The organism is Paenibacillus sp. T2-29 (genome assembly GCF_052921365.1).
Genome location: NZ_JBREVE010000010.1, coordinates 115,344 through 172,402, shown reverse-complemented (window position 1 = coordinate 172,402; position 57,059 = coordinate 115,344). Strand labels below are relative to the sequence as shown.

Sequence of the window (57,059 nt, the reverse complement as noted above, 5' to 3'; positions counted from 1 at the left end):
GCCGCTGCACGATGCAATTGGTACTAGGTTAAGATTCGTGGGTCTGAGTAAATATATAATTATTACAATTAAAATCATAATCATTAATTTAAAATATATGTTTATTTGGTATTTATTTTCTGTTTTAAATAAACTCCTTTTTCACAAATTAGTTTTGTTAGTATTCTGAAAAAAGGGGCATTTAATATGAGTGGAGATCACAAACATGAAGAAGGATTTATTCCGAATTACCTGCTTAAAGAATTAGCGGAGAAAGGAAATGAAAATGCAGAGAAAACCCTTGCGGTGACGAAAGAAATTGAAGAAAAGAGAACTGAAGTAAAAAAAAATTTAACAGAAAGAAATATAATGGAAATTAGTGGGAGACCACCAAAGCGATTTGTATATGATAGTGAGAATACAGGAGAGTTTCAACGTAAGTTGGTTCGTCAAGAAGGGGGATCTTCTTCTACGGATGATGTGGTAAACATTTCCTATGATTACTGTGGAAAAACTTTAGAGTATTTCAAACAGAAATTAAATAGGAATTCTATTGACGGAGTTGGTATGGATGTTATTAGTAATGTCCATTTCAGAAGAAATTATAATAACGCGATTTGGGTCGGTGATCAATTAGCTCTGGGAGATGGTGATGGTAGAGCTTTCATTAATTTAGGAAGAAGTATTGATGTCGTTGCACACGAAATAGCTCACGGAGTAACCCAGTTTGTTAATGAACTTGAATATGAGAGACAATCAGGAGCATTGAACGAGCATTTCTCTGATGTAATTGGTTCTGCTGTTCAGCAGTTTGTAAAAGGCCAGACTGCAGATACAGCAGATTGGCTTATTGGCGATGAAATAGTTGGTCCAGAGTGGCCTGGGAAGGCCCTACGATCAATGAGGGCACCAGGAACAGCATACAATGGAGATAGACAAGTAGCACACTTCAATGATTTTGATCCCGATCTACCATTAGATGATGATAACGGAGGTGTACACTATTATAGTGGTATCCCTAATAAGGCTTTTTACCTCACAGCAATTAAGATTGGGACTGACAAGGCAGCCTTTTTATGGTATACAGCGTGGCATAACCGAACAATCATTCATCCACATGCAACTTTTAAAGAGGCCTTACAAGCTATTTTAGAATCTGCTGAGACATTAGTAAATCGTGGTGAATTGCCTCGAGAAACTGTATCTGTTGTAAAAAATGCTTTCGAAGAAGTTGGTGTTTCTACGCTCGTACCGGTATAAGAAAATGATTTTTTATTTTGTACGGCACGGTAAAGCAAAGGGGAATGAAGCTAAAGATCCTTTAACAGAAGAAGGTATTCAACAAGCCAAACAACTTGCCTCCTTTTTAAACACAAAAATTGTTGATCAAGAAATTCAGCTAATAACTAGCCCTTTTTGCAGGGCGTTTCAAACTGCAGAGGAAATAGGTAAAACAATGAATTTAGATATAAAAAAAGAAGTGCTATTAGTTGAGCGAAATCTCGGTAATACTAGTGATTTATCAGATGAGGAACGTTTGAGAAGAATCAAGGAGCAGTTTGAGCATCCGGAAATGTCATTCCCTGGGGGAGAGTCAAATCTTGATGTAACTTTGCGGGTCAAAAAATTCCTCGATCAACCATATTTAAATAATGGGTCTGTAAAAATCATTGTTTCGCACAGATTGACACTTTCTTTACTGCTACAAGAATTTGGTCATAAATCTGCTTACGAGACATTCCTAACAATGACAAACCCAGATGTGTACTACATTGAAACAATGCCGGATGGAAGTAGTCAAATTGAGCATATTTGGGGAGTGTAAATTTGATCACTTCTTTTACTTGAACAAAAAGAGATCGTTCCATTTTGGGACGGTCTTTTGTTTATTCAATATAAATTTTGAGAGGGGGTGAACAAACAACATGGTGCGAAAGCTGCAAAATGCAAACATTACCCACATTACATGTGGACAAAGGAGCAAATCAAAAGCGGTTCTTTTTCACAAAAAGTACGAAGAAACCGGACTTTGAAAAGCAGGTTCGTTTAATTACCAAAGCTGACGACCCAAAACAACTGGTTTACGGTGTGGTATATGAGCCAGACGTCGAAGACACACATGGAGACATGATGACCGCCGATGAAATAGAAAAGGCTGTGCATGGTTTCATGTCCAATCTGGCTATTGCTAAAGGTGCGGTTATGGACACACAACATGACTTTGATCCAGGCGTTGGGGATGTGGTCGAATGTTATGTTGCTCCTTAGATTTTGAAATGGGAGAAGAGACGATCAAGAAAGGTTCCTGGGTGCTTGTCACGAAAGCGAGTGATGAGATTTGGGATAAGATTCAGAGCGAGGAGGTGACTGGCTACTCTATGGCTGGCACTGCTGAAACCATTGAAAAACAACAGAAGTCTGCTGCCAAGTCTAATGATGAGGTAACAGGCTTTTTTTAATGTCATGAAATCATTTTTTGCTGGAGAGAAGATTGCCAAAGGTGCTGTTGCTGATAAGTACAACAGAGGCCGACCGAGTCGCGAATTTTGGGCTGCACAGGATGCGCTCAACACGATCCTTTTTAATTGGGACAGTTGGAACAGTGGAATGGAAACCGATCCGGACACGATCCGGGAAGCCTTACAGGATTTCGTTGACATTGCTCAAACCGTTTTGATTCAAGAGGACATTGTGAAGGCGATGAGAAAACCGCCTGAGCAGATTGCCAGGGCTGGCAAAAAGATTTCTGACGGCAATATGAAACACATTGATGATGCCATTGCTGCACTGACCGAATTAAAAACAAAAACCGCCCCTGAAAAAGATGAGGGGAACGAGGAGGAAGACGATTTGAACACTGAAGATATTGCTAAGGCTGTACAGGCTGCCGTGGCTCCAATCGCCAAGCAGGTAGAAGCACTGTCGACGCAGGTTACTGAATTAAAGAAACAAGAAGGGGAAGAGCCAGGGCAGCCAGCGGGAACAGAACCACCTGCTGAACCGCAAGCAAACGCGCTGACTGACGCGATTACTAAGGCACTAGCACCGCTAACTGAGCAGGTCCAAGCATTGGCTACTGACGTACAAGTTGTAAAGAACAGCCGTGGTGGTTCCGTTCAAGGTGGTACTGGAGAAGATGATATTCAGAAGTCGGCGGGCGTGAGCTTCGGCGGCCTTCTGTAATCGAAAGGGGAGATAAATATGAGAACAAACGGACAAATTATCAAATCCACCATTACGAGCACGCTGGATCAAACAGCCCTGAACTATGAGCAGGTGGACAAGTTTACCGAAATGGCTTATGAATCTACGGAGTTTTTAAAGGGGATTCGCACGGTTAACAAGATCAGCTCTAAAGGTACAATTGACAAAATCGGTGTGACTGGCCGTAACCTTCGCAGTAAAGTGGAAAATAAGGAGGCCACCAATACGGCTGCACCTACTTTTCCACAGGTCCCTTATGCTGTGGCTCCAGTAGTTCTTCCTTTTGAAATCACGGAGGAGTTCATCCGTCAGACTCAACGGGTACGCGGGCAGAATGCCGAGGAAATCATCATGGCGGCCATGACCAAAAACTATGGTGATAACATGCAGGACATTGGGTTCAACGGGGATACTGCTACGCCGAATACGGACCCTGATTATGCTTTCCTCAGCATCAATGACGGATGGCTCAAGTTGGCGAAGACCAAGGGCAACTTCATTGACTGGACGACGCTTCCTGATGTAAAGAAAAAAGGCGTCTTCTTCGAGATCGAGCGTGCAATTCCTACTCGCTTGCGCACAGGTGGTGTGTTCAAATATTTCATGCACCCAAACACATTTAGTGAGCGTATTCAGGCGCTGGCTGAGAAAGACACCAGCGCATCTATTCAGTTGCAAATTACTGGTGGTGTGAAGAAAATCAATAGTTACGATGTGGTTGAAGTCGCACATATGCCAGAGGGTGCTGTGTTGTTCACTTATCACGATAACTTTGCGTTGGTTAACACCTATGACATGCAGATTCGTAAAACTACTGAGGGCAGAGAAGCCATCTATGCAGACAAGCGATTCTACGCTATCCATTCGGATTTTGACTCTATCTTTGAAGAGCCGGGGGCAGTTGCATATGTCGAAGGGGTGACGTTCTGATGGCATATATCACGTACCGGGGAGAAAACACCTCTTTGATGCTTTATGGCATCCGCTTCCTGGCCAAGGTTCCAGTGCTGGTTGATAGTGAATCTGTCATTAAAAATTTTCGTGAACGCTCGGATTTTGATATCAAGGAAGAAAAGGTTATTCCGTTGGAAGACCTTACGTTAATCCAGCTTAAAGATAAGGCTAAGGCTGCCGGGATTAAGGGATTTAGCAACATGAATACACAGGATCTGATCACTGCGCTACGCGGTGGAGGCAAACCTACCGACAATACGCCACCTGCAGGTGATCCGGCGAAATCTGAAGGGGCTGACGGTAAAAATGCTGACGCCAACAATACTCCAACAGCGTAGTCGAGTAACCCCTGTCCAAGAGGCACCGGTTGAACTGCTACAGCAATGCATTGATGACGCGCAAGTACGTATTGAACTGTATCTGCCAATTCCCTTCCCGACCGAACTTGATAAGCAGATTATGCTGGCTTGGACCAAGCTGGCGGAGGGATTGGCATTGCAGGACAGTGAGGAATATCTTGCATCCGTGGCGCGTAATTATGCGTCCGAGAGCGATGGAGCTTGGACGTACACCCGTCAGGCTGTAGAGGGGAAAACAACCGGCAATCCAGATGTGGATGCAATACTGTTCTTGTGGGTCAAGAAGCAAACGGGACCGGATGATGGTAACATCACCGCATACGTACTATGAACCACCGTTTTAAAACGCCATTGGCCGTGTATCGTGTTGGTCAAAAGCGGGATGATGATGACCTGTTCGACGATCGGAAATCCGATAAGATAACTGACGTAAAATGCTTTGTCGTGACAACTACGACGGAAGCCAAAGCGGATGCTAAACCAGTAATGTACATCGTCAAAAAGACTGTAGGAGTCCCGAAGGCAGCCGACATTAAGCTCAGTGACGAAGTGGTTTTGCTAGGCCGTAGATACCTGGTGATTGACTCCATTCGGCGTCGTTACTGGCGCGAGCTGCTTGTAACATGTGAGGTGAAGGGAAATGACCGTGCATGATTTCGATGGACTGGCCCGGCGTTTCCGTCGGATAGCTGATGAAGGGATGGAACGTATTTTACGTAACATCGCGGAGGCAGCCGGGGAAACACTGCTCAATCTAATCATTGATGAAATTGACCGACAAGATCTGATCGACACCGGGGCCATGTGGCAGTCCTTTTCCCGTGGCGATGATAACAACGTATGGGAATGGGACGTAGACCGCAACGCGATCACGCTGGAGCTTGGTTCCAACCTGCCTTATGCACAATTGGTCAATGATGGTTACACCATTGAGAAGAAACATTTTGTGCCGGGTTACTGGAATGGTGGCGGCTCATTTGTCTATGATCCGTCTGCCAAAACTGGGTTCATGGCAAAGCCGCGCAGCTTCATAGGTCGCCACTATTTTGATATTGCTGTGGAGCACCTTGAAGGTGGCATGAACCAACTCATCATGCGCCGCCTGGAAATCGAACTCGAAAGGATGCTGCGCTGATGATGGATGTTGGTTTAAAAGCCTGGGCCGAAATCGTGCGACGGGTGTTTCCTGAGCTTTCTATCTTGCGAGATCGGTCTAAATGGCTGGCTGGTGATTTTAAACTGCCTGCCGTGTTTATCGAGACGGATCTTGTTTCGGACAAGGTTCACACGCCGCGAGCTGACCGAATAATAGAGGACGTTGGGCTGGTATTCCACTATGACAAGGAACGAGCGGACGAACAGGACGAGGAGCCTATACCGCTTGACCTTGACCCGTTTTTCACCTACCTTCGACAGCAGCGGTTTAACGTACCGTCCAAACGTTTTGGAGTTGTGCTGGTCATTGAGCCGCCACGAACCCGGAAAAAGGCCGATCAAGTAGAGGTTACCTTTAGGTACTCGTATTTGCTCAGTGTACCGAAGCCACTGGTCAATGACGACGGCAGCCCAATTCAGAAGATTAACAATTTCTATATCAGTCACAACGGGGAGGAATTTGACGCATGACTGAGGATTTAAACAAACGGAATAAGCAGGAATGGATTGAGAGCGCAGCGGTCTTGAAGGCAGAGCCTTACGAGATTGCGGGCGCTCTTTTTGATTGCGCTGCTTGCGCATTGCTTTCACGGGCAGAAGTGGAGCAAAGACTGGATGCGTATTTGCATCCGGTCAAGGAAGCCCCTGCTTCTGTGCCTGTTAAACCAGAAGTACCACAAGTGAAAAAACCAAAGGAGGAAACGCCAAATGACAATTCAGCGGGTTAGGCCCAGCGCGTACATTGAATTGCTAGTAAAGGCACGGTCTCGGGTTGTTCCAACAACTGGCCGCGTACTCATTCCCTATCAGGCCGAATGGGGCGCACCGAACCAAGCCGTAGATATGGCTAATGATTCAGAGCGCCTAAAGGAGTCCGGCAAGCTTGTTGATGTATTGGAGCTTGCTGCCGAAAGCGGGGCGACTGTTATCGGCTACCGGGTTACAAACGGGGAAGAAAAGGCTGCATCTGTCGCTGTTGCTGACAGCTACACTATTGAGGCACGTTATCCAGGAACACGAGGCAATGATTTGGAATACATGGTGCGTCCGGCTCTTATCGATGGCACCAAGAAGGAGATCGTAGTTCGCGACACCAAGGGCGTGTATGACACAGAAACGTATCTAGTTGCAGACAAGGCGGCTGCTGTGGAAGCTCTTAAAAAGTCCACTATGGTCCGTTTTAAGGATACTGGCGCAACTGCTCTTGCAGACGTGGCTTATACCAAACTGGATGGCGGTACAACTGGCACGGCCATATTGGCAGCGACCGACTGGAATCGTATCTTTAACCGGGTGTACGGCCTGACGTTCGATACTATTTACCTCTCCGCTGTTGATCCGGCTGTACAAGCTTCCGCCAAACAATGGCTGCTAGATCGTCGCGATAAGGGTCATAAGCTGGCGACGTTGGTTGTCGCGGACGGCGACATTGAGGCGCACAACGCACGCAGTCGCGCCATGAATGCCCGTTATGTAATTAACTGCTCTCTTGCTGGCGATCACACCAACGGTAAGACCTACACATCCGTCGAATGGGCTGCATGGGTGGCTGGGCTGGTTGCGGGTACACCTGCCAATAAGTCATTTACGGGTGTTGAAGTGCCTATGACATTGGCAAAAGTGGACTGGAGTCACACTGAGGCACTAAAAGGACTGGCAGAAGGAACGCTGATGGCTACACGAGATGGGTACAAATACATTATCGAATCTGCTATTAACACTCTGACCACGATCGGACCAAATGAGCGTGAGGACTTTGGGAAGATTCGCGTTTCCGCTACGATTGACCAAGTAATGAACGATATCTACGAAGCGGGCAAGCGTTGGAAAGCCAAGCTGGATAACGACAAAGAAGGCCGCGGCATGTTTATTGCTGCTGTGTTGGAATATCTTAAAATTCGTGCTCAGCAGAAGGCCATTGCAGACAAATTCAGTTTCTCAGAAAATCCAGATAAGACAAGCGAGAACGATTATGCCTATTTCAAGCTCGGCGCCAAACCGCTTGATGCTATCGAAATTTTCTATACTGACTGGGAGGTGGAATAATAGATGGAACGCGAACTTATTGGACGAAATCTCTCGTTACAGGATGACAACGGTGAGGACGTACAGACGGTGAAAGAAGTGGAAGTGCTACTGAAACCAGAAAACTTGGACATTGTTCGAGCACGGCGCATGGCTAAAACGAAGCAACTCACAGGATACGAAATTTCAGTTAAAATTGTCATGTCAAAACTTGAATCGCGATTGCGGTACCGACTGCTGGACGACTTTAAAGCAGGTCGTACAATGTTTCTTCCTCGTATTACAGGTTCCTTGGAAGACCGTATCACGGGCAACACGGAACGTGTCCTTATCACAGGGATTCACATTCATGAGGAAATAGATATTCTTGTCGCGAAAATTGATGATAACAATGGTATAGACATTACCTTGTCGGGTACAGCAACGGATTTCGATTTCGTTGACAAGTTTCCGGATTACATGGCTTAAGTGGAACAAAGGGTTCTTTTCCGCAATGTTGATAGGCTCTAGCAAAGATGGTCTAAAAAAATATGAATATTCATATTAGTTTTACAAGTTTTGATTTCATCCATGAAGTAGCCCATAAAACATTCGAAAATTTAGCGATAATTTTACCAAAAGCTATTTATATTTGGATATATATTCTATATAATAGGTGTGTATTCCAAATATGAAAGGATGATGTAAGGTGAAAAAGAAACTATTGATTGGACTTTTAACTGTTGCAGCATGCTTCTCTTTAGGATCGACATCATTTGCTTCTCCGGCTGCCGCCGCCGCTCCAGATTCTCAAGCCGCAATTACGCAAGGGGTTACTACGAACGCAGTTATCAGTCGATTAACTCTTAAAGTAGGCGAATCGAGGTATCTGACTGGTTCAAGTTTTTGGATTAGTGGGGATCAGGGGGACAATAACCCAATCTATCTCAATGTTGATGGTCTAGTAGTCGGTCTGAAGCCTGGAGTCGCTTTGGTTGTGGCTGATCTACCAGATGGATCGGGGCAAATTGAGTATTACATTACTGTAAAATAATAAATTCCTAGATCATTTAAGCCTGTAGACTGACTCCAATAGGAGTAGTTTGCAGGCTTTTTACATGCAGTGATTATTCAAAATACCTGTGTTTTGATGAAAGAAGACTAATAAATTGGAGGAATCACAATGAGCGACAAATTACAAAAATATCTTGCGGCTGGCACGGCGGCCGCAAAGCCGGAACAACTTGAGGTAGAGGTGGACGGCGAGAAATGGTCCGTTCGGCGCTTGACCACAATGGACATCCGCCGTTGCTATGATGTGGCATTTAATGATGATGGTTCACCAAAGGAAACATTCAACGATATCGACGTTATGATTGTGCGGGCGACGGAGCATGACTTCGATTGGAACAACAAAGAGCTTCTGAAAGTTTATAGTTGCATAAACAAGAATGAGTTACCACCACGAATGCTCAGCAATCCAGACCATTATGCAATCCTCAGCAAGGCGGTACGTAACTTTCAAGAAACTAAGGAAGAATTGATGAAAGAAGCAAAAAACTCATCCGGCGAGATGGCGAGGCAAGCTGGATAGCCCATTTTTGGGTTAACCAAAAAAAGCTGCCTTCTGAGGTCTTGCCGTATGAAGTGGATGAAGAGCGCCAATATTATTTTTGCCTGGCAGCATCAATGATCGCTGAGGAAGAAATGGCGCGTATGAATCGGAAATAACCATGTCGAAACAGGAAGGGGGTGGGAACTATAGCAACTACATCAGTTACGGTACCGTTTGAGGCAAGGGATATGATCACCGGCGCAGTCCGGAATATGCGACGTATGCTTCAGGGCGCACATGACGACCTGATGAATTTTCGTCGTGCATCGGGCAGCATGTTCGATGATTTTGTATCCGGTAGCCGTCGGGCGAGGGAATCAGCGGACGATCTAGGCAGACGGATCAATGGCGCGTCCGATGAAGTACGACGTATGAATCAGATCCACTTGAACGATATCTTTCGTCGTGCACGTGCTGGAGCTGATGATCTTAGGCGTTCTGCTGATCGAGCGGATTCGGAAATACGAAGTATCCGGGACGCCCATGTTAAGCTACGGGCCGAGGATTCGATTAGTCCAGTCGTTGACCAAGTATCCGACAAAATTTCAGCGTTGGCAGCGTTGGCAGCGTTGGCAGGTGGGATTGTGCTCGGTAGCGGTATAAGTGACTCTATGTTTGGGGGCGTGTCCGACTACAACCGTGAGGCGGCACGAAGTGCGGCTTACATGCCAGAAAGCATTCGTCAGCTGAGCCTTAGCACGGTAGATGATTTAGTTAAAAAGGCCATTATTCCAGATCGTATAGAAGGAACCCGACAACTTGCCGATGCAGCTCCTTTAGTTCAGGATAAGTCCAAGATGAGTGACTTCGTAAGTGCGTCTGCTAAAATCCAGTACATTCGCCCGGATGCCGGAGCTGAGGAAGTACAGCGGGCGCTGTCTCAAACGTCGAACAGTTTTAAAGAATCCTACAGTCAAGTCGCTGATAGCATGATGTATGCCTATAAGGAGGTAGGTGACAAGCAGCAGGATCTGTTCGATACGTTTTGGGAGTACAGTCCATACTTTGCAAGCAGCGGCACCGATTCAGCGCAAATGGCAAATTTTTTAACGAAAACTGTCCAGAATGGCGCATTTAACTTCGACAAGCCTGCCGACTTTTTCAAGGAGACGTTTGGTGTCAAAGCTCTGAATACAGGGGATATGGCGAATTACTTTATCAGTCGCGGAGCAGGCAAGGATGAAGCCCAACGTCAGGCGACGGCTTTTACAGACGATATCAATTCAGGTGACAAACAGCGTGCTCAAGGAGCCATAGCGGCATTGGTTGGCGATTTGGCTAGTCAAACGCGGAGCCAATTAAAACAATCCCTTGTAACTTTGGGTTCTGGCGCTGGTGAAGACAACGCTGATTCCATTCTGAAGACGTTCGGCACGGCGTTTCAAAAAGCACCAAACATGAAGGGCACCACTGATAATTTGCTTCGTAAGCAGCAGGCAGCGGACCCAATGACGGAAATGAAGCAGACTCGTGCTGAAATTAGCCTGCAAATGCAAGAGATTGGGACCAATATTGCTCAAGCAGCCCTTCCAGCTATGAAGGAATTTAACGCCTTGCTAGTGCAGAATAAGGATAACATTCAAACACTTGGTACGGGGATAACCAATGCGATAACTGGAGCGACTAGCTTCTATAAAGATCATTTTAATGCCATAAATACTGCTCTAATGGGGTTGGCTGCTGTACTGGTAGCTAAGAAATTATGGGCCTTTGCACAAGGTGTAAAGAAGTTCAACGATGATCTTTCTACTGCTGCTAAATGGGTAGGAGAGAAGGGAAAAGAGGGTGCAAATGCGACAGGGAGGGGAATCAAAGCCGGTTGGAACTGGATTCGGCGGAAACCTCCTGAACCTCCAGCTCCACCACCCGAGGAAACACCAGCCCAACGAGCTGCCCGAATACGGGAGCGGATGGGTGGACGCGGTATTAGACGCCAATTGAGTGGAAACCGTAACCCTGTCGATGATCGTATTGGTGGTTTACGCTCTGTTGCTTCCATGACTGTTAACGCTACGAAAGTCTATATAAATGGCTCTGTGTCCGGTGGTGGGGAAGGAGGGGCAGATGATGACGGTGGCGATAGTGGCGACCGTGACAGAGAACGCCGCCGTAGAAGAAACAGTCGTGGAGGGCGTAGGGGAGCGGGAGGCGGTAGACGTCGTATACGCATTAATGGTCCTCGTCCCACTCCATCCCCTGATCTTAACCCAAGTCCTCGCGGATCGCGTGAAAATCCATGGCGTGTTCGTCGACCTGCTCCACCAAATCCACCGCCACCACCGAGTCCGCCTTCTGGCGGTGGCCGCTTGCGTGGCTTCCTGAAAGGAGCAGGTAAAGCGGCTAAAGTTGGCGGTATTGTTGGTACGGTTGCAAGCGTAGCAGCCGGTGCATATGACCTCTACGAAGCATCAAAGGATAAGGGCTTGCGTGAGGCTGTATCTACGCAAGGCGGTGCTATGGTTGGCCGTGTAGCCGGAGGTGCTATTGGCGGGGATTTTGGGTCTGTTCTTGGGCCACTTGGCACAATGGCCGGTGCATACATCGGGAATATCGTAGGGGAGAAGATCGGTAAATTTGCCGATGAAAGCGGGCTGACCCGGAAGGTCGTGGATGGTGCAGTTGGAATCTTTAATTCTGCTAAGGATACCTGGACTGGCGTGAAGAACTGGTTCACGGGCGACAAGAAGGAAGAGAAGCCTGGCCCCTCTCCTGAGGCAAAAATTACGATCAACAATCTGACTGAGCAGAAGCAGAAGCGCCTTCAGCAGATTGGCGACGAGGTGCGCAAAAGCATAGTCGATAAAGGTCTTAAAGAGGGACTAAAAACCGTTGCTGAGCAACCAGAAGTTAAGCAGCGCCTTAATGCACTTAAAAATGCGTGGGGTGTTGTCTGGAAAATGGGTGACAGCAGCAAAGCCCAGAAAAGTATTAAAGATGTAGGAACCGCTTCTAAGAGCAGCGTGGATGAGGTGGCCAAAGGGGCAGCAAAAAATAAACAGAGTTTTAATAGTGTCAGCGTTGCGGCGAAATCGGCTGTTGATAAGACGAGACAGTATCTGTTCTCACTTAAAAACGTATCGAGCCAGGGCAATAGCTGGGGAAGTGATCTTATGTCCCATTTTATTGCTGGTATGCGCGGCCAGTTCCCTACGTTGTCTTCCGTTGTCAGTTCCGTTGCAGTAGTCCTTAAAAAGATGAAGGACGCAAAAGACGCTAACTCTGGCGGTGGTGGAATTACACCGAAACCTAAGCCAAAACCATATGCTCAAGGTGGATATATCAACCGTCCACACGTCGGCTTGGTCGGCGAAGCTGGTCCGGAAATGATCATTCCGCTGTCAGCCAGCCGCCGCAGTCGGGGCCGCGAGCTTTGGGAACGTGCTGGAATAATCATGGGTGTACGTCCTTATGCTAACGGTGGACAAGTCGGCCGGCCAAGTTTGATCGGTACGGCCAGCATGATGCCAATGGCTCAGACGCTTGCCCAGCCTGCTCCTGCCGCGCCGAAGTCTGTGTCAATAGGTAATATCAATATTGATTTCGGAGAGATGGCAAAGGGCATTAGTAATTTTGCCGAGTTCGCACAGATGCTCACCAGCCCTCAAGGTCGTGCGTTGATCCGTAAAGTGTTTGGTGAAGAAATGATGAAAGTATTGGAGACTGGAGGGTAAGCCATGTTGGCACTATCGCAAGGTAAAATCCGCCTTACTTTTCCCATCACCCCAGCAGAGATTCAAATCACGTCTGGTAATGAGGTTGAAACCTTTACCGTCATAACTGGACAGGAGCGAACAGGGAAACCCGTCTCGAAAGTGAAACGGGTTTCTTTTTCTGCAATCCTTCCACGCTATTGGGAAGAGATTTGGGAGACGGATAGCAAACAGACGGTCACCTATAAAACACCAGAAGTAACGTGGAAGCTACTGGAGCAATGGAAAGGTAAGCCTGTAGTACTTAACTTTGAGAACCTATTTAGTCAAACGATGCTCTTGGAGGGGATGACCAGACGTACAAGGATGGACAGGGGAATCTTCATGGTAACTATTCATTTGTGGAGTATAAGCCTGTTAAAATCGTTTCTTACTCTAACTCTAAACAGGTTCTCAAGCCTGGAACCGTGATCACTAAACCGTCAAAAAGTCGCCCTAATACTACGGGCAAGAAGGACAAAAAGAACGAAAAGAAAAAAGATGATAAAAAAAAGAAGGCCAAGGATAAAAGCAAAAAAGCCAAGGAGGACCCGAACGCTAGGGGCGCTTTTGACTATACCAGTTCCAAAAAGCGAATATCAGACAAGGTTTACAAGGCTAAAGGGAAGTGATGTATTATGGACGACTTTGCGGCTGTATATGGCAAGGAGAACGCCCGGCAGATGCTGACGGAGGGCATCGAGGAAGTGTCCTGGTCTTCTGGCCGTGATGAGATTGCCCGCAGCGCTACGGTACGACTTCGCAATGCGAGCAATATAAAGGTAGCTGGTATGCTGATGTGCTTTTCGCAAAAGGTCGGTGGTGCTCTTTATCATCACAAAAACCAATTTTTTCACGGACCTATTATTAAATACGAGCAGGACGAATTTACAAACGCTTGGGAAATTGAGGCGCGGGAGATCGGCTGGTATTTGAGCAAGAACAAGGGGACGAGGCCATACCTTAAAGGCGAGGCTGGAGCGGAGTTGCAACGATACATCAAGAGCACGGGCATTGACTTTCGCTGTCCTGCTCTCGGCTTTAATTTGGACGAGCGTTATGGAACGATGGCCCATTCGGAAATTATCCTCGACGTATTGCAAAAGGCATATGAGCGTAGCGGCTACCGTTATTATATAGACCTTGTTAGGACGGAAAAGAGCTTTTATCTGCAGGTGATGCGCGAAGGGACCAATACCAAGGTTCCTATTTTTGTACCCGAACAGATGACCTCCAGCACGGCAGGATACAGCATCGAGGAAACTTATACAGTCATAACCGCGCAGAAATGGAAGGATGATAAGATCGCTTCTGCTGTTACTAAAACGGCAGCGGGTGCAGTTAAGGCAATGGGCCGAATGGAAGAGATCATCGAGGTTGGTGAGGATGAAAAGCCGGAGACCATCGCTGTGCAGCGGCTGAAGGTATTGTCCGCTGCCAAACAGATCAAGAAAATTACAGTTCGGCACACGGACCATACGTTATCCGGCTTGCGTTCCGGTTGGCTTGTCCTGACTAAGACCGATCATACTTCAAAATGGATTGTCGTCACGGCTGATAGCAGCTACAAGAATGGAACATATACCGTAACGCTGGAATTGGAAAGGAGGGAATAGGCGTGCTGAATGAAGCGCTCAAGCTTCTAAAAGATCAAACCAAAGAAAAAATCGACGCACGGGACACCGAAAGGGCTATGTTTCTAAGTTGGCCAGGTAGTCCGTCAATAGAGGTGGATGGTGACCTTAGTCCCTATCCAGCGGATAAACTGGTGTTTGCTGAGTATTTGTTGGATCGGGAAGTTAAAGCGGATTTCATAGCTGCTGAATATCTGGAGGGCAATGAAACCAAAGGCAGCGTTACAGGCGTATTGGCTAACGGTGTGGTTTACGAAACAGGGGAGCCATACAAGCAGACCCCACGCAGCTCGTTACGTGGCAAGCTGGTTATTCCAAGCCCTTTGCAGGTCGGAGATCGGCTGATTGTCTCCAGGCTGAGTGGACAGCGCTACTACATCCATGGGAAGGATGTGAGCGGCAATGGCTGACGAGGAAAGTCTGTTCCCTGATTTGGACCTTTCCGAAGTGGACGAAGTAGAGCTGACAGAGATGGTAGCGTCCGAAACCAAGTGGACGTATGTAATTGTTGATTACCGTACAAGGAAGATGGCCACCACAGATGATGGACGTCCCAAGAAGACAGCCACCTATGCTGAATATTTAGTGCAGACAGCGCTCAAAATCCTCAATACAGAGCGATTTCAATATGTGGTGTATGACGCTGATATCGGTGTCGAACGATCTGAATGGGCCAATTGGGAGGACGTTGAAATAAAACGCGACATTGAGGAAGCTTTGGCAGCTCATACGGAAATCTCTCAAGCAGAGGTGCTGTCTATGGAACGGGACAGCCAGAACATGTACTTGAAAATTAAATTAACTGGCTTAGCCGGAGAAGCGGAGCTGAAGGAGGCGATTGAACTGTGAATGTGAAATTAACGGATCTGCCGACACTGCCACCGATGGCAATTTTGGAGGAAACCCCCGAGGAAGTCTACCGCCGATGGGTTAACCGTGCGATTACATTGGCGCAGGAAAAAGGCTTGCCCCCGCCTCCTACTGATCCGGGAGAATATTTCTATGATCTGTGGTACCCGATAGCTATGGAATATTCCGAACAGCAGGAACTGTTAACGTATGCTTTCCTTCAGGGCTTCCCCATTTGGGCAGATGGCGAATTTCTGGATGGTCACGGGTGGTCGGATGGAATGGCCCGTAAAGCGGGTGAGGACGATGATACGTACCGATTGCGAATACTTGATCGTGCGTTTACTGAGGAAGGCAGTGGACGTCGTAAGGACTATGAGGCATGGGCGAAGGAACTGGAGGGTGTCGGTGGTGCTGTGGATGTTGAGAAGGCTCGTAATGATGTATTCCATAGACTTGTATCTGACTGATCTACAGGGTAAACCAGTCACAAAAGATTTTGCTGCTAAGGTTAAGGCGGATATGTGGGAAACCAAGCGGATTGGCGGTCACGATCTTGAAGTGTATCCTGCTCCGGTGTTCACGCTGCAAGTAGCTGCGAAACTAAATACTGTTCTTCCGCTTCCTGAGCTGATTGAACCAATCAGAAAGCGCATTGCTGATTATGCTCTTGGCCGTACAAAGCTTGTCTTTAATTACGTAGGTGCTGCTTTGTTGGTCAAGGGCGTGGAGGATTATGAAAATCTCACGCTTAATGGAACGACTAAAGACGTTGAGATTCCAGTAACGTCCGTATTACAAATTGAGGTGACCCTGACATGATCCCTCTTCGTTATAGGCAGATGTTGCCGCCGCTCATGTATGAGATCGACATGGCCGAGCGGCATTTTGGTGTTATGGAGTTGGTGGTGGATGAGCGTGAAAAGTCAATTGACGATTTGGACAATCAGTTTATCTTACAACGGGCTACCTGGGCGCTACCGATATGGGAGTGGATATATTTCCGACAGGAGCAGATTGGGACACTGGAGCAGCGCCGTGACGCGATACGTCGCAAACGTTGGGCCAAGCGGCCATTTACGCTTCCTACGTTACGGCTGATCGGCAACAAGTATGGCAATCTGTTGGACGTACAAGAGGATTTTCTCGCTAAGCAAATTCGTTTTGTTTACTCAGTCGAATCGGATTTGGTTATTAAAAGCCTGATGGAAGACTTTGAGTACATTCGGCCTGTCCACATCAATAAGGCTTTGCCCTCAATTCACATTGAATTTCATCATGCACATCAGATCCATTCCCGCATACATTTCCGTTCGCGTGTTCGTTTTTTTGGTGGTCGTCCTTGGTATCTGGACGGAGTGGAGCTATTAAACGGTGCTGCGTCCTTGTCTGGATGGACTGGTGAGCGCCAACGATATCAGAATAGGTTGGAACTGAAGACCCGGCATCCAATAGAGAATCGACAGGAAGGCAATGTAAAGGTCCGGCAGAATTATTGGTTGCTGAATGGCAGTGTTGCGCTCGATGGAAGCCGATTACTCAGCTCTACCGAAAAAATAGAAACTGTATAGGAGGTAACAATGGCTGAACAAGTATTAACGGTAACAACCGCCTACGCCAGAGAGCAGATGGCCCGAGCGCGAGCCGAAGGCGGTACACTAACGAAGGTGGCCAAAATGGCATTTGGCAGCGGTGGCGTGGATGCAGAGGGAAAACCGCTGCCTTTGGATGGTACTGAGCAGGCCTTAAAAGTGGAGCTGCTCCAAAAAGATATCACCAGTTACGAATTTATAGCCCCTGCAACTATTTGTTATGTCTGCTCGCTTGCAGAAAACGAGCTGGCCGGGAAAACGATCAATGAGCTGGCGTTGGTTGATTCGGCGGGCAAGCTAACTGCTGTTCGCACCATGACCTATAAAATCAAGGATGCAGATATGGAGTTTATTTTTGAGATCGATAATATCTACTGATAAGGAGGGATAGATCATGCCAATAAAGCAACCAAGGCGTTTTGTTACCACAGACCAAGGACATGCAGACGTTCTGAATGTACCGATTGATACGCTTTATGAAAACGACCAGGCGTTGGCTGCACAGATTGAAAACATTAAAAACGATCCAGCCGGTAATGACATTGCGTCCAAGGCAGCACTGGACAATCACGTCTCTAATACAGACCTGCATGTTACGGCAGCAAAGCAAGCAACATGGAATGCAGCAGAGGGCAACGCCAAGAAGTATACAGAGCAGTATGCAGCACCCAAGGCGCATACGCATCCTGCATCGGATCTGCCTTCCGCATCAACACAGGCGCGCGGAATTGTGCAGATTAATACATCGGTAAGCAGCACTTCTACAGATCAGGCAGCTGCGCCGATCGCGGTCAAGACGGCATATGATCGAGCCAATGAAGCATACAGCCGGGCAGACCAAGCTTTTACGCATGCCGTTGATCTTAAAAATAAAATCGTAGGCGCGATCAACGGCAAATTTGGAGGCGCCAGTTCTGACATGAGCAGCGATCAGATAGCAGCAGCAATCACAAATGCACCTGTAAAACGATTCGCGAGCGGTACGTTCAATGGGCAGAGCGCTACATCCATCGGTATTAGTAGTGGTGCAGATTTATCCCTGGCGGCATCAGGTTTAGGTTTTTCTCCTAACGGGATATTTTTTAGAGTGGAATTGCGTGATACATCCAACAGGATTTATTTAAGCGGAACAGTATACGATGTAAGATCGTTTGGAAGACAAGCTCTGGAAGACGGAAGTTTCAACAATCGGATTAATTCTCCTTACCTAACGCCACAAAACGGTGGTTTCGTCGTGAATGTATCAAGTGGATCGCTGCGAACTGGCGGTGGGGGGTCGCTTGCTATTTTAAAAGCTTTTGAATGGTGGGCATTTGAATAATAGAAAGGGTGGTTTATATGAAAATTGGGCCAAAGGTTTACTGGAGAAAATCAAGCGGTGAGGTTATTTTTATGACTTCCCAAGTCGAATCAGAGTCAGCACGTGAGACCACTAAAGAGGATGATATGGGCTTTTATCCGTTGTTAAAGGGGTATGATCCTGAACAGGTAGACGTCCTCAAACTTGAGTTTGATAAGTATACTGAAGACTTCTACCACGCGACCAGTTACAGAGTGAATCCAGATACTAAGACAATGGAATTCACATACCCGTCTAAGAGTGGCAGTGACTCACCCCCTACGAAACCTCTTACGGATCAGGTAGCGGAGCTTAAACTGGCTGATTTGGACAATAAAGAAGCCATAGCCGGGCTTATTCAGCTAGTTATGTCACAGACCGATGCTAAATAGAATCCGGGAGCGGGTTCTACTTTTTGTTCTCACGCAGTTCATGAGGGGAGGTGAAAAAATCATGAATGAGCAGATTAAAAAAGCTTTTGCGACGACACTTGTACATCTTATCCTTGCTGGCCGCCGTGAAATTGAGGATGTACCAGTAGGATTGCGAGACTTGGTTAAAGCAGACTTGGGCATTAATGAGCCTTCACAGGCGGCTCCAGCAGCTCCAACAACTCTAGCAGCCGAACAAACAACAGAACAAGAAGAGTAAGCGGCGTATCCAATCGGATGCGCTATTTTTTATGCCCCTGGAGTGGTTGGAGGCTTTATTTTTTAAGGGGGAAAAGGTAGTGAGCCAAATAAAAATGTTTGGCAGCACCGTATGGACCGCAATCGTCGGGACATCGGAAAAGGAGGCGGCGGCAGGGGGAGTGGCGGCGCTGACTGGTCTGATTGTTACATTTTTGGGTGGGTGGGACAAGCCGCTTCAGGTGCTGCTTACGATGATGGTATTGGATTATATTTTTGGAGTTGCCGCGGCTATTAAAAACAAAAAAATGGACAGCGATGTGATGTTTTGGGGAGGCATTCGAAAGGCTACGGTTTTGACGGTGGTGGGATTGTCCGCACAATTGGACAATTGGCTGCAACCAGGCGCACCGATCTTCCGAACGGCGGCTATTTACTTCTACGCTGGCCGTGAAGGACTTTCCTTGGCCGAGAACTGGGGAGCAATGGGAATCCCATTGCCGTTCAAGCTCAAAAACTTCTTACAACAATTGAAAGAGAAAGGAGATGACAAAGGTGCTGACACTGGAACAGATACAAAAAAAGTCTCTTAATCGACTTGTCGGGCTGAATCCAGTTTTTAAAATTGTAGTGGAAAAATTAATTGAGCGTTGCTATGTCCGTGGTGTTTGGATTGTGATAACCCAAGGCTTGCGAACGTATGCGGAACAGGACGCGCTCTATGCCCAGGGACGGAATGGAGATAAGCGTCCCAAAGTAACAAAAGCCAGGGGCGGATATAGCAATCATAACTTTGGGTTTGCGGCCGATTTCGCGCTGCTGTTGCGTGACGGTCGTACGGTGTCCTGGGACACATTGAAAGACGATGATAAGGACTCCCTTCCTGACTGGTCGGAGGTGGTCGAAGAAGCAAAGAAACTTGGGCTTGAGTGGGGGGGAGACTGGCGTACATTCAAGGACATGCCCCACCTACAGATGGTCTTTAGCTTGTCTACAGCAGACTTTCGGGCAGGTAAACGACCAAGTCAGGCGCAGCTTAATGCTGTGTTGTCCAGATTGAACAAAATGAATATGGAGGATGAGGAAATGACAGCAGAAGAAAAAACAGCGTTTAATGCACTACAAAAACGTGTGATCGCGCTCGAATCTGCAAACAAACTTACAAAGGTTCCAGCGTGGGCCGAGCAAGCGTGTATTAATGCTAAAGCTGCAGGAGTTCTGGACACGGCAAATGACGGTAGCTACGACTTTTACCGTATGATCACATTGCTTGACCGAGCTGGAGTATTCAAGAAGGGAGACGTTGCATAATGACAGACTGGAAACGAAAATTATCCAGCCGTAAGTTTTGGGCGTTATTGGCTGCTTTGCTGACAAGCTTGCTTACTGCATTTGGAGCCAGTAACGACACGGTTATTCAAGTGACTGGCGTGATCGGTGCATTCGGTGCAGTGATTACCTACATTATGGGCGAGGCTTATGTGGACGGTAAATCGGCTAGTTCAACGACCACGGAAGATCCGCAATAATACATGTTTGCTGGTTTATGTGTATAAGGCAAGGGGATTAAGCGCTACTGGTACAGGAATTGCTATGGAACTTCCTTAAATCATCTCAAGTTCATGCTAAAATCATCCCGAAAGCCCACTATAAATGTTCTAAACTCAATTAGAATTGTAGTATGACAAGTCCATTCTTATTGGACTTGTCATTTTTTATGTCCCAATAAATATACTTTAATTAGTGGAGGCGATAAATTTGAGCAAATTAGAAAAATTGATTGTTCCTTACTCAGTCCCAAACGTTGTTATTACTCACAAAAAAACTGGGGAAAGAAGAGTTTTTTATGCAGTTAGTTCAAATGGTGATATAGCACTTATTGGTCCAATGGAAAAAGATACTAATAAAGAGTGGATAAACCAGTGTAAGAGCATATCTAAGAGCGAACTACTCAAAACTTATAATTTAGAATAAATGCGTGGAATATTGTGGTATAATCCTCTTGAATAAGGGGGGAGATTATTCAATGAAAGTTGATTCAGTAACTATTCAAAATATAGGTGGTATAAAAGACCTTAATGTTTCATTTAATGATAAATTAAATATGATTTGTGGAATGAATGGCGTAGGAAAGAGTACAATTCTCGAATGTATAGTTCATGCTTTCAGTTTTTCGAGTTCTGGAAAGTTGAAACGTAATGCGAGAACCGATAAGGGGATATGGAAAGTAAACATTGATGGGAGAGAAAGTGTCTTCGACACAAATTCATTTTCACCTTCTGATTCAAACAAGAATTACAGCTTACTTTTTCATGAAAAAGTATTGAAAGTAATCTATATAAAAGATCAGAGACACTTTGAATATCAGAAAATTGATGGAATACGTGCTGATGAGGAAAGAAACATAAATAATTACCAACAATATGTTGTTAATGGTATGAGCCCACATTCAATAAAAACCTGGTTTAGTAATAGAGTTCTATTTGAACCTCAGGGAAACCTTTCCGAAGCAGAGTTATTTAACTTGGTTTTAGCGAAGAAATGTTTCTCATTACTAGATCCCAGTGTAACCTATTCTCATATTGACCATTCGACACTAGATACAATGGTAGACACGTCAAGAGGGAGGATTTATTTTGAATATTTATCCTCTGGATTCAAATCAACCCTATTTATTTTATTAGGTTTAATTAAAGAAATTGAATTCAATATGACACCCAAAGTTAAAGTTTCGGATTTTGATGGTATCATTCTAATTGATGAAGCAGATGCTCATTTGCATCCTTATTGGCAAGGTCCTTTTGTTGATGCGCTTAGAACTACGTTCACTAATGCACAAATTATTATTACTACTCATAGTCCACATATGATTCAGGAAGCAAATTCAGAAGAACTTATTGCTCTTGGCATTGATGAAGAGGGAGAAGTGATTGAACTAGATCTATTTAAGTCTGAGTATGGTTTTAAAGGGTGGACAGTAGAAGAAATATTAGAAGATGTTATGGGCTTAAAGGAGACAAGATCGAATAAATATATTGAGATTAAAAATAAATTTGAACATGCTTTGGATAATGAAGATGTTGAGCAAGCAAGAGAATTATTCGACGTTTTAAATAAAATGTTACATCCACGAAGTCCGATGAGGAAGGTATATGAACTCCAATTGGGTTCTTTAGGGTGAGCTATGATAAAAATTACAAGAACTTTTCCTCCACATCAAATGACTAGTGAAAAAGTAAAAGAACTAACCGAAGAATATTTGAAAACTAAAAAAAATGTTTGGAACCAAGATTATATTAAAAAAGCATTATTAACTATGAGTCATGATAAATGTATTTTTTGTGAATGCAAGCTGGGAGAAGAAAGTAAATATATTGAGGTAGAACATTTTCATCCCAAGTCTTTATACCCATATGAAGTTGTAGATTGGTTTAATCTTCTACCAATATGCAAACGATGTAACGGTTTAAAGAGAGATCACGATACGAAACACGAACCAATCATAAATCCTACAATCGATGAACCACGTCAGCACTTATTTATCAAAAATTATCGTTTTTTCAGCAAGGACGAAATTGGAAAAAGGACTGTTCGGATTTTACAGTTAAATGATTCTGAACGTCTTATGTTGCCTAGATTCAAAATAGGTAATCAAGTGTCTGAAACCTTGGATATACTGGTGAAATGGATTGAGAAGACAAATGGAACTCAGGCAATTGATGATCAGAATGAACTGATATGTAAGGTGCATAACCTATTAAATTCTTGCCAATCAGAATCAGAGTATAGTGCTACATGCTCTTATGCTCTGTTTAGTGATGAAAATTACTATGATATCAAGAAACATATGGTCAATAAGGGAATCTGGGATAGTGATTTAGAAGAACTAGAAAAAAAATGTTTAGAACACTGCTTAATCAGTGATGATGTATTAAAGCAATGTAGTGTTTGAATATTTTTGTCAATACTGATAACAACATATATGGAAGCATCGTTCTGAAATCTAAATGATCGGTAACACCCTACTGGCTAAGCTGGTGGGGTGTTTTTTTGTTTACAGGAGTACCCTTATGACAAACGTAGCCTTTCTACATGATTCGCAAAAAAGATATTGACAACTGTTAATTACTGGACAAAAATAGTAAATGATTATAAAATACTGGAATTTCTATGCGAGGGGTGGCTATGACATGAAGCATACACCTACGATTCGAGCAGAATTAGACAGATATCTACAGCAAGAGGGTTTGAACATAGCGCAATTTGGACAAATTGCAGGCATGAATAGGGGAATAATAAGTGCTATTGTAACAGGGAATAAGTCTATGTCAGTTAACCAGCTTGACCTCATTACTGAGGCTATGGGTTTGCCTGAAGGTCACTTTTACGACTTGTTCGTGGAAAATTACATCGTCGACCATCCTCCGAATATGAGGCGAATCGAGCCATTTTTGTATCGCTGTGCAGAATTGGACAAGTTGGATGTGATTCGTCGAGTGGTGGGAGCCATCATGGACAATCTGCTGTATTCACCCAAGTTATTTGAAATTGCAGAAGAATTGTTGTCGCAGGGAAGAAATGCGGCTGCATTGCTGCTCTATGAGGGGGTAGCTGAAGCGGAGAAATATCAACATTCTGAACGTTTGGCAGTCTGTCAATATCGCATATTCACGATTCAAATTGGAGACGATCAAAGTCGTAACATTAGGGCGGCAGCGGTGTTTGAAGCTTTTGTCGAACGGCTGGATGAAAGTGACCAGCTTGATGCGTTGAAGGATTTGGCTAATGTATACAGGTCTTTGCGTAAATGGGACAAGGTTGACGAAATGGCGAGGAAAATGAGAGCCAAGGCAGAAATCCAATATTCAATGAAACATGAACAACGGAGTCGAGAGCGGGATGAGTCTGTCAATAAGCTAAGTCGCCCGTTGTTTGTATATATTTCCTATGCTGACTTGTTGTGTGCAAGTGTATGTGAAGCCCAAGACGATTATCAACAAGCTCTACAATATACATATGCCTACGCTGATTTAGGTTGGGTCGAAGAGACGGACGAGACCACCCAACACTGGATTGGCTTGTTCCAAAACTGGGCAGAATGCAATATTTATGTTAATACACTCCTGTCTGGGGATATAAGTGTACTTTCGGATTATGTAGAATACATTGCTGCCTCAAAGGTCGATAATGAAATGGTTACTAAACTGTTGAACGTAATGTTTGCTGCTAACCGATATAAGTTAGATATAAATGATATACTTAAAAGATTTGATATGGTTATTGATTCTTTTGTACAACAGCCATCATCGGATATATATACTTATCAGGTAGTACCAGAGCAGACAACACGTTTTAAATATGAACTTGCTAAATACTACTTGAACAGAGGCAATTACTCTTATGGCTTCAAATTCCTCCTAGACGTGTTATCTAAATCATTAGCCAATAACAAAGAATCCTTTTTCATTAGATGTATAAGATTGTTTGAGCAGTTTAAACAATTTGCTGACGTTAGAACTTTTATAAAGTATGAAAGTTTAGTTAGCGTAGGGCAAAGAGATAGATTATTTTACTATTAATATTCATGCCCTCTTTATAGAATGCATGGTTAGACAATGTTAAAAAACGGTACTGTTAATCATTGCAGCTAGTTTTTTATTTATTGCTACTGTGCCTGTTCAGTCGAATAACCATAGCCAATTCGTACAATTGTTTGACCAAGTTGGCGGTGCTTAAACGTAAGTAAAGCAAATACCCGCTAACCTTAAGTGGTCGGCGGGTTTATACATTGAAGGGGTTTCTACACAATCCATCAAGTACCTATCCTGAGGTGATCAGCATGAACCATACATATAAAGTGTTAAAATCGGATATAGAACTATTTGCTGCTGCATTAAGCTAGGTAAGAGTATATGTTGTTCAGTCGTTGAGAGAGGATATGGTGTCGGTTGTAGACTATGGTGGCACTATAGAAAAGTTTTCGCCTGATTCGGTAAAAATTGCAGGAGCTTATTACATACGGAATCAATTTGAAATTAGAGTAGATGTGAAAAAGGACTCCGCTGGTATGTAACCAGTATGGAGTCCTTTGTTGTTTATTTAGTTGAATACTCACTTACTTCAAATGTGAGTATTTTATTGAATATTACATAGTCATTGCGACTGCTAAAAGGACCTATGTTATTCTTATGTTTATTGATTGCGTAGGAAGCTGTACCTGTACCTGCTTGTTTAGCCTCATACCAGGCAATAAAATCGTTAACTTCTTTCATACTCAGGTCGAACTCTTTTTCAAGACCAGTATCCATAGTGACTACTAAAATAGCTCGGCCGATATCCTTAGGTGTATCTTGATCAGGAGTAGTTTTTATATCTGGGTTATAAGTTTTCAATATCCCATCAATATCAAATGCATCCATTCCAATAGCACCATTAGTTTTAATTATTAATGTGTGTTCTCCTTGTGGCAAGCCCGTTTTTTCAAACGAAATAGCTTGAAAAGCACTTTTTTTATTGTACTGTGTATAAGGATATTCGACTCCATCAAGTGTCAGGGTATAATTTTGAGTTTTCCAAATAGATACGGTAGTAATGAGTCTTATTTTTGTTCCTGTGAAATTAAATTTAATGAATTTTTCATTATTGTCATTAGTTAATGTCTCAGAGCCATTATAAAAGGTTCCGTTTGTAGATTTAAACCACCCATTACCTTCATATTGAATAGTGGAGTCGGTGTCATCGTACCGATTCCAACCTTCCTCTGGAGAAGTAAGGGGATCACCTACTGTTGCGGCATAAACACCTTGATTAAAACTAAATAAAAGTATTATAGATAATAAAAATAGTGTTGATAGTTTTTTCATATATATTCCCCTTTGTGTTATTTGTTTTATAAGAATATAAGAATAAAAAAGGAATGTCTAAACATTAATGTCTATATATTCGAATTTATGTTTAGACAAGTTCTTAGGAATATATTACCTTAGTATCTATTCAACAGATTACTTAGGGGGAAATTTTGTGAAGATGAAGTTCATCAAAAAAATAAGTGTTTTATTCGGAGTTTTTTTATTTACAACAGGCATACTTTTAAATTCAAATTTATATGCGGCATCCGTGGGACAAAGGCTTACTGAACCAGAGAAAGGATGGCAAAGGTATGATGATACAGAAACTACACTTAAATATAATGGGAACTGGTCTAGCTATTCTAATAATAGCTTATATTACGGAAATACTATCAAAGTTGCTAATGGAACTGGGAATTCAATAGAGTTTAAATTTCATGGAAACAAGATGAGGCTTATAGGGGTTCTTTACAGTGGAGCATCTAAGAACATGGAAGTCTCAATCGACGGTGTCAAAGAACAAATGTCTATGTATACAAGTGGAGTGCTATATCAGACATTGAACTTTGAGAAAACAGGATTAACTGATTCTATTCACCATGTAATTATAACGAATAAGGAAGCCAATGAATTTTATGTCGATGCAATTGACATTAATGAAGATGGAAGGTTGATAGGACAGAACGTTCCTATAAATTTAGAGGCTATAGGTGGAGATAGCCAGGTTAAATTGAATTGGGATTTGGTGAATGATGCCGAGAGCTATACGGTCAAATACGGAACAGAATCCGGCAAATACACTGAAACTGCCACAGCAACAAAAGATGCCTATGGAAACTTCATCATTCCAGGTCTGACTAACGGAAAAAAATACTACTTTGTTGTGTGTGCTAAGGTGAATGGTGCTGATTCTGATTACTCAAATGAGGCCTCTGCAATGCCACAAGGAGGAGGCAGTCAACCTGACCCAGAGCCAACTACTGGAGATCGTGCAATATTGGTGGTCACTATGACAACAGGATTGGAGAAGGAATTTGATTTGAGTATGAAAGAGGTTAACGACTTTATTGCATGGTACGAAGGCAAACAGGCTGGTTCTGGATCGGCATCCTATGCAATTAATAAACATGACAATAATAAAGGGCCGTTCAGCAGCCGAAAGGATTATATGCTATATGATCGTATTCTCATGTTTGAAGTAAGTGAATACTCTAAATAAATATAAAAGCTCTGCTAACCTTAATGGGCCGGCAGAGCCTTTTAGTTGAAAAATTGTTTACAGACGAACATTCAAGGTTCTATGAATCCACTTTTTTAAATGTTCGATGAAAATAAAGTTTTGATAACTACAATAAAAGAAACAACGGTAGGCTAGACGGGAAAATAAAGCCCTAGATTGTCGCTGTTTCATTAAACTAACGTTTCCCGTTAGTTTAATGATCTGACTTTTTTCTTCATCATGACATCAAGAAAATATAGTAAAGTGTGTATATTAGCTTTTACCCCAATATGCACACGCCATCAACATATTTACAGTTAGATACCGTTCTTTTGATAATTTTTCTTGCTACCCGTCCGTGTTATTCTCAGTCTATCTTAGCATTTTAAAATAATCGAATAACGCATGAATTTCTTTATAGGATACATCCCCATTTATTGACATCGTTTCGAAAGTTACGCCTTCATAATTTGAAAACAAGTAATCCTGAGACTCAAAACCTAAGAGTTGATAAAAACTTTTCCTTTTAATTCTTTGATTATTATTAAGAAATTTAGGGTTAACTTCTTCAATATTCAGGCAAATCCGATAGTTAGAGTATTTATTTATTATCTCATTAACAACTGCTTTCCCGTACCCTTTATTTTGATATGCTTTACTAATTGCCAAATACAATATGTAAAGCATATCGTTTTTTACGATTAGATAATTCATTCCTACCAGCGTGTAATCATCATATATTCCATAAAACAAATGGTCGGTATCATTGCTTATCTCTACCAATTTATTATATGGGACCATCTCTTCTTTAGGAAACGAATCATCATAGATTTTTTTTATCTCATCAATATTCTCGTTATTAACTCTTTTTAATACTACAGTCATAAATTTCTCCTCGCTCTATTTTTTAAGAAGATTTTGTACTTATGCCAATCGCTTTGATATGAAAAAAAATATATAGATGTCTATCTCTTACAGGTCACAGTTCAAATTCTCAGGATCCTCTCTTTAAGTGCTCTTTAGTTTACCACTTGATTTTGAATTTTACCTTCTTTCTTTCCATACAACATGTAATATAGAAAAAGTGTAGCTAATACAATTAATCCGAGTATTACATACAAACCACTATATCCTGTAGCTGGAATTATCAAACCGATAATAGATGGGCCAAATCCGTTCCCTAGATCATAGAATATAAAGAACGTCGCAGTTGCTAAGCCAACTCGGTGAGGTTCAGCTAAATTGATGGCTATGGCTTGAGTTATGGAAGAAATATTACCAAATCCCAGAGCAACTAATGCTCCTACCAATAACAATGTAAAGCTACTGTTAACTGAGCTTAAAAGAAGCATCCCTACTCCATATATAATAAGAGCCGGATATATGATAATGTTAGCACCTTTTTTGTCCATTATTCGTCCTGTAAAAGGTCGTGATATTAAGACAAAAACAGTATATACCATAAAGAAGAAACTTGCTGTGTCTATTAACCCTAACTCCAAAGCATAAATATTTAAATATGAAACTATGCCGGAAAAACAAAAAGTCATGAAAAAAATAATAATTGCTATCGGCATAACTTTTGGCTCAACAAAGTCAGAGATTTTTATTCCCTTTTTATTGTTCTTCTCAGTCTTGTACGTTGCGGGAAACTTCAGAAAAAATGCGATTACTAAGCTAAAAATTCCAAGCAATAGACTTAAAGAAAAAATCATTTCAAAGTTTGAGTTTTGACTCAAAACTAAACCAATAAATGGACCGATTCCTGTGGCCAAGGCCGTACTAATTGCAAAATAACTTATCCCTTCACCTTTTCGTGGTGCAGGAAGGCTAAATACAACAACCGTACTCACAATTGTAGATATAATACCCACTGTGATACCGTTTAAAAGCCGATTTAATATGAGAAAGTTAACATTAAGATGAACGGAATAAAGTAATGTTGTTAAAATTAATAAAAACAAGCTGGTCATCAAGATTTTTTTGGAATGTATAAGACGTCCTGTAAACAAACGCCCTAATAATGAACCGATAATAAAAATACCTGCGACGATACCAGCTTGGCCGGTTGATGCATCAAATTCATTAATTGCATAAAGAGTGATTGTCGCGTTTAATAAAAAGAAAATTAATGTCATAATGAAATTGACAGACGAAAGAATAATAAAGTTTTTCGTCCACAGTTTAGGATTCGTTTGGTTCACAGCATATTCTCCTGTCTGTAGATTTTGGTAAATACTTGATATGCAAGTGAGCTAATATTCTGCATTAAAGGAATAAATAATTTGTTATAAAAATTCATAATAAAATGAGACCCATATGAAGGTCTCATTTTATTTGAACAACACAATCTCCAATGCGACTCATATTCCTACCTTTCGCAGTGCACATTAAAAAGTGTACGATTCGCCGTCTTCGGGAACTAATAAATTAGAGGTGAATCCCTTTTCTTCTCCAAAGCTTTTTAGTTCTTTTCTAGATAATGTCCAATGATTAACTGCTTCCATATGGACTGAGATAATTTTGGCGTTAGGAGCCGCCTTATGCACCTCGTAAACATCTTCTTTGCCCATTATAAGTGAGCCCAAATCATGCCAAATATTATTTCCAGCGTTCAACACGATAATCTCAGGAGTGTGGGAAATGATTTCTTTTTCGACACCTTCATACCATACTGTATCTCCGGCTAGGTATAACGTCTTCTCGTTGGCATGTTTGAAGACAACACCACATACCTGACCCACCATTTTTAATAAATCTTTCCCTCTGCCGTGCTCTCCTTTTGTTTTAATTAACTGAATACCTTCAAAAAGCGTATCTTCAGCAAGTACTTCTACTTGTTGAAAACCGTCACTTTCAACTTGTTTAGCATCTTCTTCGTTTTGTACAAAAACTTTAGTGCCTTTTGGAAGCACTGCTTTTGCTATATCATCGTAGTGATCTAGATGCAAATGAGTCAGAATAACAGCATCGACATCCTTAATGATGTCGTAAACGGACATTGGCAAATCAATTATAGGATTTCTCAAATCCTCTCTGATCCCCGCCGGGAATGGATCATACAGACCTTTGTCCGCAAGTAATGGATCGACTAGGAACTTTTTACCTGCATAGTGAACAATGATTGTTGCATTTCGAACTTGTTGAATGTGCATATTTATATATAATTCTCCTTCTGTTTTTTTAATTTTGTTTGTTGACAATGATAAGTTTATACTAGATGCAACCTTCAAATACACAAATTAAATAAAGTGTATTGGTCTTTTTACTTTATTTTTAAAGGAGATGCGTTTGATTTGGATCAAACAGATAAACGAATTATTGAAGAGCTGAGTCAAAATAGTCGAATTACCATGAAAGAATTAGGGGAAAGAGTGCACCTAACTGGACCTGCAGCAGCAGCCCGGGTAGAAAAACTTGAGGATACTGGAGTTATAGAGGGATACAACATTAAAGTTAATCACGCAAAATTAGGATGTTTTACTTATGCATTTCTAAATATCTATATTAAAGATACACACCATCAACCATTTCTTTCATTCATTCATTCTAAAGAGGAACACATCCTAAATAATTACAAAATAAGCGGTGATGGATGCTATCTGCTTGAATGTAGGTTTCAAAGTAATGAAGCGTTAAACCAATTTTTATTAGAGTTAAACAATTACGCTAACTACAAATTATCCATTGTAATCGAGAAAACCTTGTAAACAAGAACGTCAAAGAAATTTGTATTTCTGAGAAACGAACCCATCAGAAAAAGATCCACCCTTAAAAAGAGTATATAAGAAGGTTTTTAAACTAACCTGCCCATTAGCTTAACGTAGCCGTTCAGTCTGCAAGCTTTCAGCAGGCTGCGTAAGATGCCAGCTATTAAGGAGCTGGAGATAAAGACGGGGAAGTGCACGGAGGACATAAAAGGTGCTTGCTTTAGAGCAAGATACCTAACTTTATGGGGGCGGATAATTCTAAACTACGGGATATTGTCATCTGGAGGACTGGGATCGCAATCAAAAGATCATCCTGCTTGCAGGAGACGGAGGGACTTGAGACCATTAAGGCATCTGCCTTGTACTTGTTGCCTCAATTATTTTCTTCTACCAAATCTTCTACCGAAATACGGATATCTGTAATACCTGATGGAATCCTATTTATTGTTGGACAGGCTATAGGAGCTTTGTAAAACCCATCAAAACTCTATTTCAACGCACTCGTAATGCGTAGGCCGGGGGTTCAATTCCCTTCACCAGCATTCTATAAAACTCAAGCACAGCGCGGCTTCCAAGCTTTTTGGAGGTCGCGCTTTTTCGTTGGAGCGAGCATTCTTCTAACCTTTAGTCTAGTAAAGGTGGGGCTATTTTTGCATTTTCGGAATCATACAGTTCCTTAAACCAAAGCTGTTTTTTAAAATCTTATTGAAAAGGTATGGATGACTAATGTTAAAAAAAACGGTACTGCTGATTATCGCGGCTAGCTTTTTGTTGTTTATTATAACTGTTCCAGATCAAGCCTTTAACCACCATAGTATCCAGCCTCAGGTTACCATTGGAGGAGCTTAAACGTAAGCAAAGCAAATCCCCGCTAACCTGAACTGGTCGGCGGGAATTTTTGTTGAACAATCTAAGGACAGTGTATTGTACAGTACCCCTTGTACAAATTTATGATTCTCAGAAGTGATGAATTAATGTGTAATTAAAAGCAATGCTGCATTACAAATAATGTATACAAAATAAGCTGTCTGTTATGATTAATTGAATTGGCAGGTTAAGACAAAGTAATCATAAAGATCAGATAAATAGTCGAGGGGGTGCGCTTCAATAATATGGTTATTTACCTGCTTATTAACCAAAAGAAAAAATAGGTACTAACTATAAGCCCTTCTCTTTTTCTTCCGAATTAGCATGGTCAGGAAAAGGAGGACAGGCAGAGCAATTTGAAAGATAGGCCAGACTTGAACCAAGACTATATGAAGACCGAACCACAAAAATTCGGTTAACCTAGGGGAGAGAAACGTAAGAGCATATATGATGATGCTTAGCAACAGTAACGCAGGCTTATATCTTAAGGAGGTTATCGTTTGAAGCCCTATGACAGCACCAAACATAAAACCCGCCGTTTTGACTCCGATTCCAATAAATAGAATCATCGTAAACAGGACATCAGCTCTCTCAACGATTTTCGGAAGCTGAATTAGTTGAGTAACCTCAAACAAGGGATAGGTGCTTGATGCCGCCCATTCTGGACCTAGAACCAGGACTGATAGCTCATTCATAACGATAAGGAACACAGCAGTGATCCAGTAAACAATGACGATCGACCGCTTTAATTTACGTTTATCCGTGATGATTTTGAATAGCACAAGAAAAAGAACCGTCTGCCCGAAGGGAAAAGACACGATCTCGGGAATGGCAGCCTTCAATACGGGAGTTAAACCGTTCTCCAATACAGGGAACAAAAATTCAAAGTGAATGAGTCCTGTAAAAGGAGTAAGCAATAATAGAGTTCCATAACCAAAAATCAACAGAAGGAGGAATATATGACATAGAAGGAACCAGACCCTCGGTCCAAACCGCACCACATCGGCACAGACAATTAACGCTATAAACGTAATAACTTCGGTAGGGGTTCTGTTCAGCAATGTCAGTGCGCCGAGCTCACCAATGTCCCTGACACTCCTGGAAGCTTCATAAGCAAAGTAACTGATGAACAGAAGTCCCCCCAGACTACCTATCCATTTTCCCCAATAATGGCATAGGAGCTCATATAAGTCCCGGTGTGGGTCAATCTTATGCATGTATAAATACATGATTAGCAGGACGAAGCCTGCAAGCGCACCGATCAGCATGGCCAGCCATGCATCCTGCTTGGCTGTAGCTCCCAATAGGAATAATGTTGTACTGCCTACCTGAAACAAGGAAAAAGCGATTGCTAACCCGGATACCTTGGTGACAGTTTTACTCATACTTTCAAAGCCCCTTTATACAAAATGGGTTAGGTTTGACTTCCGATATGCTTCTGTAGGAGGCCAGGACGCTGAATCCGTGCATCCACTCGAATGTCTAGTTCTATCCTCTTGAATTCTTGCTCCCAGTCTTTTTTCACCGTCTCCCACTCCCTTGGGAACCTCCGGTGAATCCGGTCAGCAAAACCAGTTGCGTCTGCACCAAATTCCTGAAGTTTAGTCCAGCCCTCATTTATCGTTTTGGTCACTTCTTTTGCAATCTCTTCTTCCAGATCATGTATGGTCTTCGTCTTGGAAATATCCTTAGTGCATGTAGTTTCATTTAAAGTCCCGTTAATTTTCACTCTAACCTGCATAGTGTAATGAGAACTGGTTTTTCTGGGTGTAAGCTTTACATTAGCAGAATTTACTAGTAGGGAAGAGTAAATATCCCTACCGGGTTGTTCGTTGCATGGGAACGAAATTTCGGTGTTGTTAACCTTTTGAGACAGATAAGATACACCCAGACTCTCTTCCTTGTTGAGAAACCCTTTAAGCTTTCCTTTTTGGAATATCGCCAATTTAGTCAATGCCAGCTTGAGTGGGACCGAGGTTTTTTTGAAGACATCCAGACTCTCTGCTTCCTTCTCGTCCTGATAGTCCCTTTCTCCGGTCAACTCGGCGACCGGTACTCCAATAGATTTGGAATCCGAGTTCATGCTTAATACGAAATCATAAACCCTAACTTTTGGAAACAACGATAAAATATCGCTCTCTTTGTCGACCAAATCAGCCATGGCGGCGCCTTGAAGTTTTTCAGGTGGCGATAATTTCTTTAATAGATCGGATGCTAGTCCGTCCGTAACAATCATATATACCATTTCCCTCGCTTCCGTATTACGAAGATAAAAATCGATTAAACGGTCCATTCCCTTCTCAGCCGCTCTCTTACCGATATATACAACACGATTATGTGCTACGTAAATTCGTCTGGATGTTTCCAAATTGCTGTACGATAACGCTTGATTATAGGTTTTGGACTTTACAGAGAATACATGGGATGCTGGTTGAGAAGTCGCTCCCGATCCTCCTCCGGTTCCACTTGCAAGGGCGGAGGGAACAATAATCTGATAGGAAACCATCCACTGTCCGTCGTCCATCATATCTACTCCTGTAGCTGCGGTTACCCATAGCTCATTCAGTTCGACTCGGTTCCAGCAACCTGCCAAAATGAATAATACGATCAAGACCAAAATAAACCTGCCTAATTGGGACATATCTGCTCCTCCTTACGCCATGGGATCTCGGCCGTGTTCGCCCGCTTGTTCTGCATATGATTCCTGCTCTGTTGTCTGCCTTACTGGATTGGAACCCCCAATCATTATCGGTCTTTTCTTCATTTTCCACCAAGGTACACGCACTAACATGTCTTTCATATTGCTCTTATAGAAAGGTGCGATCGGTACCATATAAGGAATGCCGAACGAATTTATAGATACTAATCGAACGAGGATGGGGACCATTCCCGCCAAAACGCCGTACAATCCAAATAAACCCGCTAACAGCATAAGTCCAAATCTGAGCAGACGAACAGCCCCCGCCATATTGATCGCAGGTAGTACAAAGTTGCAGATGGCTGTGAATGATACCACAATCACCATAGCTGCGGAAACCAATCCCGCCTGAACAGCAGCTTGTCCAAGAACCAATGCCCCGACAATAGAGATTGCAGGTCCTACGGCACGTGGCATTCGTACACCTGCTTCGCGGATAACCTCAAAGGTCAGTTCCATTAGCAATGCCTCAAGCAAAGCTGGCAATGGTGTACTCTCTCTCTGCGCAGCCAGAGTGATAAGCAGTGTTGTAGGCAACATTTCCTGGTGAAATGTAGTTGTTGCAATAAAGAACGAGGGTAACAGCAATGCCAAGAAAAAGGATGACATCCGAACGATCCGAAGAAAAGATGCCAAATCATAACGTTGGTAGTAGTCCTCACTGGAGGCGATAAATCGAAAAAAAGCTACGGGAGCAATCAGTACAAATGGAGTCCCATCAACCAATATCGCTACTAATCCTTCAAGCAAGCTGCCTGCTACAGTATCCGGGCGCTCAGTGTTATATATGGTTGGAAAGGGTGTCCATACCCCATCTTGAATAAATTCCTCGATATATCCACTTTCGAGAATACTATCAGTGTTGATGGAATCTAATCGTCTGGAGATTTCCTTAACTACTTCTGGATCTGCAATGCCTCGAATATATGCCACTGATACCTTCGTCTGCGTGTATGATCCGATAATTCGAGAATCAAAGTGGAGTTCAGTTGATTTGATCCTTCTCCGGAGGAGTGCGATATTGGTGGATATATCCTCTGTAAACCCCTCTTTAGGGCCGCGAATTACTGTCTGCGATGTTGGCTCCTCAACCGCTCTTTTAGCCCCCCCGCTCATAGAAGCAGCAAAGGCCTTGGTGCTGCTTTCGACAAGGAGAACCACCTGTCCATAAAGAACGGCATGGATAAGTGCTTTCTCATTTTTAAGGCAAGTGATGCCCCCAATAGGAATACGATCCATCAACCAACTTTCAACATTACGATCAGAGAGATCCCCATTTCGAATACCTGCAGTAAGTTCCTCCAGCAGTGTCGTTAAAATTTGCTGATCAATCAGGCCTTGAAGAAAGCCTACGGCGAGAACCGGATTGCCCTGTTTATCGTTCAAACAACGAAGAATGAAATCCGTGCTATGTCCTATTTTCTGCTTCAGCATGGTCACGTTGTCCTTAAGCGTGCCACTCAGCTCCTCCGATAGCTCAGTCAATTTTTCATCATTAGCTGGCTTAGGGCTGCTGCCATTTTTAGATCGTGAAGGCTGTTTAAACAGCCATTTTTTTAACTTGTCAACCATGGCCATATAGTTCCCTTCTAGATATCGGTCAACTGTAATATGCTGCTATTCCACAGTTTATATGTACTGTTCTTGTCAAAAGATGGTCGCATATCAATCCATTGCAGCTATGTTTATTGTGGAGATGCCCGTTAGCTTAACAGTGTACTGGCAGTGCTTCTTTACTTCCAATTTACAGGGCGATGGGCTATTTATGTTCTATTTGAGGCAGATAAAAGACATCATCATCAGCTGACTCATCTGCCTGACGTTGGTAAACTTCTAAATTAGCTGGGATGGTAGTTCTATGTCACGTAGATGACTGATATCTCTCATCGGTGGGCGTCCGAATAAGCGAGCGTATTCTCGGTTGAACTGAGAAGGACTTTCGTAACCGACCTGAAATCCTGCCGTTGCAGCATCGTACCCTTCCGTGAGCATCAGTCGACGTGCGCTCTGCAATCGAATGATCTTTTGATACTGAAGGGGGCTCATTCCCGTTACTCTTTTGAAGTGCTTGTGAAAGGTTGTTGGGTTCATGTTCACTTTTTTTGCTAACTCTTCAATGACTAGCTGTTCAGAATAGTCACGATTGATTACATGTATTGCATTTGAAATACCTTGTGCATAGCTTCCGATCACGGCGAACTGCCTGAGTAACGCTCCTTGCTCTCCCTCCAGCACACGATAAAATATCTCCCGGATGTAGAGTGGAGCTAGTATCTCGATATCCGTGGGTGAATCTAAAAGATTGACGAGGCGTAGAATCGCATCTAACAGAAAGGAAGTGGACGGATTAACCAAAATGCCCCTTCCCGTGTCTCCCTTTTTCTGCGAACTAGATTTCGTGCATATATCTATAATGACATCAGGGCTAAGTGTTAATTGTAAACTTAGGTACGGCAACTGTGGAGAAGCATGAGTGATTTTCCCAATCACCGGTAGATGTACGGATGCAACCATATAACTGGACGAATCGCACATGAGGCTTTCCCCAACAAACGTGACGGTTTTAGAGCCTTGGGCAATTATGTAAAGAGAGGGCATGTTGAGGGTATGCGTCGGTTTCGACTCCGTGGATGCGCGCCTGAAACAAAGCTCTGGAATCGCTGTTTGGTGTAAACCATCCTTAGGCGTATGCCGTGCTATTTGCTTAGCTAACTCCGTAATGAGTTGGTTCAAACTTATTCACCAATCCTTTTTCATTTAATCTGATATGAATATTGTAATTCAAACCGGACAGGAATAGGCAAGGAACGCGTATGAATCGTCTATCTGCTTTATTTTGATATTTCTTATAATTCAAGGCGAAAGACAAATTTCCAGATGAAAGAAGGATTCGGCAATGAGATTAATCCAGAATGCAACCCTGTCCGGAATCAAAGATAAAGTTGTTGTCATTACGGGTGCAAGCAGTGGGATTGGTGAAGCAACTACACTTTTACTGGCTGAGCATGGGGCAAAAGTCGTACTTGGGGCACGGCGACCTGAGCGCCTTGAAGCTCTTGCGGCCCGCATCGCGGAGGTTGGCGGTGAAGTCGTGTATGCTAGCACAGACGTCAGACGGCGGGAGGATGTAACCAAGCTCATCCATTTGGCATGTGAGCGATTCGGCACGATTGACGTTCTCGTGAACAACGCCGGCGTGATGCCGATTTCTCCCCTTGACGACTTGCGTGTTGAGGATTGGGAGGACATGATCGACGTCAACATTAAAGGTGTTTTGTACGGCATCGCCGCAGCACTGCCTGTCTTTCGCAAGCTGGGTTCCGGACATTTCGTCAACATTGCTTCTACAGCAGGACATAAAACTGTACCGCACCAGTCTGTTTATTCTGCCACGAAATTCGCTGTCCGCGCCATCTCTGAGGGTTTGCGACAGGAAGCCGGTGATAAGGTGCGGGTAACGATCATTTCACCCGGTTTGGTTCGGACGAATTTCGCTGAAGGTGTGACGAATCTGGAGGTGAGGGCCCGGCTCGAAGAGTCTCGTGACCAGTTCGCGTTGCCACCGGAGGCGATTGCCCGTGCCATTGCGTACGCGATTGAGCAGCCGGTTGACGTTGATGTGAATGAGATCGTAATTCGCCCCACATCTCAAGTGTAAGGTATAAAGGGGATGATAAGTAAGCCAAACGAGCAAATGTACTCGTTGAGGCTTGCTTTTTTTGCTCCTATAGGAGCTGAGCAACCCACATAGAAACCGGCTGAATGACTTTTTAATTTATTTTCAAAAAGACATTGAAATCTTTGTAACTCCTAGTTATAATACAAGACATAACAATTAAAAGCGCTTACATGAGAGGGGGTGAAGCAAATGAAGATTGCCGGAATGAATATTACGTATAGGCATTTTCCTTTCGAGCACTTCCTGGATCAAGTGACTGGGCTCGGGATCGAGCACATCGAGCTGTGGGCGGGCGAGCCTCATTTGTACGTCTACCGGAATGTTCTTGGCAACTTGAGGCGTGTGAGGCAGCAACTGAAATCCCGAGACCTGAAGGTCGTCTGTTATACGCCGGAACAGTGTGTCTATCCCTTCAATATTGCCGCTTCTGACCTCCAGCTACGGCAGAAGAGCATCGATTACTTCATAGATAATCTGTACGCGGCGCTGGAGCTGGAGACCGATATGATGCTTGTGACTTCAGGAATAGGAGACTTCGCTGTACCGCAATTGGAATCATGGAAATATGCGAGCGACTCCATCTATCAGATATCCAGGGTGGCTGAGAAGGAAGGGATGACTTTAGCGTTGGAGCCTCTGACCCGATTCGAATCGAATCTAATTATCGATGCTAAGGGAATCAAGAGGATGTTGGAGGAGATCCGTTCCCCGTCATTAAAAGGGATGATCGACACCGTAGCGATGCAACTCGCTAACGAGACACCCGAAGATTATTTCTCCTTACTCCCGGAGATGGTTCATTTTCATCTGATCGACGGTGACGGCTCGTCTGATGCGCATCTGGCTCTCGATGATGGGGTGCTGAATTGGCGGGAATATCTAACCAGTCTTCAGAGCCATAATTACGAGGGAGCTTGTACACTAGAAATTATGGGGTTCAATTATTATCAGAATCCGCAGGAAGCACTTAGGGAATCGGTCAGGAAAATAAGGGGAATGCAATTCTTATCACCTTGATTTGGAGGAACTCGTTATGAGTAATAGCTCACTTACACGAAAACTGGGCTTTTGGTCGGCCCTAGCCATCGCTGTTGGAACTACGATAGGTTCCGGAATCTTTGTCTCTTCCGGTGATGTCGCAAAAGCTGCGGGTATGCCCTCGATCTCAATTCTAGCCTGGATTATTGGTGGGGTTATTGCGATTCCGCAGGTCATGGTGCTGGCCGAATTGGCGACTGCCTACCCGCAAAATGGAAGCGGTTACGTATACCTGAATAAAGCAGGATGGAGGCCCTTGGCCTTTCTGTACGGATGGGCAACCTTCTGGGCCCTCGATCCTCCGTCCATTTCAATTATGGCTCTGGCCATTGTTGCATACCTGGCGAGCTTCTTCCCTTTCTTCGTTGGAATTGCCGGTAAACTGCTAGGAGTAGCGATCATTCTGATCATCACGTCCATCCATTATCGAAGTGTCAAGGCAGGCGGTAGTTTTCAAGTCATTATTACGGCTATCAAAATCATCCCTTTCCTGATTGTCATTGTGCTGGGCCTCATGTACATGAACTTTGACAACTTTGCTTACACACCCGCCGCAGGAGCGACAAGTTCAAGCTTAATCGGTGGCGTATCTGCCACGACGTGGGCTTACACGGGAATGGCCGCCATTTGTTTTATGGCTGGAGAATTCAAAAATCCAGGGAAAGTTCTCCCTCGGGCATTAATTAGTTCGGTACTGATTGTATTGGGTCTATATACGCTGCTTGCGGTATGTGTCACTGGCTTAATGCCGTTCGATAAACTGATGGGTTCCAGCTCCGCTGTGTCCGACGCCGTCAAGTATATTCCCGGATTATCCGGCATGGCCTCATCCTTTGTAGCCGTTACTGCGATTATTGTTATCCTGGGTTCCTTGAGCTCTTGCATTATGTTTCAGCCTCGCCTGGAATATGCTATGGCGAAGGATGGGCTGTTCTTTCAGCGTTTTGCAAAAGTTCATCCTAAATTCGAAACACCAAGCTTCTCGATCATTGCCCAGGTTACCTTAGCCTGTATTCTTGTGTTCTTCAGCAATTTAACTGAACTACTTGGTTATTTCACGCTGATTCAGCTGGTCATTAACATTATGGATTTTGCCGCAGTCTATAAATGCCGTAAGAGAGAGGATTATAACCCGATTTACCGCATGCCAATGTGGAGAGTAACCACTATTCTCGCTATCCTTGGGGCAGGATGGCTGGCTTGGGGAACCTTTACGTGGGCTCCAGTGCAGGGCATGATTGCCGCGGCGATAGTCATCGCAACGGGTCTGCCTGTGTATTACTACTGGGAGAAGAAGTATGGATCTAAAAGCAGTCATGACAGCAGCAATATAGTCATTTAGCCCGGATGAAATGAAGGGAGCGAACTCTAACTTACTGATTTCCTTCAGATTTTACAAAAAGAGTTGTTTTAACTGTATTGTCTGGTTATACTACTATATATAACAAATAAAATTGGATGATATTGGAGAGGAGCCGCTCCAGTATTAGGGAGGGAACGTAAATGTTGAATTTTGACGAACAGTTATTCCTTAAGCTTGTGGAGCAAGAGGGCCTGGCCTTTAGAGGACAAATTGAAGAGATTGTAGACGGGATTGCCAAGAAAGGGTACAGCAATATTTTTCTGATTGGTGCGGGTGGCACAATTGCGATGATGTATCCTTATGAGTATATTCTGAAATCAAACTCGACCATTGATGTGCATGCAGAGATTGCCGCTGAGTTTATGGTGATGAACAACAGACATTTCAGTAAGGATTCCGTGTGTATTTTTACATCTGTGTCAGGAACCACGCAGGAGACTGTTGCGGCAGCCGAGTTCTGTAAGGAACGGGGAGCGACTACGATTGCACTTGTGGCAGAAAGGGACACTCCGTTAACCAAAATTGTAGATCACTGCATCACTACTGGCTCGGAGAAACATTCCTTCGATACATTCTTCATGCTCCTGTACATGGTTGTGTTCCGGTTCATGTATAACAACAATGAGTTCCCTCAATATGAGCAGTTCACGAAGGAAGTTGCCTTATTGCCGCGTGCGATTCTGGACGCAGTCAAGACCTTTGACCCTAAAGCGGAAGCTTTTGCAAAAGAACATAAAGATACTGACTATCATATGATGGTTGGCTCCGGCAACCTGTGGGGGAATACTTACTCCTACGCGATGTGTATCCTGGAAGAAATGCAGTGGATTCATGCGAAGTCGATTCATGCGGCGGAATTCTTCCATGGCACGCTTGAGCTTGTGGTTGAAGATACCAGTGTTATTCTGCTGAAAGGCGAAGATGAGACCAGACCTCTGATGGATCGGGTGGAGAGATTCGCCGAGAAGATTACGAAGAAGCTGACCATTATTGATACCAAAGACTTTGCCATGGAAGGCATTAGCGAGGAGTTCAGAAAGCATTTTGCCGTAAGTATCAACTGGTCTGTACTAAGCCGTATCAGCGCCTACCTGGAGCGTGAGAGAAATCATCCGTTAACACTTAGAAGATACTATCGCCAAATGGAATATTAAGATACGCAGTCTTTAGTTCATTCTATATTGATGCATTTGATTTGAGCACTACTTTGTAGTGCTCATTCTTTAATAGCAGGGAAGGCGGGAGCAAGATGAGAATCATTACAGTCGGGGATAACTGCATGGATGTCTATCAAGCAAGCGGCAAAGCCTATCCTGGAGGCAATCCGGTGAATGTTGCCGTCTATTTAACTGAAATGGGTGCAAAGACGGCGTATCTGGGCTGGGTAGGTACCGACATTTATGGGGAGATCATGATCCAGGCTATTCAGGACAAGGGTGTGGATACTTCCCGGATTTCAAAAAAGGACGGAAAAACAGCGGTAACTTACGTGGAGATGGTGGAGAATGACCGGAGGTTCGGCGATTACGATGAGGGAGTTATGGCACAATTTTTCCTTACAGCAGAAGAGCTCGATTTTGCTGGACATTATCAGCTTGTCCACTCGGGGATATGGGGTCATGCCGATGCGTACTTTCCTCTCTTTAAGGAAAAGGGCCTGATCACTTCCTTTGATTTCTCGGATCAGTTGCAGGATGATCGAGTACTGACGTTAACGCCCTATGTAGACTATCCATTCTTTTCGTACACTCAGGATGATGATTATATTCGCCAGCTCTTGGTAGAGGTCAAGCAAAGAGGAGCACAGATTGCTGTAGCTACCTTGGGAGAGAACGGTTCGCTTGCTTACGACGGGGAACAATTCTTTCCGCACGGCGTGGGTAAGGTGAACGTCGTAGATACGATGGGAGCTGGGGATTCCTTCATTGCCGGGTTTATTTACGGCCGATTGAAAGGGTTTTCAACGGAGAACTGCCTGGAGCTTGGGGCAATCACAGCTGGGAAGACGATAGGTTATTTCGGTGCATGGTGACTGGAGATGATCATCAATGTATAATACTTATTATAATCATTGATGGATAAGGATGAATTTACCATGAATTTGAATCCTTCAACCCCCCAGCCGCTGTACATGCAGATCAGGCAAATGTTGAAGAACGATATCCAGGACGGACGATACAAACCGGATGAACAGATTCCAACGGAAGCAGAGCTCTGTGATACGTATAGTGTAAGCCGAATCACCATACGGAAAGCGATTGAGGAACTCGTGCGGGAAGGAACCCTGACGCGAATTCCTCGTAGAGGCACCTTTGTGGCCTCCAACAAATTTCATAATGAACTGTTATCCGTAAGCGGTTTCTCAGAGTTCAGCCACCAGCTGGGCATGATCCCAAACTCACGGATATTAAGGAGCGAAGTAATCCCGGCGTCTGAAGAGGTGGCTGGACATCTTCTTATTGAAGAAGGCAGCCCTGTGTTGGAGCTTGAACGGTTGATGTATGTAGATGACCGCCCGCTTTTCTATGATATAGCCCATTATTCACTCACCCGGTTTCCGGATTTAGAAAAGAAGATCGCAATGAAAGAATCGACTTACAAGATTCTGTCGGAGGATTATAACACCGAAATCGTGAGTAATGATAAGATCATTGATGTAATCGGTGCGACCAAAGATTATGCGAAATTGCTTGAATGTGATATTGGAGCGAACTTGTTCCGGATATTGAAAATTGCTTTTGACGCAAACGATGAGCCTGTTCATCTCTCCACATTTATGTGTGAGACGAATCGGGTCAACCTGACGGTCCACCGGGCAAAATAGTTCATGCCCATCGGCATGGCCTATTCTCCAAAAGGATCTAGCATCGAAACGAGTATACGGCTACTTCAGGACGTAGCTTGTTCATCAGCATTGCTTCTTTTACTTGGACCATGGAATCATGGGCTCTGCTGGCTAAGCGCCGGCAGGCCTTTTTTGTGTGTTGAAATACGAAATCATGTTTTTGTAAGATCGTTACGAGGGTGATCAGCATGTTAGATGGTAACGGCTGAAAGCTATAAATATTCCTGCGCATAGAATCGTATACTTCAACCATAATAAGACAGCCTGTTTATTCCAAACGTAAGAGGAGCGGATGAATATGAAAAATAAATGGTTACTGGCATTGTCGTTAACCTTGACGTTCGTTTTTAGCATGACTCCGGTAGTAGTCTCGCAAGCGAAGGCGGGTGAGGAAAAGGGTTTCACTTGCCTAAGTCCCAAAATGGTGCAACTGAAAGGAGATATGCAGAAGGTATGGATCGACCATACGATATGGACGAGAAGCTATATTGTCAGCGCCATATCTAATCGCCCGGACCAAAAGGACGTATTGGACCGGCTTTTACGGAACCAGCAGGATATAGGCAATGTGATCAAGCCTTATTATGGGGAAGCTGCCGGTAATAAGCTGGCTGACCTTCTGAGAGAGCATATTCTGATCGCAGGAAAAATTGTAGCCGCTGCCAAAGCGGGCAATCAGGCGGATATGAAAAAGCTAGATGCGGATTGGCATGCAAACGCCGACGATATTGCCAAATTTTTAAGTGAAGCGAATCCGAACTGGCAGTTCAAAACACTACAAGATATGCTGTACACGCACCTTCAGTTGATTACGGAAATAGTCCTTAACTGTCTCAAAGGAGATTGGAAAGCAGATATTGCAGCAACCGATAAAAATGAGATCCATATGATTTACCTAGCGGACATCCTGACAGAAGGCATTGTCAAACAGTTCCCTGAAAAATTTTAAGCGAGCGCTATAGACGCTGCAAAGCAGATTAGCTTTTTATAATCACCCCAAGGGTGGCTATGGAAAGCTTTTTTTTGTTTTTTATACTCCCCCTTTTTTTTGTATAAAAATGGGATGTGATATGGTGCTCAAAAAAATAAATATTTTATATTATTTGTTTGTGCTAATATATCTCTATTCCAATACAACTAGAAATGAGGATATTCTGTGCACCATGACAAGGAATTAAAGCTTGTAGAAACAAATATTGCGAAAGGGATTGCTGTAATACTACTTTTGATTCATCATCTTTTTGCTTTTCCTGACAGATTAAAGTACGACTATGTTTCATTATTTAGTTTATTTCATGAAAGAGGAGAGTTCTATTTAGGGCATTTTGGCCAGATCGCTATTTCTATTTTTTTATTTTTAAGTGGTTATGGTTTATATAAGAGCAATGTTCAAAATCCACAGCATTTAATGCAGAAAAGCTTTACAAGATTAAGCAAAATTATGATAAACTACTGGGTTGTTTTTTTACTTTTTATTCCGGTGGGTTTGTACTTCTTTGGAACTTCCGATAGATTTCAACATAATTCAATCATGGACTTTTTGCGAAATTTTATAGCGCTATCCAGTTCATATAATGGTGAGTGGTGGTTTTTATATGATTATATTCTGCTGCTATTGATTTTTCCGGTCACCTTCCAAGCCTTCCAACGTAACACATGGGTAACCCTTCTAATTGCTGGCCTAGTTTTTTATAATTCATATTCACAAGGAAACTATTACAGCATTATGTATTGGCAGTTGCCGTTTATGATAGGGCTGTTCTTTGCGAAATATAAATTGTACTCATGGATGAATAAGATTTATAATTCTATTATTTTCAATAATATACTATTTGATATTGTTGTTCTTGTGCTATTATTCCGTTTTCGTACTACGAGTCAATGGTTTGAGAAGACAACGATTGATATGATCATAGCCCCTGTAGTTATCCTCGTTAGTATTCATTTAATGAATAAATTAAAACTAACCAGACCTTTCGCTTACCTGGGTAAAAATTCAATGAATATTTGGTTAACCCACACCTTTTTTTGTTATTATTATTTTCAGAGTATTGTTTTCTTCCCCAAGGTATCTATCTTGATCTTGTTGTGGTTAACATTGTTAACGGTACTTACTTCAATTATTGTTAACAGTATCATCAGTCTCATTAATAACAAGGTGTACACTAAAAATATGGATATTAATCCAAACCAAGTTGGAAGCCAAGTGTAGTTTGATTTTTTGCACTCATTCAAGAGCAGTTTAGTTAAATATAAGCGCAGCCTCCATGCTTTTTGGAAGCTGCGCTTTTTTTTTGAATTAAGCGGTGGCAAACTTTTTGCCTAAAAAGTATATAAAAAAAGGACTTCATTAGCGTATTAGCCGATATGAAGTCCTTCATAATGTTTATTTGGTTGAATACTCACTTACTTCAAATGTGAGAATTTTGTTGAAGATTACATAGTCTTTGCGATTGCTGAAAGGACCTTTGTTATTATTATGTTTATCGATGGCAAAGAATGAAGCACCTCTGCCGGCATCTTTAGCGTCGTACCAAGCGATGAAGGCATTCAATTCTTTCTTACTCAGTTCGAATTCTTTATCAAATCCATTGTCCATCGTTACAGTCAGAATGGCGCGGTCACCAGTTGGTGAGGAACCATCTGTATCCGACGGATCAAGTGTTGTAGATGAACCAGGCGTTGTAGACGAATCAGGATTTGTAGATGGGTCGGGTTTTGTTGATGGATCAGGTGTTGTAGATGTACCGGATTCTTGGTAAGGCAAAAATCCTTCAGGAACTGGATATTTAAAATCACTTGCTCCAAAATTAGCTTCAAAATTTATTTTCGTACCAGTTCCACTTGCAATCACAGGGAAAACCCGCGTCCCCTCTAGTTCAGATGGTTTAATGGAATTAGCTCCGAGGGAAGCCCCATTCTTATACCAAACAATTTTATCGTTATCCAAATCCAATGCGATGCTGATAACGTCACCATTCCCAAAGCCAGAACTGTAACCTATAATTACAGGTGATTTGATACTATTGTAAATCGATCCATTATTTCCATAAATAGTTTGAGTCTCTTGATCTGATTCACCTGTTATTCCTACGAATGAGGCAACATTGTTTACTTTTACTTCCCAATACCATTTCCCGTTTGTTTTCCCCATGTTCGCTCTGTCTCTTGTTCCTGACCCATCAAGAGAAGCTACTAAAGATCCATTCGTCCAAGTCACATTTGTAGTCTCAGCTTTTGTAACGGTGGGGAACAATGAGAATATCGAAGCTCCAATGAGAAGGGCTAACATTATTGTTCCTAGTTTTTTATAAATATTTTTCATGGCTTCCTCCTAAAATTATGTAATAACAAGTGAATTATAGAACTGGATTGGGATAATTGTCCAAACATTAAATGATATATATTCAAATATGAGTATAATTATGGAAATTAATTTGTTTCGGAGGAACATAAGTAACATACGCAGAAATGTTTATTGCAGAAGGAAGATATTTATAATTTACTGAATGAAAATAGTTGAGGTGATCGTTGTGAAACATACATATAAAATATTGAAGACAGACATGGAGTTGTTTGGAGCTGCTTTGGTCCAGGGGCATGTATATGTGGTGTCCGTTGATGAGGAATTACGCGTGACATTTGAGGACTATGGGGGAATAGTAGAGGAGATTAAGCCAGAATCGGTCAAGATAGCAGGTAAAATTTTTATGAGAAACCAGCTTGAGTTTCGCGTAAACCTGGTAGCAGGAGAAAACCCTGAATGATCTAATAACTCCGGCTTAATTTTCAGAATTAGATTCGTATGAGACGTGGAACTTTGATAATCATAATGACCTGGCATATCCCATATGACTAAGTAGGTGCTTTTTGGCTCACATAGAGGAGGGATATGATTGGATGCATTCGTGGCGCGTTCATTAGATGAAATACGGTTTTGGTCGAGGATCATGAAGGAGCATTCCTTTTTTCTGGGGTTAGGTTTTAGAGCAGAAGATACTCAGCTTAAAACAGAAGCCAATCGGTTTTACTCCATTTTTGAGGATATTGAGAAAAGATCGTATGAATTTAAGACTGACACAGATCCTTATACAATTAGAGAGTTTAATACGGAAGTTCAGAACGCGGCGACGAATATTTGGGCATTTAAGAGAATGGTATTGGGCCTTATATTACAATGCAAACTTCCTGGGCAAACCAATTTTCCCTTACTGGTAGATCACGTAAGCCGGGAAGCAAATTACTTCAGAAATCGTTTAGGGGAACTCAATTCAGGAACGCTTGAACCCTTACCTGATGCTATTATTGACGAAAATGTATTTTTCTTAAAGATTATGGCCGATCACGCAAAATTCATAGGCCATCTACTGGATCCCTCCGAACGTAAACTGGTTGAACAAGCTAGGGAGTTTAGTAATGATTTTGATACACTGATGTTTCAAGCGATTGATTTAAGTTATATGCGCCCACAGTCGCAGACGGTTCCACTTCTGAGTCAATTTGTGGATGAAAACCGTATCTCTGTGAAGTCCTTGCGAGATTTTAAGAAAACAGCGCGTGATTTGATCGACGAGTGTCGAATAAAAAGCATTATCCATCCTTTATTAGCTGATCATGTATTTCGTGAGGCTGAGAGGTTTCTTTTTATTCTCGATATGTTTGATCAGTCCTTATCCGGTGTTAAGGTGAATAAAAATGAAATCATGCACTGAGATTCCTCTGCAAAACGAATACAGTTTCTGTGAAATGTGCATTGGAAATAAAGTTTTAGATTGAGCAAAAAAATCAAACAGCGGCGGACTAAGACTAAAAAAATAAAGTCTTAGACTGCCGCTGTTGTTATTCCACTAACGTATTCTGTTAGGTTGTCCAATATTATTGGCTGCCGTTAATTCTGACTCCGATCCTCCGGTATTTACTACACCTCTCGGCTCTACTAGCGTTCACTAAACTTAGATATCCTCTGATGGATTTATAATCACCAGAACCTGATGGTCCTCCCATTTTCCATTAATTTTTACGTTGCTTCGAGAAATGCCTTCTTTGTGAAAGCCAGCCTTCTCAAGCACACGGATGGATCCTGGATTCCGAGGGGAGGCTTCTCCGACGATCCGATGAAACTTTAGTTCATCGAAAGCGTAGCGAACCACCTGCTTCACCGCCTCTGTCATATAACCCTTGCCGTTATAAGCTTGGTCTAGGCTGTATCCGATCATACAGCTCTGAAGGGGTCCCCTCACCACAAACGATAGGCCTATGCTACCTATAATCCGGTCGTCCTCCTTGTGGCATACCACGAAGGAATATTTCCGATCCTCCACCATGTCAGCCTTACTCTTAATAATCGTTTGGAGCTGGTGCTCCTCCGTATAGTGCTCTTCTTGGTGGTTTGGCGAAAACTTATCAAAGAACTCGCGATTGCGTCTGTACATCGCTGTCAATTCTGTGACGTCCACCTCTTCTGGGAATCGGACGTATACTTGCTGTTCCGACATCTGCACCATCCTTCCATACGATGATATTGAAGGAATTATATCATAGGATGAGGATGCAGAAACTGACTTGATGAGTATGTATATGAGAAGCATTTCTCTGAATTTTAACCAAAAATATATAGCGAAATGATCATATTGGATATAGTATTTTCTAAAAAAGGGAGGCTGGAAAGTATGAATAATGCTTACCAAGTGCTCGAGGAGCGTATATTCGAGCAGCACTGGTTGTATCCATTGAACTGTTCAACCGGTTATCCTTAGAAGTGGCGCTAAGTATAAATATATGTATCCGGAGGATTTGTTTTACCATATTCAAACCTGTTTGGGGGAGCAACATGATAAGCATAGATAAAAAATCGGACACCCTAATTGTCGTGCTGCATGAGATTTATGGGATTAACCAGCATATACAAAATTTTTGTAGTTTATTATCGGGTCAGGGTTATGACGTCATTTGTCCAAATTTGATAGGCAAAGAAACGCCTTTTGATTATTCGCAAGAGGAGGCTGCCTATGCCCATTTTATGGGGAATGTAGGATTTGAACGCGCTTCCTATCATATCGAAAGTGTATTATTAAGTATTCGAGCTCGTTATAAAAAGGTATTTATCGTCGGATTTAGCATCGGGGCAACGATTGCCTGGTTGTGTAGCAAAGAAAAATATGCTGATGGAATCGTAGGATACTATGGCTCTCGTATTCGAAATTATTTGGAAATAACTCCACATTGTCCAACACTGCTTTTTTTCCCGCAGGAAGAAAAATCATTTAATGTAGATGAGCTCATTTCAACTTTAGACAACTATAATATCCGGGTACATAAATTCAACGGACAGCACGGATTCAGTGACCCCTACTCTACCCGATATCACGTACACTCAGCGCAGCAATCATTTAACGAAATGGTAGAGTTCTTCAGGAAGATTGATCAATAAAAGCAGTCGTTTGCTTCTAGCCCACACCTTTTTCACTGTTCTGGGGAAACGCACAGTCATGATGTGCCGATTAGTCATATGTATATAAATCATTGACTATGAAAAGGAGATGCATGTGGCTGTGGCTACCTTTTATCAAGCTTTCAAGTTGAAGAGTCGGATTTGGCGAACGATGCTAAAGCGAAACGGAGTAACAGGAATTGGAGTAGGTTATGCTGATCCCAATAGACCGGCAAAGGGTGCGGCGATTGTGTTATACACCTTGAGAAATCTTTCGGCTGTGTCGCAAACCAAATTACAAGCAGTAACCCAAAATATAAGTCGGGCTTCTGCGGTACCTATCCGAATTTTAGGTGTGGGTTCCTTCAAAAGGGAAGCGGCGACGCCTACCCAAACAAACCCTCGCCAAAGATGGCGCCCCGTGCCCGGTGCAGTCAGTGTAGGAACAACGGTTCCCGCCACTGCAGGAGGGACCGGAGGACTCATTGTTATTAAGAATAATACTTTGTTTATTTTGAGTAATGCCCATGTTCTAGTCCCAACGAATACAAGCCAATTTCACAATACCATTCAGCCTTCTCCGGCAGATGGGGGTAGAACGGCGGATCAGATCGGGAGAGCTTTTCAATTTGTCCCGCTTACTACGACAGGTGTTAACTTTCAGGACTCTGCCATAGCTATTGCCAATTCAAATAGTCTGCTTAATCCGAGGTATCTGATTAACCAAAGTGGTGGTCTCATTACCGTACCTGGGCACTTATTGAGCTATCGTCTGGGGATGACGTTTAAAAGAATGGCTAAAACAAACGGCTTCGCCAGAGGAGTTGTGGAGGCGATTGGCGTGGAGCAAAGAGTGAGGGGCGATTCGGGAATCAAGATTTTCCGTGATCAAACCGTCATTCGTTTTACCCAGGGGCGAACTGGACCTGGAGATTCGGGTTCCGTATGGCTGAATGACAGTAACGATCGGTTGAACAATTATGCAGCCGCGGTTCATTTTGCCGGATCTACCGATGGAACGCGTTCTGTATCTTTCCCAATTGAACGGGCGATGAGAACCTATGGGACTTTGGTTGCCATTCCGGCTGCTGCTGGAGGATATAAGGCAGGTGTGGCAAAAGGAAAGGCTCCAAAAAACAATTATGCCTATGTCCGGCCATTGACCAGAAAACAAAGGTCCTTGTCTCCGGTCATAACATCCAATACAGAACAAGAAAAGCATTAGACTATGATTATCTAGCCGATCTCTATCGAAAATACCTCTTTAAAACCTCTTTTACCCTCGGCTGTAATGCGTATCGCTCGGGTTGTGGGCAGATGCTCGACCCAATGTAATTCGAATAATCTGTCCAGAAGAGCACTTCCTAAAGCACCGGCAAGGTGATGGCGTCGTTCACTCCAATCCAGGCATTTATGTGAGAAGGAGCGACGCTTTTGTCTTGTGTTCTTGAGGTCTATCTGAAAGTCAGCGAAGAAAATCTCTCCTTGTTGGGTAATATGAAGTCCGTCCTGATCCTCGGAAAGAATCCCCCTTTGAATGAAAAAACTCATGATTTGTACGCCTAAATGACCCGCAACATGATCGTAGCAAGTTCTTGCCAACCGTATGGCCTCGTTTTCGGAGGCTTGTTTGAATGACTTGATTGGAACAGGTGGAGCTATGGATAAAAGTGACTCCATCACCTGGGCAACCTCGGGGTCTTGAATGCCATAGTAACGGTGCCGACCTTGTTTTTCTACGGTAACGACTTGTGCCTCGGTCATTTTAGCCAGATGGAAGCTGGCGGTTTGCGGTTTGATACCTGCCATATGGGCTAATTCACTTGCCGTGTGAAATCTGCCGTCTAATAGAGCGGTGAGAATGGCCGCACGGGAAGGCTCACTGACGAGAGAAGCAATCATGGCTACATTTGATTTGGTGCTCATGGCACGGTCATCCCCCTTTGTAATCCATACTTCGATGAAGGTTGAAATGTTTACATTTTACAATAAGGAGGCAGATCTGAACAGAAGGAGAAGAGAACATGGACCAAATGAATCAAATAAATCAAATAAATCAGATGAACTACAGCCCAAGTATAAAAACGATAACCCCTAGCATTTTATATTACGGAACCCCTGTGATTTTACTCAACACGCTGAATGAGGATGGAACGACCAATATTAGCCCTATTTCCTCCTCGTGGGCATTAGGAGATTGTGTGGTACTAGGCATTGGAACAGGTGGCAAAGCATTAGAAAATATGGAGCGGCATCCCGAATGTGTAATCAATGTTCCTGGGCCTTCCATGTGGGAAAATGTAGAGCGTTTGGCTCCTTTTACAGGCAAGAATCCCGTTCCAGTGGAAAAAGAGAAACATGGATTTACATATCAAAAAGATAAGTATGAGATCAGCGGACTGATTGCGATTGACTCGAATAGGGTCAAGCCGGCCCGAATCAGGGAGTGCCCTATTCAAATCGAAGCCAAGGTGAAGGAAGTCCGGATTCCTGACCACTCTCCTTATTTTGCGATCGTCGAAACCCAAGCCATACAGGTGCATGTTCATCAGGATATCATCCTCGGTGAGAATCATATTGATCCGGCAAAGTGGAGCCCACTCATCTATAATTTCCGCCATTATTTTGGTTTGGGTGAGCATTTGGGCAAAACCTTCCGAGCCGAAACCTGATGCTTTAAATAAAATAATAATATCCTACCTGAATAATGAGAATTATCTTCCCAAATCGTTCTTTTTGTGCGAGAATAATTGAAAAATCATCCATGACTACGCATACAGGAAGAGACGATTCATACAGCACGTATAACAAGGGAGGAAATAATCATGTCAGAAGAACGCAAGCTGTCATTCGAAACCCTCGCTGTCCATGCCGGACAAGAGATTGATCCTACTACCTTTTCCCGCGCCGTTCCGTTGTACCAAACCACTTCATATGGATTTCGGGATGCCGAGCATGCGGCTGATTTGTTCTCGCTGAAAGAATTTGGCAACATTTATACGCGTCTGATGAATCCGACCACGGATGTGTTCGAGCAACGGATCGCCGCACTGGAAGGCGGGGCTGGCGCGTTGGCCACAGCTTCGGGAATGGCGGCGATTTCCTTCTCCATTCTGAACATTGCGGGAGCTGGAGATGAAATTGTATCAGCCTCCAGCCTGTATGGCGGTACATATAATCTTTTTTCTACCACACTGCCCAAATTGGGTATTAAGGTGCATTTTGTCGATTCGGATGATCCAGAGAATTTCCGTCATGCCATTACGGATAAAACGAAGGCCATCTTTGCCGAAACGATTGGCAATCCACAGGGCAATGTGCTGGATGTGGAAGCAGTATCTGCGATTGCGCACGAATATGGTATTCCGCTGATTGTGGATAACACGTTCCCGAGCCCTTATTTATTGCGTCCTATCGAATATGGAGCGGACATTGTTGTGCATTCGGCAACAAAGTTCATTGGCGGACACGGTACGTCTATTGGCGGAGTGATTGTGGACAGCGGCAAGTTTGACTGGAAAGCGAGTGGCCGTTTTCCAGGACTGACTGAGCCGGACCCGAGCTACCATGGGGTTGTATACACCGAGGCGGTGGGACCTATTGCGTACATTATCAAGGCACGGGTGCAATTGCTGCGTGACTTGGGAGCAGCCATTTCTCCGTTCAATTCATGGCTGCTGCTTCAAGGCTTGGAAACATTGCATCTGCGGCTGGAAAGACATAGTCAGAATGCCCTGAAGGTAGCGCAATATCTCGAAAGTCACAAGGATGTGGAGTGGGTCAGCTACTCTGGATTGCCGAGCCATCCATCCTATGAGTTAGCCCAAAAATATTTGCCAAAAGGACAAGGGGCAATCCTGACCTTTGGTATCAAAGGCGGGAGCCAGGCGGGAAGCAAGCTGATTGCGAATGTAAAGCTGTTTTCTCATCTGGCGAATGTAGGCGATTCCAAGTCTTTGATTATTCATCCGGCAAGCACGACTCACCAGCAACTGAATGCAGAGGAACAGGTGGCTGCCGGAGTCAAACCGGAGCTGTTACGTTTATCTGTTGGGACCGAAGCGATAGACGATATTTTGTATGATCTGGAGCAGGCAATCGCGGCCAGTCAACAATAACAAACAGTAGTTGGCGTCTTGTTAGGCCCAGTGAGATAGGGAAGTTTTGTAGCATTCGCAAGTGATTTTTGATTCCGATCGGTTTTCATTCAGAGTTTGATCAGGCGGGGGGCAACCTTCGCCTTTTTTGTTTGTTGACATCATACCCCCATAGGTATATATTATACCCCATAGGGTATATTGGGAGGGAAAGAAATGGGTCAGAGGATAGTTATTATTGGCGGGGTCGCAGGTGGAGCTTCTGCTGCGGCGAGATTGCGTAGATGGAGTGAGGAAGACGAGATTATTTTATTTGAACGCGGTGAGCATGTTTCTTTTGCAAACTGTGGTCTTCCCTACTATATTGGGGGGACAATCCAGGCGCGGGAGAAGCTGTTTCTCCAGACGCCTCAAGGCATTAGAGACCGTTTTAATATAGATGTACGGGTGCAAAAAGAAGTAATACAAATAGACCGCGAGCATAAGCTTGTGCGTTACCGCGATATGATCACTGGAGAGACGGATGAGCAGCCATACGATATTGTGGTATTATCGCCAGGAGCCAAACCGATGATACCGGATATTCCCGGATTACATGAAGCTACAAATGTATTTACGTTAAGAAACATTCATGACACCGACCTTATTAAGGCATATGTAGATGAAAGGCATCCCAAGCATGCCACGGTAATCGGGGCCGGGTTTGTTGGGCTGGAGATGGCTGAAAATTTGCGGGAGCGTGGACTTGCAGTAACCATCATGGATAAGGGACAACAATTGTTGAATCCGCTTGACCCCGAAATGGCTAAACTGGTGGAACAGCATGTGAAGCTGAACGGGGTGGAGGTGCGTTTAGAGGAAGGAGTCGCAGCTTTTGAAGAACAGGGTACACAGCTCCGTTTGACTTCCGGGGAGATGCTTCAGACGGACCTGGTTATTCTGGCGATTGGTGTTGTGCCTGAAAATGAGCTGGCCAAGCAATGCGGATTGGAACTAGGTTTTCGCGGTGCCATTCAGGTGAATGCTCAGCTGCAAACCAGTGATCCGTCCATTTATGCGGTAGGGGATGCCATCCAGGTCAAAGACCGCAATCATGGGTTTGCAACGATGGTATCGCTGGCATGGGGAGCCAATCGGCAGGGGCGTTTGGCCGCAGATCATATTAATGGTCAGGCGATTTCCTATGATGGTGCGCTCGGAACATCCGTAATTAAGACCTTTGCATTGACCGCAGCTTCTACAGGCAACAATGAAAAAACATTGCAGCGACTGGCTGTTCCTTATCAGGCTATTCATATTCATCCCGGTTCACATGCCGGTTATTATCCTGGCGCGTCACCCATTTCGATGAAGCTGCTCTTTCATCCGGAGACCGGGATGATCTACGGGGCGCAGGCTGTTGGGGCTGATGGCGCGGACAAAAGGATTGATGTTATTGCGACGGCGATTCGCGGTCATTTGAATGTCCGTGAATTGGCAGATATCGAACTTGCTTATGCACCTCCTTATTCTTCAGCTAAAGATCCTGTGAATATGGCGGGTTACGTGGCTTCGAATATCATGGATGGACTGGTCCAGACGATACAATGGCATGAAGTTGACGATTTCCACCGCAATGGTGGTCTTGTAATTGATGTCCGGGATGCGGTGGAGCTACAGGGAGGAACCATTCCAGGTTCCATTCATATTCCTCTGGCCGAGATCAGAGAGCGGATGTCGGAAATTCCTCGTGATCTGGAGATCGCGGTATCCTGCCAAGGCGGGCTGCGTGGCTATCTAGCGGCCAGAATTCTGACCCAATCGGGCTATCGGGTAAGGAACGTTGATGGTGGCTACAAAACATATTCGGTTATGGCTAAACGTGGTCATCTTTTAAAATAGTTCATCACCCATCCAATCTGATTAAGATGATCCGTTACTTCCCCGTGCAGCGCACCAAAGAAGGTATCTTGTAGCTCTACGGTGATGGTACCTTTTTCTGATAGTGAATAGTAAGCCTGTTTAAGCTCATCCTCACTCTCGCAGTCGAGAATGATTTGGACATGCTGTGCTTTCAGCGGTTTACCGTAGGAGTCGGAGAAATGGATATGACTGCTACCTAGGTGCAGTTCGGCATGTAAAAGCTTGCCTTCTTGCTTGTTCAGTACTTTGATTTTCCCGCCTAAAACAGATTGGTAGTAGTCAACCGATTGCTGCACATCGTTTACAATGACAAAAGGACTTGCACTTCTCATGGGATCCAATCCTCTCATTTCTTCTATGTAGGGCTGTCTGCTAACATACATTATTTACATTGTCGGCAGGGTTTACCCCTTTTCTGATTAAATTTATGGCTTGGTTCACTGTGTGACGTCTGTTACAATAGAAGAGGCATAAATGATGGATAGAAAAGAGGTCGAACAGGTGGGCACTTCAGCGATTTGGGAAGCAGTTATCTATTGGGTAATCTTGGTGATTTCTGCTCTGTGTGTGATTGCAGTATCTGGTAGTCGTAAGACCGCAAGCACGATTATTTTGGCACCCGTTGTTTTGTTCTGTACCATATTTATGATGCAGGGCTCGGTGTTTACTGCTATGAAGCACCCGACCATGGGGGCTAATGTCGGTCTGGGTATGGCGTTTCTGACCACATGGGTAGTCAGCGGAATATTGTTTGCTGTAGCGCTTGTGATTGCTTTTATTAAATATAGCAAAAGGAACAAGGCGTAGTTTAGCCTTAACCTCAGATGAACAAAGGCTTTCGGTGATGTACCGAAAGCCTTTTTTGTATTCTTAGTTAACGATACAGGATGTTTTCGTTCATCTACGTCTTCTCATGAGCAAAACAACGATCAGCACAATGATGATCACGATCAATAGAAACTTCATATTCGATAACCTCCTTGATCTGTCTCCTATTTGATATTAACCATTTTTAATAAGTGTGCACCGATGTATCCCAAGCAAGTATGTATTGTCAAATGTTTGGCGAAAATGTGATTGTGGGGTCAAAAAGAGGTTTACAGGCTTAGCTGGAAAGTGTATACATAAAGTGAGGAGGCGATTGCCATGAGTGATCGTGCATTTCATTTGTTTTATATTATTTTCTTGACGGTTCTGGCACTTGGAAGTGTTGGAGGAATCTCTTGGTGGTTGCGCTCTATCGGTCGTCAGGAGAAGGAAAAAAACTAAATTCAGCATGGGCATACAAGCCCGTATGCATCTTCCAGTAGGAGGGTGCATTTTTATATGTTATAATAGGAACATATGTTCTTTTCAGGAGG

Annotated in this window: 65 protein-coding genes, 1 tRNA gene and 2 pseudogenes (1 of these 68 only partly in view); 56 read left to right on the top strand and 12 right to left on the bottom strand. The window is 43.5% G+C overall.

What is annotated here, in order from left to right:
* From ACU1JV_RS22890 to ACU1JV_RS22715, 36 genes and pseudogenes are all read left to right on the top strand, one after another.
* Window positions 1-32, top strand: the end of a protein-coding gene (locus ACU1JV_RS22890) for a phage minor head protein (RefSeq protein ID WP_058830646.1). It extends 799 nt beyond the left edge of the window; 32 of the gene's 831 nt are visible here — the last part of the coding sequence; its start codon lies beyond the left edge, outside the window; it ends in the stop codon at window positions 30-32.
* Window positions 33-186: 154 nt separating this feature from the next.
* Entirely contained in the window at window positions 187-1,239 is a 1,053-nt protein-coding gene (locus ACU1JV_RS22885) for a M4 family metallopeptidase (protein WP_058830645.1), read from the top strand.
* Window positions 1,240-1,243: 4 nt separating this feature from the next.
* Window positions 1,244-1,804 carry a histidine phosphatase family protein gene (locus ACU1JV_RS22880; RefSeq protein WP_413987419.1) on the top strand — a complete coding sequence of 187 codons (561 nt, stop codon included), beginning with the start codon at window positions 1,244-1,246 and terminating at the stop codon, window positions 1,802-1,804.
* 119 nt (window positions 1,805-1,923) lie between these two features.
* A pseudogene (locus ACU1JV_RS22875) lies at window positions 1,924-2,438 on the top strand (XkdF-like putative serine protease domain-containing protein).
* Window positions 2,439-2,442: 4 nt separating this feature from the next.
* Window positions 2,443-3,162 (top strand): hypothetical protein, encoded by a 720-nt coding sequence (locus tag ACU1JV_RS22870; RefSeq protein ID WP_413987420.1) that lies wholly within the window; start codon window positions 2,443-2,445, stop codon window positions 3,160-3,162.
* An 18-nt stretch (window positions 3,163-3,180) separates the two neighbouring features.
* Window positions 3,181-4,113, top strand: a complete 933-nt coding sequence (locus ACU1JV_RS22865) for a P2 family phage major capsid protein (protein WP_058830643.1) — start codon at window positions 3,181-3,183, stop codon at window positions 4,111-4,113.
* The gene (locus tag ACU1JV_RS22860) at window positions 4,113-4,475 is read left to right on the top strand and encodes a Rho termination factor N-terminal domain-containing protein (protein WP_058830642.1); all 363 of its coding nucleotides are present in this window, start codon (window positions 4,113-4,115) and stop codon (window positions 4,473-4,475) included. The genes ACU1JV_RS22865 and ACU1JV_RS22860 overlap by 1 nt, the downstream gene beginning before the upstream one ends.
* Window positions 4,444-4,827, top strand: a complete 384-nt coding sequence (locus tag ACU1JV_RS22855; RefSeq protein WP_058830641.1) for a DUF3199 family protein — start codon at window positions 4,444-4,446, stop codon at window positions 4,825-4,827. Before ACU1JV_RS22860 ends, ACU1JV_RS22855 begins: the two co-directional genes overlap by 32 nt.
* Window positions 4,824-5,150: a hypothetical protein gene (locus ACU1JV_RS22850; RefSeq protein ID WP_058830640.1), complete on the top strand. Its 327-nt coding sequence runs from the start codon at window positions 4,824-4,826 to the stop codon at window positions 5,148-5,150. The genes ACU1JV_RS22855 and ACU1JV_RS22850 overlap by 4 nt, the downstream gene beginning before the upstream one ends.
* Window positions 5,137-5,631, top strand: a complete 495-nt coding sequence (locus ACU1JV_RS22845) for an HK97 gp10 family phage protein (protein WP_058830639.1) — start codon at window positions 5,137-5,139, stop codon at window positions 5,629-5,631. Before ACU1JV_RS22850 ends, ACU1JV_RS22845 begins: the two co-directional genes overlap by 14 nt.
* Window positions 5,631-6,122, top strand: a complete 492-nt coding sequence (locus ACU1JV_RS22840; protein ID WP_413987421.1) for a hypothetical protein — start codon at window positions 5,631-5,633, stop codon at window positions 6,120-6,122. Before ACU1JV_RS22845 ends, ACU1JV_RS22840 begins: the two co-directional genes overlap by 1 nt.
* Entirely contained in the window at window positions 6,119-6,379 is a 261-nt protein-coding gene (locus ACU1JV_RS22835; protein WP_058830637.1) for a hypothetical protein, read from the top strand. The genes ACU1JV_RS22840 and ACU1JV_RS22835 overlap by 4 nt, the downstream gene beginning before the upstream one ends.
* A complete protein-coding gene (locus ACU1JV_RS22830) occupies window positions 6,360-7,697 on the top strand; it encodes a phage tail sheath subtilisin-like domain-containing protein (protein ID WP_413987422.1) in 1,338 nt (445 codons plus the stop codon). The genes ACU1JV_RS22835 and ACU1JV_RS22830 overlap by 20 nt, the downstream gene beginning before the upstream one ends.
* 3 nt (window positions 7,698-7,700) lie before the next feature.
* Window positions 7,701-8,144 carry a phage tail tube protein gene (locus ACU1JV_RS22825; RefSeq protein WP_029517829.1) on the top strand — a complete coding sequence of 148 codons (444 nt, stop codon included), beginning with the start codon at window positions 7,701-7,703 and terminating at the stop codon, window positions 8,142-8,144.
* Window positions 8,145-8,364: 220 nt separating this feature from the next.
* Entirely contained in the window at window positions 8,365-8,709 is a 345-nt protein-coding gene (locus ACU1JV_RS22820; protein WP_058830635.1) for a hypothetical protein, read from the top strand.
* 129 nt (window positions 8,710-8,838) lie between these two features.
* Window positions 8,839-9,249: a hypothetical protein gene (locus ACU1JV_RS22815; RefSeq protein ID WP_058830634.1), complete on the top strand. Its 411-nt coding sequence runs from the start codon at window positions 8,839-8,841 to the stop codon at window positions 9,247-9,249.
* A 158-nt stretch (window positions 9,250-9,407) separates the two neighbouring features.
* Entirely contained in the window at window positions 9,408-12,941 is a 3,534-nt protein-coding gene (locus tag ACU1JV_RS22810) for a tail tape measure protein (protein ID WP_413987423.1), read from the top strand.
* 3 nt (window positions 12,942-12,944) lie between these two features.
* The gene (locus tag ACU1JV_RS22805) at window positions 12,945-13,391 is read left to right on the top strand and encodes a hypothetical protein (RefSeq protein WP_413987424.1); all 447 of its coding nucleotides are present in this window, start codon (window positions 12,945-12,947) and stop codon (window positions 13,389-13,391) included.
* Window positions 13,392-13,597: 206 nt separating this feature from the next.
* Window positions 13,598-14,575: a hypothetical protein gene (locus ACU1JV_RS22800; RefSeq protein WP_058830631.1), complete on the top strand. Its 978-nt coding sequence runs from the start codon at window positions 13,598-13,600 to the stop codon at window positions 14,573-14,575.
* A 2-nt stretch (window positions 14,576-14,577) separates the two neighbouring features.
* On the top strand, window positions 14,578-15,003 hold the full coding sequence (locus ACU1JV_RS22795; RefSeq protein WP_058830630.1) for a hypothetical protein: 426 nt from the start codon (window positions 14,578-14,580) through the stop codon (window positions 15,001-15,003).
* The gene (locus ACU1JV_RS22790) at window positions 14,996-15,442 is read left to right on the top strand and encodes a DUF2634 domain-containing protein (protein WP_413987425.1); all 447 of its coding nucleotides are present in this window, start codon (window positions 14,996-14,998) and stop codon (window positions 15,440-15,442) included. The genes ACU1JV_RS22795 and ACU1JV_RS22790 overlap by 8 nt, the downstream gene beginning before the upstream one ends.
* Complete coding sequence (locus ACU1JV_RS22785; protein WP_413987426.1) at window positions 15,439-15,912, top strand: baseplate J/gp47 family protein; 474 nt, start codon at window positions 15,439-15,441, stop codon at window positions 15,910-15,912. Before ACU1JV_RS22790 ends, ACU1JV_RS22785 begins: the two co-directional genes overlap by 4 nt.
* Window positions 15,881-16,264 carry a hypothetical protein gene (locus ACU1JV_RS22780; protein WP_413987427.1) on the top strand — a complete coding sequence of 128 codons (384 nt, stop codon included), beginning with the start codon at window positions 15,881-15,883 and terminating at the stop codon, window positions 16,262-16,264. Before ACU1JV_RS22785 ends, ACU1JV_RS22780 begins: the two co-directional genes overlap by 32 nt.
* On the top strand, window positions 16,261-17,013 hold the full coding sequence (locus ACU1JV_RS22775) for a putative phage tail protein (protein ID WP_058830628.1): 753 nt from the start codon (window positions 16,261-16,263) through the stop codon (window positions 17,011-17,013). Before ACU1JV_RS22780 ends, ACU1JV_RS22775 begins: the two co-directional genes overlap by 4 nt.
* 9 nt (window positions 17,014-17,022) lie before the next feature.
* The gene (locus ACU1JV_RS22770; protein WP_413987428.1) at window positions 17,023-17,412 is read left to right on the top strand and encodes a phage tail-collar fiber domain-containing protein; all 390 of its coding nucleotides are present in this window, start codon (window positions 17,023-17,025) and stop codon (window positions 17,410-17,412) included.
* Window positions 17,413-17,428: 16 nt separating this feature from the next.
* Window positions 17,429-18,355: a phage tail protein gene (locus ACU1JV_RS22765; RefSeq protein WP_413987429.1), complete on the top strand. Its 927-nt coding sequence runs from the start codon at window positions 17,429-17,431 to the stop codon at window positions 18,353-18,355.
* Window positions 18,356-18,372: 17 nt separating this feature from the next.
* Window positions 18,373-18,765 carry a hypothetical protein gene (locus ACU1JV_RS22760; RefSeq protein ID WP_058830626.1) on the top strand — a complete coding sequence of 131 codons (393 nt, stop codon included), beginning with the start codon at window positions 18,373-18,375 and terminating at the stop codon, window positions 18,763-18,765.
* Between the two features lie 61 nt (window positions 18,766-18,826).
* On the top strand, window positions 18,827-19,024 hold the full coding sequence (locus ACU1JV_RS22755; RefSeq protein WP_058830625.1) for a CD1375 family protein: 198 nt from the start codon (window positions 18,827-18,829) through the stop codon (window positions 19,022-19,024).
* A gap of 79 nt (window positions 19,025-19,103) precedes the next feature.
* Window positions 19,104-19,595 carry a phage holin family protein gene (locus ACU1JV_RS22750; RefSeq protein ID WP_058830767.1) on the top strand — a complete coding sequence of 164 codons (492 nt, stop codon included), beginning with the start codon at window positions 19,104-19,106 and terminating at the stop codon, window positions 19,593-19,595.
* Window positions 19,549-20,313: a M15 family metallopeptidase gene (locus ACU1JV_RS22745; RefSeq protein WP_058830624.1), complete on the top strand. Its 765-nt coding sequence runs from the start codon at window positions 19,549-19,551 to the stop codon at window positions 20,311-20,313. Before ACU1JV_RS22750 ends, ACU1JV_RS22745 begins: the two co-directional genes overlap by 47 nt.
* Window positions 20,313-20,531: a hypothetical protein gene (locus tag ACU1JV_RS22740; protein WP_413987430.1), complete on the top strand. Its 219-nt coding sequence runs from the start codon at window positions 20,313-20,315 to the stop codon at window positions 20,529-20,531. The genes ACU1JV_RS22745 and ACU1JV_RS22740 overlap by 1 nt, the downstream gene beginning before the upstream one ends.
* 229 nt (window positions 20,532-20,760) lie before the next feature.
* Window positions 20,761-20,976 (top strand): hypothetical protein, encoded by a 216-nt coding sequence (locus tag ACU1JV_RS22735; protein WP_058830622.1) that lies wholly within the window; start codon window positions 20,761-20,763, stop codon window positions 20,974-20,976.
* Window positions 20,977-21,028: 52 nt separating this feature from the next.
* Entirely contained in the window at window positions 21,029-22,183 is a 1,155-nt protein-coding gene (locus ACU1JV_RS22730; RefSeq protein WP_058830621.1) for an AAA family ATPase, read from the top strand.
* A 3-nt stretch (window positions 22,184-22,186) separates the two neighbouring features.
* Complete coding sequence (locus tag ACU1JV_RS22725) at window positions 22,187-22,954, top strand: HNH endonuclease (protein WP_413987431.1); 768 nt, start codon at window positions 22,187-22,189, stop codon at window positions 22,952-22,954.
* A 238-nt stretch (window positions 22,955-23,192) separates the two neighbouring features.
* A complete protein-coding gene (locus ACU1JV_RS22720; protein ID WP_413987432.1) occupies window positions 23,193-24,581 on the top strand; it encodes a transcriptional regulator in 1,389 nt (462 codons plus the stop codon).
* 260 nt (window positions 24,582-24,841) lie between these two features.
* A pseudogene (locus tag ACU1JV_RS22715) lies at window positions 24,842-25,075 on the top strand (hypothetical protein).
* A 22-nt stretch (window positions 25,076-25,097) separates the two neighbouring features.
* Here the strand turns inward: ACU1JV_RS22715 and ACU1JV_RS22710 are convergent.
* Window positions 25,098-25,865, bottom strand: coding sequence for a hypothetical protein (locus ACU1JV_RS22710; RefSeq protein WP_058830618.1), 768 nt, complete (start codon window positions 25,863-25,865; stop codon window positions 25,098-25,100).
* A gap of 157 nt (window positions 25,866-26,022) precedes the next feature.
* On the opposite strand from ACU1JV_RS22710, the gene ACU1JV_RS22705 reads away from it, so the two are divergent.
* Window positions 26,023-27,069, top strand: a complete 1,047-nt coding sequence (locus ACU1JV_RS22705) for a fibronectin type III domain-containing protein (protein WP_413987433.1) — start codon at window positions 26,023-26,025, stop codon at window positions 27,067-27,069.
* 372 nt (window positions 27,070-27,441) lie between these two features.
* Here ACU1JV_RS22705 and ACU1JV_RS22700 read toward each other — a convergent pair whose 3' ends face one another.
* From ACU1JV_RS22700 to ACU1JV_RS22690, 3 genes are all read right to left on the bottom strand, one after another.
* The gene (locus tag ACU1JV_RS22700) at window positions 27,442-27,954 is read right to left on the bottom strand and encodes a GNAT family N-acetyltransferase (RefSeq protein ID WP_413987434.1); all 513 of its coding nucleotides are present in this window, start codon (window positions 27,952-27,954) and stop codon (window positions 27,442-27,444) included.
* 134 nt (window positions 27,955-28,088) lie between these two features.
* Window positions 28,089-29,273, bottom strand: a complete 1,185-nt coding sequence (locus tag ACU1JV_RS22695) for an MFS transporter (protein ID WP_413987435.1) — start codon at window positions 29,271-29,273, stop codon at window positions 28,089-28,091.
* Window positions 29,274-29,459: 186 nt separating this feature from the next.
* The gene (locus ACU1JV_RS22690; RefSeq protein ID WP_058830614.1) at window positions 29,460-30,224 is read right to left on the bottom strand and encodes an MBL fold metallo-hydrolase; all 765 of its coding nucleotides are present in this window, start codon (window positions 30,222-30,224) and stop codon (window positions 29,460-29,462) included.
* Between the two features lie 141 nt (window positions 30,225-30,365).
* Here ACU1JV_RS22690 and ACU1JV_RS22685 point away from each other — a divergent pair, with 141 nt between their 5' ends.
* Complete coding sequence (locus tag ACU1JV_RS22685) at window positions 30,366-30,779, top strand: Lrp/AsnC family transcriptional regulator (protein WP_081317887.1); 414 nt, start codon at window positions 30,366-30,368, stop codon at window positions 30,777-30,779.
* 455 nt (window positions 30,780-31,234) lie between these two features.
* Window positions 31,235-31,321 (top strand) — tRNA-Thr (locus tag ACU1JV_RS22680).
* 612 nt (window positions 31,322-31,933) lie between these two features.
* Here ACU1JV_RS22680 and ACU1JV_RS22675 read toward each other — a convergent pair.
* From ACU1JV_RS22675 to ACU1JV_RS22660, 4 genes are all read right to left on the bottom strand, one after another.
* Entirely contained in the window at window positions 31,934-33,031 is a 1,098-nt protein-coding gene (locus ACU1JV_RS22675) for a GerAB/ArcD/ProY family transporter (RefSeq protein ID WP_413987436.1), read from the bottom strand.
* A gap of 29 nt (window positions 33,032-33,060) precedes the next feature.
* A complete protein-coding gene (locus ACU1JV_RS22670; RefSeq protein WP_413987437.1) occupies window positions 33,061-34,287 on the bottom strand; it encodes a Ger(x)C family spore germination protein in 1,227 nt (408 codons plus the stop codon).
* 12 nt (window positions 34,288-34,299) lie between these two features.
* Entirely contained in the window at window positions 34,300-35,916 is a 1,617-nt protein-coding gene (locus ACU1JV_RS22665; RefSeq protein WP_413987535.1) for a spore germination protein, read from the bottom strand.
* Between the two features lie 261 nt (window positions 35,917-36,177).
* The gene (locus ACU1JV_RS22660; RefSeq protein WP_413987438.1) at window positions 36,178-37,077 is read right to left on the bottom strand and encodes an AraC family transcriptional regulator; all 900 of its coding nucleotides are present in this window, start codon (window positions 37,075-37,077) and stop codon (window positions 36,178-36,180) included.
* 163 nt (window positions 37,078-37,240) lie between these two features.
* Between ACU1JV_RS22660 and ACU1JV_RS22655 the strand changes: the two genes are divergently transcribed.
* The 8 genes from ACU1JV_RS22655 (at window position 37,241) to ACU1JV_RS22620 (ending at window position 45,481) form a co-directional block, all read left to right on the top strand.
* Entirely contained in the window at window positions 37,241-38,002 is a 762-nt protein-coding gene (locus ACU1JV_RS22655; RefSeq protein WP_013369149.1) for an SDR family oxidoreductase, read from the top strand.
* 210 nt (window positions 38,003-38,212) lie between these two features.
* Entirely contained in the window at window positions 38,213-39,040 is an 828-nt protein-coding gene (locus tag ACU1JV_RS22650) for a TIM barrel protein (protein ID WP_413987439.1), read from the top strand.
* A 16-nt stretch (window positions 39,041-39,056) separates the two neighbouring features.
* Window positions 39,057-40,403, top strand: a complete 1,347-nt coding sequence (locus tag ACU1JV_RS22645; RefSeq protein WP_040102267.1) for an amino acid permease — start codon at window positions 39,057-39,059, stop codon at window positions 40,401-40,403.
* A 161-nt stretch (window positions 40,404-40,564) separates the two neighbouring features.
* Complete coding sequence (locus ACU1JV_RS22640) at window positions 40,565-41,578, top strand: SIS domain-containing protein (protein ID WP_031462745.1); 1,014 nt, start codon at window positions 40,565-40,567, stop codon at window positions 41,576-41,578.
* 95 nt (window positions 41,579-41,673) lie between these two features.
* Window positions 41,674-42,456, top strand: coding sequence for a fructoselysine 6-kinase (frlD, locus tag ACU1JV_RS22635; RefSeq protein WP_413987440.1), 783 nt, complete (start codon window positions 41,674-41,676; stop codon window positions 42,454-42,456).
* 63 nt (window positions 42,457-42,519) lie between these two features.
* Window positions 42,520-43,248: a GntR family transcriptional regulator gene (locus ACU1JV_RS22630; protein ID WP_327196986.1), complete on the top strand. Its 729-nt coding sequence runs from the start codon at window positions 42,520-42,522 to the stop codon at window positions 43,246-43,248.
* 319 nt (window positions 43,249-43,567) lie between these two features.
* The gene (locus tag ACU1JV_RS22625) at window positions 43,568-44,218 is read left to right on the top strand and encodes a glycosyltransferase (RefSeq protein ID WP_185156547.1); all 651 of its coding nucleotides are present in this window, start codon (window positions 43,568-43,570) and stop codon (window positions 44,216-44,218) included.
* Between the two features lie 207 nt (window positions 44,219-44,425).
* Window positions 44,426-45,481, top strand: coding sequence for an acyltransferase family protein (locus ACU1JV_RS22620; RefSeq protein ID WP_040102263.1), 1,056 nt, complete (start codon window positions 44,426-44,428; stop codon window positions 45,479-45,481).
* Between the two features lie 174 nt (window positions 45,482-45,655).
* Here the strand turns inward: ACU1JV_RS22620 and ACU1JV_RS22615 are convergent, their stop codons facing one another.
* Window positions 45,656-46,594, bottom strand: a complete 939-nt coding sequence (locus tag ACU1JV_RS22615) for an SPRY domain-containing protein (RefSeq protein ID WP_413987441.1) — start codon at window positions 46,592-46,594, stop codon at window positions 45,656-45,658.
* A gap of 184 nt (window positions 46,595-46,778) precedes the next feature.
* Between ACU1JV_RS22615 and ACU1JV_RS22610 the strand changes: the two genes are divergently transcribed.
* Entirely contained in the window at window positions 46,779-47,036 is a 258-nt protein-coding gene (locus ACU1JV_RS22610; RefSeq protein ID WP_165083478.1) for a hypothetical protein, read from the top strand.
* A gap of 129 nt (window positions 47,037-47,165) precedes the next feature.
* Complete coding sequence (locus tag ACU1JV_RS22605) at window positions 47,166-47,981, top strand: DUF2935 domain-containing protein (RefSeq protein ID WP_013369156.1); 816 nt, start codon at window positions 47,166-47,168, stop codon at window positions 47,979-47,981.
* Between the two features lie 240 nt (window positions 47,982-48,221).
* Here ACU1JV_RS22605 and ACU1JV_RS22600 read toward each other — a convergent pair whose 3' ends face one another.
* Window positions 48,222-48,764 carry a GNAT family N-acetyltransferase gene (locus tag ACU1JV_RS22600; RefSeq protein ID WP_413987442.1) on the bottom strand — a complete coding sequence of 181 codons (543 nt, stop codon included), beginning with the start codon at window positions 48,762-48,764 and terminating at the stop codon, window positions 48,222-48,224.
* A gap of 335 nt (window positions 48,765-49,099) precedes the next feature.
* Between ACU1JV_RS22600 and ACU1JV_RS22595 the strand changes: the two genes are divergently transcribed.
* The gene (locus tag ACU1JV_RS22595; RefSeq protein WP_264218056.1) at window positions 49,100-49,699 is read left to right on the top strand and encodes a dienelactone hydrolase family protein; all 600 of its coding nucleotides are present in this window, start codon (window positions 49,100-49,102) and stop codon (window positions 49,697-49,699) included.
* A 121-nt stretch (window positions 49,700-49,820) separates the two neighbouring features.
* Window positions 49,821-50,924 (top strand): hypothetical protein, encoded by a 1,104-nt coding sequence (locus ACU1JV_RS22590; protein WP_446724679.1) that lies wholly within the window; start codon window positions 49,821-49,823, stop codon window positions 50,922-50,924.
* A gap of 11 nt (window positions 50,925-50,935) precedes the next feature.
* Here the strand turns inward: ACU1JV_RS22590 and ACU1JV_RS22585 are convergent, their stop codons facing one another.
* Window positions 50,936-51,625, bottom strand: a complete 690-nt coding sequence (locus ACU1JV_RS22585) for an ArsR/SmtB family transcription factor (protein WP_013369161.1) — start codon at window positions 51,623-51,625, stop codon at window positions 50,936-50,938.
* Between the two features lie 107 nt (window positions 51,626-51,732).
* Between ACU1JV_RS22585 and ACU1JV_RS22580 the strand changes: the two genes are divergently transcribed.
* From ACU1JV_RS22580 to ACU1JV_RS22570, 3 genes are all read left to right on the top strand, one after another.
* Window positions 51,733-52,371 (top strand): flavin reductase family protein, encoded by a 639-nt coding sequence (locus tag ACU1JV_RS22580; RefSeq protein ID WP_264218083.1) that lies wholly within the window; start codon window positions 51,733-51,735, stop codon window positions 52,369-52,371.
* Between the two features lie 153 nt (window positions 52,372-52,524).
* On the top strand, window positions 52,525-53,817 hold the full coding sequence (locus ACU1JV_RS22575; RefSeq protein ID WP_264218053.1) for a homocysteine synthase: 1,293 nt from the start codon (window positions 52,525-52,527) through the stop codon (window positions 53,815-53,817).
* 195 nt (window positions 53,818-54,012) lie between these two features.
* A complete protein-coding gene (locus tag ACU1JV_RS22570) occupies window positions 54,013-55,677 on the top strand; it encodes an FAD-dependent oxidoreductase (RefSeq protein WP_413987444.1) in 1,665 nt (554 codons plus the stop codon).
* Here ACU1JV_RS22570 and ACU1JV_RS22565 read toward each other — a convergent pair.
* On the bottom strand, window positions 55,662-56,030 hold the full coding sequence (locus ACU1JV_RS22565) for a VOC family protein (RefSeq protein WP_025676223.1): 369 nt from the start codon (window positions 56,028-56,030) through the stop codon (window positions 55,662-55,664). The genes ACU1JV_RS22570 and ACU1JV_RS22565 overlap by 16 nt on opposite strands.
* Window positions 56,031-56,172: 142 nt before the next feature.
* Here ACU1JV_RS22565 and ACU1JV_RS22560 point away from each other — a divergent pair, with 142 nt between their 5' ends.
* Together ACU1JV_RS22560 and ACU1JV_RS22555 are read left to right on the top strand one after the other, a co-directional pair.
* On the top strand, window positions 56,173-56,505 hold the full coding sequence (locus tag ACU1JV_RS22560) for a hypothetical protein (protein WP_192442979.1): 333 nt from the start codon (window positions 56,173-56,175) through the stop codon (window positions 56,503-56,505).
* 339 nt (window positions 56,506-56,844) lie between these two features.
* Complete coding sequence (locus ACU1JV_RS22555) at window positions 56,845-56,967, top strand: hypothetical protein (RefSeq protein ID WP_255305280.1); 123 nt, start codon at window positions 56,845-56,847, stop codon at window positions 56,965-56,967.
* Window positions 56,968-57,059: the final 92 nt, after the last annotated feature.

Bases quoted from the DNA above. Each gene is read 5' to 3' on its own strand.
- ACU1JV_RS22885 (WP_058830645.1), top strand. From the start codon at position 187: ATGAGTGGAGATCACAAACATGAAGAAGGATTTATTCCGAATTACCTG.
- ACU1JV_RS22880 (WP_413987419.1), top strand. From the start codon at position 1,244: ATGATTTTTTATTTTGTACGGCACGGTAAAGCAAAGGGGAATGAAGCT.
- ACU1JV_RS22870 (WP_413987420.1), top strand. From the start codon at position 2,443: ATGAAATCATTTTTTGCTGGAGAGAAGATTGCCAAAGGTGCTGTTGCT.
- ACU1JV_RS22865 (WP_058830643.1), top strand. From the start codon at position 3,181: ATGAGAACAAACGGACAAATTATCAAATCCACCATTACGAGCACGCTG.
- ACU1JV_RS22860 (WP_058830642.1), top strand. From the start codon at position 4,113: ATGGCATATATCACGTACCGGGGAGAAAACACCTCTTTGATGCTTTAT.
- ACU1JV_RS22855 (WP_058830641.1), top strand. From the start codon at position 4,444: ATGCTGACGCCAACAATACTCCAACAGCGTAGTCGAGTAACCCCTGTC.
- ACU1JV_RS22850 (WP_058830640.1), top strand. From the start codon at position 4,824: ATGAACCACCGTTTTAAAACGCCATTGGCCGTGTATCGTGTTGGTCAA.
- ACU1JV_RS22845 (WP_058830639.1), top strand. From the start codon at position 5,137: ATGACCGTGCATGATTTCGATGGACTGGCCCGGCGTTTCCGTCGGATA.
- ACU1JV_RS22840 (WP_413987421.1), top strand. From the start codon at position 5,631: ATGATGGATGTTGGTTTAAAAGCCTGGGCCGAAATCGTGCGACGGGTG.
- ACU1JV_RS22835 (WP_058830637.1), top strand. From the start codon at position 6,119: ATGACTGAGGATTTAAACAAACGGAATAAGCAGGAATGGATTGAGAGC.
- ACU1JV_RS22830 (WP_413987422.1), top strand. From the start codon at position 6,360: ATGACAATTCAGCGGGTTAGGCCCAGCGCGTACATTGAATTGCTAGTA.
- ACU1JV_RS22825 (WP_029517829.1), top strand. From the start codon at position 7,701: ATGGAACGCGAACTTATTGGACGAAATCTCTCGTTACAGGATGACAAC.
- ACU1JV_RS22815 (WP_058830634.1), top strand. From the start codon at position 8,839: ATGAGCGACAAATTACAAAAATATCTTGCGGCTGGCACGGCGGCCGCA.
- ACU1JV_RS22805 (WP_413987424.1), top strand. From the start codon at position 12,945: ATGTTGGCACTATCGCAAGGTAAAATCCGCCTTACTTTTCCCATCACC.
- ACU1JV_RS22800 (WP_058830631.1), top strand. From the start codon at position 13,598: ATGGACGACTTTGCGGCTGTATATGGCAAGGAGAACGCCCGGCAGATG.
- ACU1JV_RS22790 (WP_413987425.1), top strand. From the start codon at position 14,996: ATGGCTGACGAGGAAAGTCTGTTCCCTGATTTGGACCTTTCCGAAGTG.
- ACU1JV_RS22780 (WP_413987427.1), top strand. From the start codon at position 15,881: ATGATGTATTCCATAGACTTGTATCTGACTGATCTACAGGGTAAACCA.
- ACU1JV_RS22775 (WP_058830628.1), top strand. From the start codon at position 16,261: ATGATCCCTCTTCGTTATAGGCAGATGTTGCCGCCGCTCATGTATGAG.
- ACU1JV_RS22770 (WP_413987428.1), top strand. From the start codon at position 17,023: ATGGCTGAACAAGTATTAACGGTAACAACCGCCTACGCCAGAGAGCAG.
- ACU1JV_RS22765 (WP_413987429.1), top strand. From the start codon at position 17,429: ATGCCAATAAAGCAACCAAGGCGTTTTGTTACCACAGACCAAGGACAT.
- ACU1JV_RS22760 (WP_058830626.1), top strand. From the start codon at position 18,373: ATGAAAATTGGGCCAAAGGTTTACTGGAGAAAATCAAGCGGTGAGGTT.
- ACU1JV_RS22755 (WP_058830625.1), top strand. From the start codon at position 18,827: ATGAATGAGCAGATTAAAAAAGCTTTTGCGACGACACTTGTACATCTT.
- ACU1JV_RS22745 (WP_058830624.1), top strand. From the start codon at position 19,549: ATGACAAAGGTGCTGACACTGGAACAGATACAAAAAAAGTCTCTTAAT.
- ACU1JV_RS22740 (WP_413987430.1), top strand. From the start codon at position 20,313: ATGACAGACTGGAAACGAAAATTATCCAGCCGTAAGTTTTGGGCGTTA.
- ACU1JV_RS22730 (WP_058830621.1), top strand. From the start codon at position 21,029: ATGAAAGTTGATTCAGTAACTATTCAAAATATAGGTGGTATAAAAGAC.
- ACU1JV_RS22725 (WP_413987431.1), top strand. From the start codon at position 22,187: ATGATAAAAATTACAAGAACTTTTCCTCCACATCAAATGACTAGTGAA.
- ACU1JV_RS22720 (WP_413987432.1), top strand. From the start codon at position 23,193: ATGAAGCATACACCTACGATTCGAGCAGAATTAGACAGATATCTACAG.
- ACU1JV_RS22710 (WP_058830618.1), bottom strand. From the start codon at position 25,865: ATGAAAAAACTATCAACACTATTTTTATTATCTATAATACTTTTATTT.
- ACU1JV_RS22700 (WP_413987434.1), bottom strand. From the start codon at position 27,954: ATGACTGTAGTATTAAAAAGAGTTAATAACGAGAATATTGATGAGATA.
- ACU1JV_RS22690 (WP_058830614.1), bottom strand. From the start codon at position 30,224: ATGCACATTCAACAAGTTCGAAATGCAACAATCATTGTTCACTATGCA.
- ACU1JV_RS22675 (WP_413987436.1), bottom strand. From the start codon at position 33,031: ATGAGTAAAACTGTCACCAAGGTATCCGGGTTAGCAATCGCTTTTTCC.
- ACU1JV_RS22670 (WP_413987437.1), bottom strand. From the start codon at position 34,287: ATGTCCCAATTAGGCAGGTTTATTTTGGTCTTGATCGTATTATTCATT.
- ACU1JV_RS22665 (WP_413987535.1), bottom strand. From the start codon at position 35,916: ATGGTTGACAAGTTAAAAAAATGGCTGTTTAAACAGCCTTCACGATCT.
- ACU1JV_RS22655 (WP_013369149.1), top strand. From the start codon at position 37,241: ATGAGATTAATCCAGAATGCAACCCTGTCCGGAATCAAAGATAAAGTT.
- ACU1JV_RS22650 (WP_413987439.1), top strand. From the start codon at position 38,213: ATGAAGATTGCCGGAATGAATATTACGTATAGGCATTTTCCTTTCGAG.
- ACU1JV_RS22645 (WP_040102267.1), top strand. From the start codon at position 39,057: ATGAGTAATAGCTCACTTACACGAAAACTGGGCTTTTGGTCGGCCCTA.
- ACU1JV_RS22640 (WP_031462745.1), top strand. From the start codon at position 40,565: ATGTTGAATTTTGACGAACAGTTATTCCTTAAGCTTGTGGAGCAAGAG.
- frlD (WP_413987440.1), top strand. From the start codon at position 41,674: ATGAGAATCATTACAGTCGGGGATAACTGCATGGATGTCTATCAAGCA.
- ACU1JV_RS22630 (WP_327196986.1), top strand. From the start codon at position 42,520: ATGAATTTGAATCCTTCAACCCCCCAGCCGCTGTACATGCAGATCAGG.
- ACU1JV_RS22625 (WP_185156547.1), top strand. From the start codon at position 43,568: ATGAAAAATAAATGGTTACTGGCATTGTCGTTAACCTTGACGTTCGTT.
- ACU1JV_RS22615 (WP_413987441.1), bottom strand. From the start codon at position 46,594: ATGAAAAATATTTATAAAAAACTAGGAACAATAATGTTAGCCCTTCTC.
- ACU1JV_RS22610 (WP_165083478.1), top strand. From the start codon at position 46,779: ATGAAAATAGTTGAGGTGATCGTTGTGAAACATACATATAAAATATTG.
- ACU1JV_RS22600 (WP_413987442.1), bottom strand. From the start codon at position 48,764: ATGTCGGAACAGCAAGTATACGTCCGATTCCCAGAAGAGGTGGACGTC.
- ACU1JV_RS22595 (WP_264218056.1), top strand. From the start codon at position 49,100: ATGATAAGCATAGATAAAAAATCGGACACCCTAATTGTCGTGCTGCAT.
- ACU1JV_RS22585 (WP_013369161.1), bottom strand. From the start codon at position 51,625: ATGAGCACCAAATCAAATGTAGCCATGATTGCTTCTCTCGTCAGTGAG.
- ACU1JV_RS22580 (WP_264218083.1), top strand. From the start codon at position 51,733: ATGAATCAAATAAATCAAATAAATCAGATGAACTACAGCCCAAGTATA.
- ACU1JV_RS22575 (WP_264218053.1), top strand. From the start codon at position 52,525: ATGTCAGAAGAACGCAAGCTGTCATTCGAAACCCTCGCTGTCCATGCC.
- ACU1JV_RS22570 (WP_413987444.1), top strand. From the start codon at position 54,013: ATGGGTCAGAGGATAGTTATTATTGGCGGGGTCGCAGGTGGAGCTTCT.
- ACU1JV_RS22565 (WP_025676223.1), bottom strand. From the start codon at position 56,030: ATGAGAAGTGCAAGTCCTTTTGTCATTGTAAACGATGTGCAGCAATCG.
- ACU1JV_RS22560 (WP_192442979.1), top strand. From the start codon at position 56,173: ATGATGGATAGAAAAGAGGTCGAACAGGTGGGCACTTCAGCGATTTGG.
- ACU1JV_RS22555 (WP_255305280.1), top strand. From the start codon at position 56,845: ATGAGTGATCGTGCATTTCATTTGTTTTATATTATTTTCTTGACGGTT.